Raw genomic sequence first — 56,482 nt, 5'->3', positions numbered from 1 at the left:
GCTCAGCTGGTCGTCCTGTACGGCGGCGGCCAGCCGTACCTCGCCCTGACCGTGTTTGATGGCGTTGGTCAGCGCCTCCTGCACGATCCTGTAGGCCTCGCGCGAGACCACGGCGGGCACGGCGGACAGGTCGCCGACCTCGCGCCGGACGTCGGCGCCCGAAGTGCGGATCAGCTCGTCGAGGTCGGCGAGCGTGGCCTGAGGGGCGCGCGCCTGGACGTCCTCCCTCAGCACGCCGAGCACGTGGTCGAGGTCCTCGAGCGCGGCCCTCGCCGACTGCTCGATCGCCTCGAGCGCCGTCCTCGCGGTCGCGGGGTCGCGCTCGAGGACCCTGCTCGCCGCGGCGGCCTGCAGCGTCACGACGCTCAGCGCGTGGCCGACCGAGTCGTGCAGTTCGCGGGCGAGCCTGTTGCGCTCCGCCAGCTTGCGGGCCTGCTGCTCGGCGACGGCGAGCCGGTCGCCGGGCGAGGGTCCGAGGAGCCTGGGCGCCAGCCTGGCCAGCAGCGCGCCCGCGCCCGCCACCAGGGCGACCAGGGCCACCGCGAAGGCCAGCCCCGCCACGGGCATCCACGCCAGCGGCGCGGCGTGGCCGAGGATCCCGAGCGTGTCGCCGGTGAACGGCACCGCGAGCAGCCACACGACGAACGGCACGACCGCCAGCGTGATGCCGCTCATCAGCCCGCCGACCGCGAGGTGCAGCGTGAACCACAGCGCGGTGCGCCGCCGCTCCCCCCAGGTGCGCCGCCCCCCGGGCAGCGGGTCGACCTTCGCGCCGAGCAGCCCCTCGGCCGCCGACACCTCGAAGGCCCGCAGCGGCAGGAACAGGCCCGTCACCGCGACCAGCGGCAGCACGCCCACGTAGACCAGCACGTCGACGGGGAAGAGCAGCTGCGTCACGCTGCCGCGGCCGGCGAGCGTGCCGCTGGCCAGCACCCCGATCATCATGTACGGCATCAGCAGCGCCCCGCCGAGGATCAGGCAGGCCCACCGTCGGGCGAGGAGTCTCCATCTCACAGATCCCATTCTATGTCGACGTCTATTCACTCCCAGCAGAATGTGCTTTTAGCGAAATATGCTCACGGAGAAAGTCGCCACCGAAATTCGAGCCTTCTCGATAGCGTCCTATTCGTAACGCGAGAGAAAGGTGGACGCATGACGGAGACCACTCGCACGGCCTGGCCGGAGCAGCTCAGCCAGCGCCTGCTGAAGGAGCGCATTATCGTTCTCGGCCAGGAGGTCGACGACGACATTTGCAATCGCCTGTGCGGTGAGCTGCTTTTGCTGGCGGCCGAAGACCCGGTCAGCGACGTCACTCTTTACATCAATTCACCCGGCGGCTCGATTTCGGCCGGGATGGCGCTTTACGACATGATGCACTTCGTCCCCTGCGACGTGGCGACGGTCGCGATGGGCTTCGCCGCCTCCATGGGGCAGTTCCTGCTGAGCGGCGGCACGCCCGGCAAGCGCTACGCGCTTCCCCACGCGAGAGTCGTCATGCACCAGCCCCTCGGTGGCATCGGCGGCACCGCGAGCGACATCCAGATCCAGGCGGAGAACCTGCTCTACACCAAGAAGCTGATGGCCGAGCTGATCTCCCAGCACACCGGCCAGCCGCTGGAGCGCATCCGCGAGGACTCCGACAGGGACCGCTGGTTCACCGCCCAGGAGGCCAAGGAGTACGGATTCGTCGACCATGTCGTCACCCACGCCAACGGAGTGATCAAGCGATGAACGCTCGTTACGTGCTGCCGTCCTTCGTCGAGCGGACCAGCTACGGCGTCAAGGAGATGAATCCGTACAACAAGCTGTTCGAGGACCGGATCATCTTCATCGGCACGCCGATCGACGACACCTCGGCCAACGACGTGATGGCGCAGCTGCTCACGCTCGAGTCGCTCGACCCCGACCGGGACATCCAGCTCTACATCAACTCGCCCGGCGGCTCCTTCACCGCGATGACCGCGATCTACGACACGATGCAGTACGTCAGGCCGGAGATCCAGACGGTGTGCATCGGCGAGGCCAGCTCCGCGGCGGCGGTCCTGCTGGCGGCGGGCACCCCCGGCAAGCGGGCGGCGCTGCCGCACGCGCGCATCCTGATCCACCAGCCCGCCACCGAGGGCGGCAGCAGGGGGCAGTCGAGCGACCTGGAGATCCACGCGCGGGAGATCCTGCGGATGCGCGACCAGCAGGAGGAGATCCTGGCCAGGCACACGGGCCGGACGCCGCTCGACATCCGCAAGGACATCGAGCGGGACCGGTTCATGACGGCCGAGCAGGCCCGCACCTACGGGCTGATCGACGACATCTTCGCCGGCAGGAAGCGCACCCTCACACCCGCCTGAGCCCATGGACGCCTTTCCGTGGCGTCCAGGACTTTCCAGCTGGTTCCCAGGACGTTCCGGGGTTCTCGGGACTTACGGGCCAGGACGTTCCGGGACTTACGGGCCAGGAACTTTCCCGGGCTCACGGGCCAGCACGTTCCGGGGCTCACGGGCCAGCACGTTCCGGGGCTCACGGGACGGGAAGAGGGCGTGACCGGCTTCTCGGACTCCACGTGGCCACCGAGGTCGGCCCTCCGCATGGCGGGCCCTTCGGGAGCTGATCCGGAGCTGATCCAACGGGGGGTATGGCGGGGCGCTCGCGGGTCACAGCGGGCGCCCACACCGGTCCCGGCGCGCAAGATGGGCCGCGCCGGGACCGGATCCCCGCCCCAACCCCTCCGAGGACATCGGCCCCTCACCATCGCCCCGGGAATTCATGCCCGCCATCACCCCGAGGATTCACGCCCGCCATCGCCCCGAGGAGGACGAGCGGACCACATCGGGCGAATCCCTTCGGGGGTGCGCTCACCGCCATCGCAGAGACCGATCGCCGACGGCCGCCGATCCCCCGCGCGGACCGGAGCGCAGCGCCCTTCTGCCGCCCGGATCGGCCTGAGGCAAACGTCCTCGACGCGAGACGGGCCGCCCGAGAAGCGCAGACCCACGGCCCGCACACCCGGGCGGTATAGGAAATGTCAGGACATGTAGCCTGCTTTGCGTTTTGTGGCGTAAGCGGGGGGAGTGGCGGGCGTGTCCGTCGAACAGGTCATCGTGCTTCTGGTGGCCGCCGCGGGAGCGGGCTGGATCGACGCCGTCGTCGGTGGCGGCGGGCTTCTCCAGCTTCCCGCCCTCCTGGTCGCCGGCGTCCCTACCGTCCAGGCGATCGCCACCAACAAGCTGGCCGCCATCTTCGGCACCGCCTCGGCCGCCGTCACCTACGTCCGCACCACCAAGCTCGATCGCGAGGTGGCCGTCCCCGCGGGCGTGCTGGCCGTACTGAGCTCGGGGCTCGGGGCGTCGGCCGCGGCGGCCATCTCCTCCGACGTCCTGCGCCCTCTGGTGATGGTCGTCCTGCTCGGCGTGGCGGCCTTCGTCACCCTGCGCCCTTCGTTCGGCGCGCTCCCCCAGCCGCACCTGCGCACCCGCGCGAGGGTGGGGGCGGCCATCGTGGCGGCCGGGGTGCTGATCGCGTTCTACGACGGCATCATGGGGCCGGGCACGGGAACGTTCCTGATCATCGCGTTCACCACGATCCTCGGGCTCGACTTCGTCCACGCGTCGGCCACCGCCAAGATCATCAACACCGGGACGAACCTCGGCGCGCTGCTGGTCTTCGGCTACCAGGGGCACCTGCTGTGGGCGCTGGGGCTCGGCATGGCGGCCTGCAACGTCGCCGGCGCCCAGGTGGGTGCCCGCATGGCGCTCAAGCGGGGCACGGGGTTCGTCCGCATCGTGCTGCTGTGCGTCGTGGTGGCGATGGTCGCCAGGCTCGCCTGGCAGCAGTTCTCCTGACACGCGAAGCGCCCCCCGCAGGCGACCGGCCCCACGACGCCCGCACGCACGAGTCCAGTCATGCCGGAGCCCGCCCTGCCCGCGCGAGTCCGGAGGGCGGGGTCAGATCGGGTTGCTCTCGCCCATGTCGTCGCCGGGCGACTGTCCAGGGGTGCTCCTGCCCGTCTCGCCGGGCGAGGGGCTCGAGTCGGGTTCCTGCGGCTCGGGTGAGACGGGCACCGGCGGCGGGCTCGGCACGAACTCCGTCGGCGGCAACGGCCGCGGCATCGGCGAACTGTCGTCGTCCCCGCCGAACAGCAGCAGCGCGATCACCGCTCCCATCAACAGGAGCAGCACCAGCACCGCGGCCGCGGCGAGCACCCTGGTCCGCGTCTCGGTGAGGGGCGCGCGCGGCCGTGGCGGCGCGGGCAGCGCGGGCGTGCGGTCGGCCAGCCAGTACGGCACGAAGTCGGGCCCGTGCACCTCGCCGATCAGCGTGCCGCCCACCAGCACGGGCTCCAGGAAGCGCTCGGCGCCCGGCCGTCCGGGGACGTAGGGCACCGCGACCCACGGCGCCTGGCCCAGGTCCGCCGCGATGACCGTCGGACCGTCGGAGACCGTGTTCTTGTTCCTGGCCCTGGCGACCCACCCGCGCACTCCTGAGGCGGAGCGGATCGCCGTCACGAACCGTTCGCGGGCCGAGGGGTCGAGCGCCGCCCCTCGGGTGAGCAGCGCGATCGACACCGCCCTGCCGTCGGCCGCCTGCCCGAGGTAGACCAGGCCGGCAGGCGCGGTGGACAGCCTGGCCTGTACGGCGAACCCTCCGAGGCGCGGCGGGTCACCGTACTGCAGCGGAACGGCCATGCGAGTCATCAAAGCACGTATACCCGGCGCGCCGGGTCGTGCACCCATAAGCCTTGTTTGGTGGAATAGCACACATGAGCACTGCCGAAGAGCTGTCGACGGGTACCGACGCGGCCGTGCTGCGTCAGACCCTTGAGGAGGTCCGGCGCGTCATCGTCGGACAGGATCATATGGTCGAGCGGCTGGTGGTGGCGCTGCTCGCCCGCGGCCACTGCCTGCTCGAAGGCGTCCCGGGCGTGGCCAAGACGCTGGCCGCCTCCACCTTGGCCACCGTGGTGGGCGGCACGTTCGCCCGCATCCAGTTCACCCCCGACCTGGTGCCGAGCGACATCGTCGGCACCCGCGTCTACCACCCCTCGAGCGAGCAGTTCGACGTCGAACTGGGCCCGGTGTTCGTCAACTTCCTGCTCGCCGACGAGGTCAACCGCGCGCCGGCGAAGGTGCAGTCCGCGCTGCTGGAGGTGATGGCCGAGCGGCAGGTGACGCTGGCGGGCGTCACGCATCCGCTGCCGAGGCCGTTCATCGTGCTGGCCACGCAGAACCCGATCGAGTCGGAGGGCGTCTACCCGCTGCCCGAGGTGCAGCGCGACCGGTTCCTGTTCAGGGTCAGGGTGCCGCACCCGAGCGCGCACGAGGAGATGGAGATCCTGCACAGGATGAGCGTCGCTCCGCCCGTGCCCGAGCGGATCCTCGACCCCGAGCGGCTGCTCGCCCTGCAGCAGCAGGCCGAGCAGGTCTCGGTGCACCAGCTGGTCGCCGACTACGTGGTGCGCCTGGTGATGTCCACCCGCGTGCCCGCCGAGTACGGCATGCCGGACCTGGCCGACACGATCGAGGTCGGCGTCAGCCCCCGCGCCACGCTCGGTCTGGTGGCGGCGGGCCGCGCGCTGGCGGTGCTGCGGGGGCGCGACTACCTGCTTCCCGACGACGTGCGCGACGTGGCGGTGGACGTGATGGGCCACCGGCTCATGCTCACCTTCGACGCCCTGGCCGACGGCATCGATCCCGAGCACGTGATCAGGCAGATCCTGCACGCCGTACCGCCACCCCTCGTGGTCTGGAACCAGAACAGGTGACCCGCGCGCCGGAGAAGGGGACGTCGTGACGAACCAGGCCGAGCAGGCGCTGCGCAGGCTCGAGCTGACGATCACCAGGAAGCTGGACGGCCTGCTGCACGGACAGCACGCGGGCCTGCTGCCCGGTCCCGGCAGCGAGGCCGGCGACAGCCGCGTGTACGTGCCGGGTGAGGACGACGTGCGGCGCATGGACTGGGCGGTGACCGCCCGCACGACGATCCCGCACGTGCGCGACCTGATCTCCGACAGGGAGCTGGAGACGTGGGCGCTGGCCGACCTGTCGCCCAGCATGGACTTCGGCACCGCCGACACCGACAAGCGTGACCTGGTGGTCTCGGCGATCGGCGCGATCGGGTTCCTGACCAGCAGGATGGGCGACCGGTTCGGCGCGCTGGTCCTGCACGACGACGCTCTGCACCGGATGCCCGCCAGGACCGGCCGCCCCGCCCTGTACGGCCTGCTGCACTCGCTGCTCGACGCGCCGCGCGGCCGGGCCGTGCCCGATGCCCCCGATCTGGCGGAGGGCATCGACGTGCTGGCGGCCATGCGCAGGCGGCACGGCCTGCGGGTGGTGGTCTCCGACTTCCTCGACGCCCGTCCGAGCCTCGACCCCGACGCCGAGCGCGAATGGGAGCGGCCGATGCGGCGGCTGGCGGCCCGGCACCAGGTGCTCGCAGTCGAGGTCATGGATCCCCGCGAACTGGAGCTTCCGGACGTCGGTGCCGTGGCGTTCACAGACCCGGAGACTGGGCACGTAAGCGACGTACACCTTTCGCCGCGGGTGCGCGCCGCCTACGCCGAGGCGGCGGCCCTGCAGCGGGAGGGCACCCGGGCCGCGCTGCGCAGGGCCGGGGTGGCCCACCTGGTGCTGCGCACGGACAGGGACTGGGTGTTCGACATCGCGCAGTTCGCGCTACGCCAGCGGCGCATGACGCACCTGGCACACCGAAGGGCGGGTATGTGAGCGAGGATCGCGCGGCAAGCACCCAGGAGCGGGAGGATTCGTGACGTTCCTCGCGCCGACCTATCTGTGGCTGTTCGCCCTGGTGGCGCTGGTGGTCGCGGTGTACGTGGCCGCGCAGTTCAGGCGGCGCCGCTACACCGTGCGCTTCACCAACCTGGCCCTGCTGTCCCTGGTCGCCCCCAGCGCTCCAGGATGGCGGCGGCACGTTGCCCCCCTGCTGTTCCTCATCATGATGAGCCTGCTGGTCGTCGGCGCGGCCAGGCCCGCCGACCAGGTGCGCGTGCCGCGCGACAGGGCCACGATCATCGTGGCGCTGGACGTGTCGCTGTCGATGGACGCCGACGACGTGCCGCCCAGCCGCATCGCCGCCGCCAAGACCGCCGCGCAGTCGTTCGTGCGCGGCCTGCCCGAGCGCTTCAACGTGGGCCTGGTCTCCTTCGCCCGCTCCGCCAACGTGGTCATCTCCCCCACCACCGACCGCCCTGCCGTCGTGACCGCGATCGCGAACCTGGCCACCAGGCCGGGCACCGCGATCGGCGAGGCGGTCTTCAACTCGCTGGAGTCGATCCGCTCCTTCGACCAGCGCGCGGCCACCGACCCGCCGCCCGCCGCGATCGTCCTGCTGTCCGACGGCGACAACACCTCGGGCCGCTCGGTGAACGAGGCCGTCGACGCCGCCAGGCAGGCGCGGGTGCCGGTCTCGACCATCGCGTACGGCACGCAGGACGGCGCCGTCATGATCGACGGCCGCCCGGTGACCGTACCGGTGAACAAGGCCACCCTGCAGTCGCTGTCGGAGGGCACCTCGGGCCGCGCCTACGCCGCCGAGTCGGGCACCGAGCTGCGCGAGGTCTACGAGCAGATCGGCACCTCTCTCGGGTTCAAGACCGTCAGCCAGGAGGTCAGCCAGTACTTCATCGTCGCGGCGATCGTCGCCGGCCTGCTCGTGGCGGCGGCGGCGATCCTGCTGGGCCATCGCATTCCTTGAGGGCGGTAACGTTTTCCCACGTGGCCCACTACTTCGAGGAGCAGCCGAAGGCGGCGAGCAGACCCGCGTCCGTCGATCTGGTCCTGCCCGACCTTCACCTGCGGCTGGCGACCGACAGGGGCGTCTTCTCCCCTGACCGGCTCGACCTCGGCACCCGCATCCTGCTGGAGAGCGTGCCGAAGCCCCCGCAGGAGGGCGATCTGCTCGATCTGGGCTGCGGCTACGGTCCCATCGCGCTGACCATGGCCGCCCGCGCGCCCGAGGCGAACGTGTGGGCCGTCGACGTCAACCGCCGCTCGCTGGAGCTGACCCTGCGCAACGCCGAGGCCGCCGCCCTCCCCCGGGTGCGGCCCGTGCACGTCGACGAGGTGCCCGAGGACGTGCGCTTCGCGGCGATCTGGTCGAATCCGGCGATCCGCATCGGCAAGCAGGCCATGCACGAGATGCTGACCCGCTGGCTGACCCGGCTGACCCCCGACGGGGTGGCCTACCTCGTGGTGCAGAAGCACCTCGGTTCCGACTCCCTGCAACGCTGGCTGTCCGACCAGGGGTGGCAGGCGACCCGCCACACCTCCCGCGCCGCGTACCGAATCCTGAAGGTGACCCGATGAGAAAGCAGCTGCGCCCGACCGACGTCAAGCGGCTCAACCGCACATGGCGTCGCAGCACGGAGAACCGACTGTCGATGATCGTCGAGTCGGTGACGGGCCCGTTCAACATCGGCTCGATCTTCCGCAGCGCGGCCGCGTTCGGCGTCGACCAGATCTGGCTGGCGGGCAACGCGACTCCGCCCACCAACCCGAAGGCGGGCAAGACCGCGCTCGGCACCGACAGGCTCGTGGCGTGGAAGGACGCCGTGCCGGTGCTCGACGCGGTGCGCGAGGCGAAGGACGACGGCTACACCGTCATCGCGATCGAGCTGACCGGCGAGGCTCGCCCCTTGCACAGGACCAACCTCGACCGTGACGTGTGCCTGGTCGTCGGCAGCGAGGACCACGGCTGCTCCCCCGCCCTGCTCGACGCCGCCGACCTCGCTGCCTACATCCCTCAGGTCGGCAGGGTCGGCTCCTTCAACGTCGGCGTGGCCGCCGCGATCGCGCTGTCCGAGGCCCGCCGTCAGGAATGGAGTAAATTGCCCGAGTCGTAACCCGGGTGACATGACGGGCCGGGCTCACAACCGGCATACTCGGCCTGTGTTCAGCCGTCGATTCGCGTTTCTCGATCATCCCGGCCCGCTGGCCTTCGCACATCGCGGCGGGGCACTCGAAGGGCTCGAGAACACCACCACGGCCTTCGAACGGGCGGTCGGGCTCGGCTACACCTACTTGGAGACCGACGCGCACGCCACCTCCGACGGCGTGCTGCTGGCCTTCCACGACCACACGCTCGACAGGGTGACCGACCGCCGGGGCAGGATCGCCGACCTGCCCTACAGCTTCGTCAGGCAGGCCCGCATCGGCGGCGTGCACGACATCCCCCTGTTGGAGGACCTGCTCGGTTCCTTCCCCGAGGCGCGGTTCAACATCGACGTCAAGGAGGCCGGCGCGATCGAGCCGCTGGCCGCCGTGGTCAGGCGGACGAACGCCTTCCACAGGATCTGCCTGACCTCCTTCTCCGACGAGCGGCTGGTCAGGGCCCGCGCGGCGATGGGCCGCGAGGTGTGCTCGGCGCTCGGCCCGCGCGGCGTCGCGGCCCTGCGCGCCGCAGCCGCCACCTCGGGGTACGGCCGTGTCCTCGCCCGCCTGGCCCGTTCGGGCGTGCCGTGCGCGCAGGTGCCGGTCGGCTTCCGCGGGCTGCGGGTCACCACCCGCTCCCTCGTGCGTACGGCGCACGCTCTTGGCATGCAGGTCCACGTGTGGACCATCAACGACACCCTGCGCATGGACCACCTGCTCGACCTGGGTGTCGACGGCATCATGACCGACAACATCTCCGGCCTGCGCGACGTCCTCGACCGGCGCGGGCTCTGGCACCCCGGCCAGCTCGCAGCCTAGGAGCCCTGCCTTGGCAGTCCCCTCACCCCCTGACGTCTCCGACGACTCCCCCGCCGCCCGCCGCCGAGAACAGCGCGGCTGGTACTGGTACGACTGGGCGAACTCTGCGTTCCCCACCACCGTGCTGACGGTGTTCCTCGGGCCCTACCTGACCGACATCGCCGAGACCGCCGCGGCGGGCGCGCCGTACGTGGACGTGCTCGGCTTCGACGTACGGCCCAGCGCCTACTACTCCTTCGTGGTCGGCGTGGCGGCCGTGCTGCAGATCGTGCTGATGCCGATCGCGGGAGCGCTGGCCGACCACACGGGGCGCAAGAAGGAGCTGATGGGCTTCTTCGCCATGCTGGGCGCGGCGGCGACCGTCTGCTTCTGGTTCGTCAGCGACGGGCGCTACCTGCTGGGCGGCGCGCTGTTCCTGGTCGCCAACGTCGGGTTCGCGTGCGCGTTCGTCATCTACAACTCCTTCCTGCCCGAGATCGCCACACCGGCCGAGCGCGACAGGGTGTCGGGCATGGGCTGGGGCTTCGGCTACCTCGGCGGCGGGTTGTTGCTGGCCGTACACCTGGTGCTGTTCCTGCGGGCGGAGTCGTTCGGGCTGGACGGCGGCACCGCGGCGCGCATCGCGCTGAGCTCGGCGGGGCTGTGGTGGGGCGGGTTCACGATCATCCCGCTGCTGCGGCTGCGCAACAGGCGCGCGGCGGCCGAGCGGGGCGAGACGGCGGGACGGGCGGTCGCGGGCAGCTTCCGCCAGCTCGGCAGGACGGCGATGGAGCTGCGGCGCTACCCGCTCACGCTGGCCTTCCTGGTGGCCTACCTGCTCTACAACGACGGCGTGCAGACCGTCATCTCCTTCTCCGCGACATACGCCGACAAGGAGCTCGGACTGGACAAGACCGTGCAGATCGCGGCCATCCTCATGGTGCAGTTCGTCGCGTTCGGCGGGGCACTGCTGCTCAGCCGTCTGGCCTCGCTGTTCGGCGCCAAGCGGGTGGTGCTGGCCGCGCTGGTGGCGTGGACCGCGGTCGTGTGCGTGGCCTACTTCCTGCCCAAGGGCTCGGCCACGGCCTTCTTCGCGCTGGGCTTCGCCATCGCGATCGTCATGGGCGGCACGCAGGCGCTGTCCCGCTCGCTGTTCTCGCACGTGATCCCGCGTGGCAAGGAGGCCGAGTACTACAGCCTCTACGAGATCAGCGACAAGGGCTCGACCTTCCTCGGCTCGTTCACGCTGGGCCTGGCGCTACAGCTGACCGACAGCTACCGGCTCGGCATCATCTCGCTGGTGATCTTCTTCATCCTGGGCGGCGCGCTGCTGGCGGCCGTCAACCTGCCCAAGGCGATCCGCGAGGCGGGCAACGAGGTGCCGGAGAAGGTCTAGCCTCCGATGCCGAGGCCTTCGGCCCCCGGGGCGGCCAGCACCATCGTCCCGGGGCCCTGGGCCGCGCCTGGGCCTCCCAGCACGGTGATCGTGTCGGCGCGCGCCTCGCCGCCGCAGTGCGGGCAGGTGACCACGGGCGTGAACAGCTCACCGCACGAGTGCCGCAGCAGCGCCGGAGGGCCGCCGGGAGGGGTCGACCACTTGTCGCCCCATGCCATCAGCGTGATCAGCGCGGGCACGATCTCCCGGCCCGCCTCGCCCAGGTGGTATTCGTAGCGGACCGGCCGCTCCTGGTAGAGCCGCTTCTCGACCACACCCGCCGCGACGAGCCGCTCCAGCCTGGCCGTCAGCAGGTTGCGGGAGATGCCCAGATCCTCGGCGAGCTCGTCGAACCTGCGCACGCCCAGGAAAAGGTCGCGAAGGATCAGCGGCGTCCACGGCTCGCCGATCACGCCGACCGCCTGAGCGATTGAGCAATGCATGTCCCCGAACCTGTTCATGACCCCAGCATAGTCAGTTGCTAAAGTGAACTCGTATCAGTTCACTTTCAGGACTAACCCTTCAGGGAGCCCAGGATGAACAACGCACTCCGCTACCGCGAGGCCGGCGAGAAGAAGGACCTCGACGCGCTCATGTCCACGCTCGCGCCCGACGTGGTCTTCCACTCCCCGCTCAGCGCCCGGGCCGGATTCCGGGGCCACGACGAGCTGAGGGCCCTGTTCGGCGTCGTCTTCGCCACCATCGGCGAGCTCCGCTACCACACCGACGTCGGCGACGACAGGACCCGCATGCTCGCCGCCACCACCACGCTCGGCGGCCACACCATGGAGGAGTCGGTCCTGCTCAAACTCGACGAGAGCGGCCTGATCTCCGAGATCACGATGTTCGTCCGCCCGCTGCCGGCCCTCACCAGGCTCATGGCCGCGCTCGGAACCGGGCTGGCGCGCGCGCAGGGAAGGAAGGCGGTGGCCGCACTGGTCGGCCTGGCGGCGGGACCGCTGGTGTTCATGACGGAGAGCGGCGACAGGACCCTGGTCCCACTCGTCACCGGAGCGTCGCCGCGCCGCTGAAGAACCTTCTCGCGCCTCGAACCCCGCCATGGCCGCCCTATGCGGAACGCATGTCCATGAGGTGATCCCGGCACTACTTCACGGCCGCCCCGAGCGGCGATCCTGAGAGCGCACACGCTCAGGCGCAGAGCAGTTCTCACTACAGAGAGCACCGCTCTTGACATCGCTGCTCCTTAACGAGAGCATTGCTCTCACAACAGGGCACCTTCCCCCATCTGGAGTTCTCGTGAAGCTCACCCAGGCGGCCTACGCGCTCACCGGCGCGCTCTTCCTCGTCTATCCGGCCGTGCGTCCCTCAGGGGACGACGCCGCCGCGATGTCCACGACCGCCTGGGTGGTCGGCCACCTCGCGGCGATGATCGGGTTCATCCTCCTCGGCCTGGCCGCGCTCGGACTGCACCAGATCCTGAAGGATCGGCTCTCGCTGCGGGCGGCGGTGGTGACCTGGATCGGCGCTGGGCTGACGCTTCCCTACTACGGCGCCGAGGACTTCGGCCTCAACGTGATCGCCAAGCGGGCCCTGCGTGACAACACCCCGGCGCTGATGGAACTCGCCGTGGAGTTCCGCTACGGCGCGCCGGCGGTGACGATGTTCGCGATCGGGCTGGCCCTGTTGGGCATCGGCACGATCATGACCGCGGTGTCCGTGTGGCGCTCGGGGACCCTGCCGGCGTGGAGCGCCGTGCCGCTGGCGGTGGGGTTCGCGCTCTTCATCCCGCAGTTCTTCGCGCCGATCTACGCCATCCGCATCGCCCATGGCGCGCTGATCGCGGTCGGCGGGGTGTGGCTGGCGATCGCGCTGGCCAGGGGACGCACGAGGGCCGATGCGGGTGTGCCCGCCTGAGAACCCTCAACCCACGGACCGAGGCCGGTACGCCGCTCACAGGCGTCCCGGCCTCGGTCCGTGGGCCGTCGCCGTGCCGCCCGGCGGAGGCCGACACGGCGGGACCTCAGCGGCGCAGACGCTCGAGAGGCGTGAGCGAGGAGGCGCGGGAACGCGGGGGCGCGGGGGCGTGGAGACGCGGGGGCCGTGGGAAGGGGCGGGGTGAGGCAGTGTTCCCGGCGGAACGATCCACGGGACGTGGTGGCGAGGCGGAAATCGTTCGTGGAGCGGAGGAGATGGCGCGGGCGCCGGTGGGAGGTGCGGCGGCCGAGGCCAGGGTGCTGATCCGGGGGGTAGAGGATGTGATCGGCGTGTCCGCCGACGATCTCGCTAGGCCCTCAGAGCCCGGCGCGCTCACCTCTCGTCGCAAAAAGCGAGATTGGATCACCCCTTGGGTGGGAATCCACTCACGGTATCAAGCGTTAGACACCGTGGGAGACAGACCCCCCACGATGGGGGCCCTGTAGGAGGCATTAAAACATGGGCGAGCGCGCACTTCGTGGCACCAGGCTCGGGGCAACCAGCTACGAGAACGACCGTAACACGGATCTGGCCCCGCGCCAGGAGGTGTCCTACACCTGTTCGAAGGGGCATCGCTTCGAGGTTCCGCTTGCAGCTGAGGCAGAGATCCCCGCGACCTGGGAGTGCCGCATGTGCGGCGCCACCGCGGTTCGCGTGGACGGCGAGCTGCCGGAGGCCAAGAAGGCGAAGCCCCCGAGGACGCACTGGGACATGCTGCTGGAGCGGCGGTCCATCGAGGACCTGGAGGAGGTTCTCAACGAGAGGCTGGCGATCCTTCGCGCACAGCGACGCAAGAGCGCCTGACCTCCGACACGGTGACGCTGGAACGCCCCGGACCTTCCCGGTCCGGGGCGTTTTTGCTGCCCTGAGGCCGGCACCCCCACGCAGGCTCGCCGGTCAGCGTGGCCGGTAACGGCCGGTCCCCAGCCGCGCTGTGCCGACTCCGTGGGCGGACCGGGGCAGGCCGCGAAGGGACGTCGCGAAGGGCAGGACGGGAAAGGACGCAGGGAAGGGCCGCCGTTCACCCGGACGGGCGGCCGGTTGAACCGCGGGCGATCAGCGTCGGTGGGAAGACGTGGTCGACGTGGGGCGTGTGATAGCCCTGCAGGCGCTCCCACAGCGCGTTGGCCGCGGCCCCCGCCATCTGCTCGATGGGCTGGTGGACGGTGGTCAGGGGCGGGTTGCTGTGCGAGGCGAGATAGGAGTCGTCGTACCCGATCACGGACACGTCGCCCGGCACGGACAGGCCCGCCTGGCGTGCCGCGGCGAGGGCGCCGAGCGCCATGAGGTCGCTGCCGGCGACGATGGCGGTCGCGCCGGCCGCCAGCAGCCGTTGGGCGGCGGCGTGCCCGCCCGTCAGCGAGTAGTCGGTCTCCGCGTAGAGCGCGTCGTCGACCGAGCCGAACCATTTGCGCATCTCCCTGCGGTAGCCGTTCAGCCGGTTCTGCGAGGGCCGCAGGTACCCCTGGCCGCCGGCCAGGCCGATGCGGGTGTGTCCGAGGGACCGTAGGTGCGCCACCGCCATCGCCGCGCCCGCGGCCTCGTCGGTGGTCACGGTGGAGACCGGCAGGTCGGGGACGTGCCCGCCGACGAGCACCATCGGCAGGTGCTGCTGGTGGAGCTGCCAGTAGAAGCCGTGGTCGGCCGAGGGGTTGGCGTGCCGTCCCGAGATCAGGACCAGGCCCTGGATGCGCTGCCGTACGAGAGAGGCGATGTAGTCGAGCTCGGTCGGCCCCTTCTTGGTGGAGCTGCCGATCATCGCGGTCACGCCGACGGCGCCGAGCCTCGTCTCGATCGCGCCGGCGAGGAGCGGGAAGACGGGGTTGTCCAGCTCCGGGACGATGATACCGACGAACGGCTCGGACGCGGGCGCGGGCGCGACCATGCCCTGCTCGCGCATGGCGCGAAGCACGCGGTCGCGGGTCTCCTCCGCCACGCCAGGCCGGTCGTTGAGCACGCGGCTGACCGTCGCCGCGCTGACCCCCACGCGCTTGGCGATCGTCCGGACCGACAGCCTTGACATCCGCCCTCCAGAAACCATTGAAACATGTTGCCGAGTGTTGCGACCCTCTTCGGGAGCGACCTAGGCTCCCGGCCAGATAAGCAGGTAAGCAGCGAATTGCGGAGCACTGACAGCATGTGGCAGTCCGAAACACTTTGCAACACGAGCGCGCACCACGACGGTTCGCCGCTCTACGTGTCCGATCCGTCGCCGGGGCTGGGCGAGCGTGTCGAGGTGTTCGTGCGCACCGCCGGCGCGCTTGGCGTCAAGCGCCTGTACGTGCGCACCTCCCCCGACGGCGAGCCCAGGTTCACCGAGGCGAGGATCGACAGGGCCACGCAGGACGAGACGTGGTGGAGGGCGCCTGTCGAGATCGTCAACCCTGAGTGCGGCTACCGCTTCCTGTTGCACACGGAGCGCGGGCCGCTCTGGCTCAACGCGTCGGGGCTGCGCCGTACCGAGGTCACCGACGCCGCCGACTTCACGCTCACCGCCTATCCGCCGCCGCCCGCCTGGGCTGCGGACGCGGTGATCTACCAGATCTTCCCCGACCGTTTCGCCCGCTCCGACCGGCCACGCGGCCCCCTGCCCGGCTGGGCCAGGCCCGCGTCCTGGGACGAGCCCATCCCGTACGGCAGGCCCGAAGCGCTCCAGCAGATCTACGGCGGCGACCTGTGGGGTGTGGCCGACCGCCTGGACCACATCGCCGGGCTCGGCGCCAACCTGATCTACCTGACGCCCTTCTTCCCCGCCCGTTCCAACCACCGCTACGACGCCACCACGTTCGACCGGGTGGACCCGCTGCTCGGCGGCGACGAGGCGCTCAGGGAGCTCACCGCCAGGGCGCATGCCCGCGGCATCCGGGTGATCGGCGACATCACGCTCAACCATTCGGGCGACGGTCACGACTGGTTCACCAGCGCCATGGGCGACCCCCGCAGCCCCGAGCGCGAGTTCTACTACGTGGACGGCGACGACTACGCCACGTTCGCGGGTGTGAGGACGCTGCCCAAGTTCGACCACAGGTCGGCGGAACTGCGAAGACGCCTGGGCAGGGTGATGGCCCGCTATCCGGACGAGTTCGGGCTCGACGGCTGGCGTGTGGACGTCGCCCAGTCGGCGGGCCGTCACGGTGGCGTCGAACTCAACGACCTGGTCGCCGCGGACGCCAGGGCGGCGCTGGGAGAGGGAAGGCTGCTGCTGGCCGAGCACCAGTTCGACGCGTCGGCGGCGCTGCGCGGCGACGGCTGGCACGGCACCATGTCCTACGCGGGCTTCGCCCGGCCGGTCTGGTCGTGGCTGGCGCTGGAACGTGCCACCGAGTTCTGGGGCACGCCGGGCCCCATCCCGCTGTACGGCGGGCGGGACGTCGCCGACGTGATGCGCGAGCATGCCGGCCGGCTCCCGTGGCGTTCCTACACCCACAACCTCACGCTGCTCGACTCGCACGACACGGCCAGGTTCCGGTCGATCGCGGGCCGCGACCGCCAGCATCTCGGCGCCGCGCTCCTGTTCACGCTGCCGGGACTGCCCATGATCTTCGCAGGGGACGAGGTCGGCGTGGAGGGGGTGCATCTGGAGGACGGCCGCCGCCCCTTCCCTTGGGACGAGGGGACGTGGGACCGGCAGACGTACCGGACCTACGGCGAGCTCGTGGCACTGCGCCGGAGCAGGCAGGCGCTGCGCAGGGGCGGCCTGCGCTGGCTGCGCGCCGAGGACGACGTGCTGCTCTTCGAGCGTGCCGTGCCGGGCGAGAGCCTGCTGATCCAGGTCAGCAGGGCAAGCCACGCGCCGGGGCCGGCACCCTGCGCGCTGTCCAGCCTCACCGGAGGTCCCGACCTGCGACCTGGAGAGCCGATGCCGGGCGACGGGCCCGCCTTCCATGTCTGGGAGGTCGCCCGATGATCGAGGTTCTGGCCGGTGTGCGCTCCGAGGCGCTCGGCAACGCGAGGGACGTGTTCGTCTACCTGCCGCCCGGCTACGACGCGGCGGCGGGGCCGTACCCGCTGGTGGTCCTGCACGACGGGCAGCACGTGTTCGCAGGCGCGGGTCTCGAGCCGAGCTGGCGGGTGGACGAGACGCTCGACGACCTCATCGGCAGGGGGCTGTTGCCGCCGCTGGTGGCCGTGGGCGTCGCCAACGCCGGTGACCAGCGCGGCAACGAGTACTCGCACGAGGTGCCGTACCCGCGCGACCCGAACGGCAGCTGCCGCGGCGAGCTGTACGAGCGCTTCCTCGTCGAGGAGCTGCTCCCGCTGGTGCGCGAGCGCTACGCGATCACCGGCGATCCCGGCGCGACCGCCGTGATGGGCTCCTCCATGGGCGGCCTGGTCAGCTACCACCTGGCCTTCCGCCGTCCTGACGTGTTCGGTCTCGCGGCCGTGCTGTCGCCGTTCCTCGTCTTCGTGGACCCGGAGACCCTCGAGGAGACGCCGGTCTTCCGCCGCTTCCCCGGGCGCGGGCCGAACCGGATCTGGATCGACATCGGCGGCATGGAAGGCCTGATCATGGTCAAGCCGGTGCGCGAGCTGGTCGGCCACCTCATCGGCGTGGGGTACGGGCCCGACGAGGACCTGCGCTACCGTCACGAGCCGTCCGCGCCGCACCATGAGGACGCCTGGGCAGGGCGTGCGGGCAGCGCGCTGCTCCACCTGTTCGGCGTGGAGGGCCCGCCGTTCGCCCTGTCGGGCTCGGACGGTCATGGCGCCGTCGGCCAGGCCGTGGACGTCGCGCCCGTCGGCGAGCGGTCAGACGGCTGCGTCTACTCGGTGCTGAGCGCCGATGTGACGTGGCGACCGCCCCAGATGCTGGAGCCCGGCGCGGGTCACGGCCTGTTGACCGGGGTGGAGGCGGGGACCGCCGAGGTCGTCGCCAGAGCCGGACGGCTGGAGGCGGCCGGGCGGGTCACGGTCGTGGACGGCCCGGCCGACGCGCTGCTCGACGTCACCGTCGTCGTCCCTGAGGACACCCCGGCCGATTCGCCGGTCTACTTCTCCGGCCTGGTCACCACCGAGGTCGCGCCCGGCGTCCACCACGGCGCGTGGCGGCTGCCGCGCGGCGTCGGCCTGAACGGCACCATCGGCCGCGGCTGGCGCCGCGACGGGCTGGACGCCGACGGCCTGCCCATCCGCACCCCCCTACGGCACGACGGGGACCGGCGCGTGTGGGTGCGCGTCGCGGCCTGGAGCGATCCCGCCCAGGCCGACCCGCACGCCGGATCCTGAGGAGAATCCCGATGCGTACCCTTCCGATCCTTGCCGCGCTCCTGGCGCTGGCCGGATGCGCGGCCGAGCAGGAGCCGCCTGCCACGCCGACGCTGACCGTGTGGGCCGACGACGACAGGGCGGCCCCGCTGGCGCGGATCGCCGCCCGCTTCGAGCAGGAGCGCGGCGTCAAGGTCAAGATCGTGCAGAAGGCGATGGGCGGCCTGCGCGACGACTTCGTCTCCCAGGCGCCCTCGGGCCAGGGACCGGACGTGATCGTCGGCCCGCACGACTGGCTGGGCAAGCTCGTCCAGAACGGCGTCGTCGCGCCTCTCGACCTGTCGGCCAGGTCCGCGCTCTTCTCGAAGGTGGCGCTGGACGGCATGACCTACCGGGGGCAGACGTACGGCCTGCCGTACGCGGTCGAGAGCGTGGCGGTCCTGCGCAACAACAAGCTCGTGCCCGTGGCCCCCCGGACGTTCGACGAACTGGTCGCCAAGGGAGAGGCGCTGGTGGCGTCGGGCAGGGCGGTCTTCCCCGTCGGCCTGCCCGTCGATCCGAAGGCGGGCTCGCCGTTCCACCTGTACGCGCTGCAGACCTCCTTCGGCTCGCGGGTGTTCGGCGACGGCGGCGACCTGGAGATCGACAACGCGGGCGGGCTCCGGTTCGCCGCGTACCTGCGCGGACTTGCCCGGCGGAAGGCGGTGTCGACGTCGCTGACCGGGGACATCGCGACCAGCGCCTTCCTCAAGGGCGAGACGCCCTTCCTGGTCACCGGGCCGTGGGACGTGCCCGCCGTGACCAAGGCGGGCGTGCCGTTCTCCGTGGACCCGGTGCCGCCCGCGGGAGACGGTCAGGCCAGGCCGTTCGTGGGCGTGCAGGGGTTCTACGTCAGCGCCAAGAGCGCCAACCCGATCCTGGCCAACGACCTGCTGGTCAACTACCTGGCCACCCCGGAGGCGCAGAGGGCGCTGCACTCGGCGGGAGGGCGCCCTCCCGCGATGACCTCTGTACGCGAGGAGCTCGCGGGTGACCTGGTCATGACAGGGTTCGCCAAGGCCGCGGCCGAAGGCCTGCCCACGCCCAACGTCCCGCAGATGGACGCGGTCTGGGCCGACTGGGGGCTGTCCCAGCTGGCGATCATCGCGGGGCAGGGCGACCCTGCGGACCTGACCAGGAAGGCCGCGGACAAGATCCGTGCCAAGATCGGCTCGTCGTGAGGCGCGCGCTGAGGCTGGCGCCGCTCGCCGTGGTGGACGCGCTGGCCCTGTACGGGCTGGTGGCGCTCGGCGGGCAGCGCTCGTGGTGGATGTTCGCCGGCCTGCTGGCGGGGACGGTGGCGATCAACGGGATCTACCTGAGCAAGCGGGCCGTGCCGGCCAAGTACCTGGCGCCAGGGGTCCTGCTGCTGCTGGTCTACCAGGTGTACGTGGTCCTCTACACGGGCTATGCGGCGTTCACGAACTACGGCGACGGCCACAACGGGACCAAGGCGGACGCGATCGCGGCGATCCTGGCCGGCAGCGAGGTGAAGGTGGAGGGGGCCGGGCCGTACCCGATCAGGATCATGGAACGGGACGGGCGGCTCGGGCTCCTGGTGGAGGGCCGGCCGGCGGCGGGATGGCGGCCTCTGGCGTACGGCGAGATCGTCGCCAGGCAGGCGGAGATCACGGCGCTGCGCGTGCCGGAGGACGGCGGAACGCTGAAGACCGCCGACGGTGTGACCGCGGCGCTCTACCGGGCCACGCTCGCCTACGACGCCAAGAGCGACAGCATCACCGACGGGAGCACCGTGTACCGCGACGGGGGGCACGGCGCCTTCACCGCCGCGGACGGGCGCTCGCTGAGCCCCGGCTGGAAGGTCTTCGTCGGTCCCGAGAACTTCACCCGCGTGTTCACCGATGCCGGGATCAGGGCACCGTTCCTCGAGGTTCTCGTCTGGACGTTCGTGTTCGCGACCCTGTCGGTGGCACTCAGCTTCGGCCTCGGCCTCGCGCTCGCCCTGATCCTCGACGGTCACCGGATCTACCGTTCGCTACTGATCTTCCCGTACGCCTTCCCCGCGTTCATGGCGGCGCTGCTCTGGCAGGGGCTGCTCAACACCGACCACGGGTTCGTCAACGTCGTGCTGCTCGGCGGGGCGCACGTCCCGTGGCTGTCGGATCCGTGGCTGGCCAGGCTGAGCGTGCTGCTGGTGAACGTGTGGATCGCGTTCCCCTACATGTTCCTCGTTTGCACCGGCGCTCTGCAGGCCATCCCGCCCACGCTGTCGGAGGCCGCGCAGATGGACGGGGCCGGGCCGTGGCGGGTGCTGCGGGCGATCAAGCTTCCGCTGCTGCTGGCCTCGACCGCCCCTGTGCTGGTGGCGACGTTCGCCTTCAACTTCAACAACTTCAACGTGATCTACATGCTCACCGGGGGCGGACCGAGGGACATGAGCGCGCCGGTCGACGTGGGCTCGACCGACCTGCTGATCTCGCTGGTCTACAAGCTGGCCTTCGGCGGCGCCTCCAGGAACTACGGCCTGGCCTGCGCGGTGTCCATCGTGATCTTCACGGTGATCGCGGCGGTGTCGCTGGCCGGGTTCCGCAGGGCGCGGCGGCTGGAGGCGGCATGAAGGCATGGAGGCACCTGGTCGGCGTGCCGGCCGCGGTGGTCGCGCTGTTCCCCATGGTGTTCGTGCTGGCCGCGTCGCTCGATCCCAGCGGCACGCTGACCGGGTCGAACGACCTGTTCGCGGCCGTGACGTGGGATCACTACGCGACGCTGTTCACCGACGGGCTGCATCCCTTCCCCCTCTGGTTCGCCAACTCGATGGTGATCGGGCTGGTCACCGCGGCGGGGTCGGTGTTCCTCGGCGCGTGCGCGGCCTACGCCTTCTCCCGCTTCCGGTTCAGGGGGCGCCGGGCAGGGCTCGCCGGGCTGGTGTTCATCCAGTTGTTCCCCCAGGTCCTGGCCTATGTGGCGATCTTCCTGTTGCTGTCGGCCGTCAAGGAGGTGTTCCCGCCGCTCGGGCTGGGGAGCAGGCTCGGCCTGGTCATGGTCTATCTCGGTGGCGCGCTCGGCGTGAACACCTACCTCATGAAGGGCTTCTTCGACTCGGTGCCCAGGGACCTGGACGACTCCGCCCAGATCGACGGCGCCTCGCACGCGCAGGTCTTCTTCCTGGTCCTGCTCCCTCTGGTGCGGCCCATCCTGGTCGTCGTGGCGTTGTTCTCGTTCGTGGCCACCATGAACGACTTCGTCATCGCCGGTCTGGTCCTGACCGACCCCGACCAGCAGACGCTCGCCGTCGGCCTCTACCAGCTCGTCTCCTACCAGCTCGGCCAGAGCTGGGGCGTGTTCGCGGCCGGTGCGCTCATCGGCGCGCTGCCGGTGCTGGTCCTCTTCCAGTTCCTGCAGCGCTTCATCACCGGTGGTCTCACCGCCGGAGCGGTCAAGACCTGACCGCGGGCCTCAGTCCTCGCGCAGGACCTCGCCGTGCACGACCTTGCCGGCGGACCCGCCCGCGCCGCCCGTCCCGCCACCGAAGCCGTCGGTGCGCGGGAAGGGCACCCCGAGGTTCGCGTACGGCGAGGCGGCCGCCATCGCCTTGACCCGCCGGGCGAAGAACCACGATCCGAGCCGCCGCATCAGCGGCCGGGTGAACGGCAGCACGCACAGGAAGCCGAACAGGTCGGTCAGGAAGCCCGGCGTCAGCAGCAGGGCGCCGCCGACCAGGATGAGCCCGCCGTCGGCCAGCTCCCTGTCGGGCATCCGCCCCGCCTGGAGCGCCTCCTGCAGGCTGCGCCAGGCCCTGCGGCCCTCGCGGCGCACGATCCAGGCGCCGAACAGGCTGTCGGCGATCAGCAGCGCGACGGTGGGCCACCCGCCGATCACCGAGCCGACCTGGATGAGCAGCCAGATCTCCAGGACGGGGACGACCAGGAAGGCCAGGAAGAGCAGGAGCCGGACCATCGTTTCCTCATTCGCGCGGGCGGAAGGGGTTCACCTGGTAGTAACGTCCGCCGACTCGCGGACGTTCCGCGCTGCGGTCAGTGGCGGCGGCGCAGCCTGCCGGGCAGGCCGGTGACCCCCCAGATGCCGACCCGCCAGAACGCCTCGTACATGACCTTGCCGCTCATCTTGCTGGTGCCGTGGGTCCGCTCGACGAACGTGATCGGCACCTCGACCACCCGCAGCCCGTGCCTGGCCGTACGCAGGGTGAGGTCGACCTGGAAGCAGTAGCCCTGCGACTCGACGTCGGACAGCCCGATCTTCTCCAGCGCCGCGGCCCGGTAGGCGCGAAAGCCCGCGGTCGCGTCGCGGACGGGCAGCCCGAGCATCAGCCGCACGTAGACGTTCGCGCCTCTGGAGAGGAACTCGCGGTGGCCCGGCCAGTTGACGACCTTGCCCCCTGGCACCCAGCGCGACCCGATCACCAGGTCGGCGCCCTCGGCGAGGGCGTCGAGCAGCTTGGTCAGCTCCTCCGGCTGGTGGGAGCCGTCGGCGTCCATCTCGACGAGCACGTCGAAGCCCTCGGACATGCCCCAGCGGAAGGCGTCGATGTAGGCGGCCCCGAGCCCCTGCTTCTCCTGCCTGTGCAGGACGTGGATGTGGTCGTCGGCGGCGGCGAGCTCGTCGGCGATCTCAGGAGTGCCGTCGGGACTGTTGTCGTCGGCGATCAGCAGGTGCGCCTCGGGCAGCGCCTTGCGCAGCCGTTCGGCGATCAGCGGGAGGTTCTCCCGCTCGTTGTAGGTGGGGACGACGACGAGCACCCGGCCGAGCGTCTGCTCCATCATCGATCCTCTCCCTTACGGCGCCACGCGGCCGCGCCGATCGCGACCGCCCCCACTACCAACAATGCCCACTCAGGCGCCGCGCCCACCCGCGTGGCGATCGTCGTCCCGGTGCGGACCGGCACCTTGACGACGTTCATGTCGGCGACGCGTTCCTTCGTCTGCCAGGCGACCCTACCCTCAGGCGTGACGTAGGCGGAGATCCCCGTGGTCGCCGCGGTCACGACGGCCCTGTTGTGCTCGACGGCCCGCAGCTGCGACATGGCCAGCTGCTGCGGCGGCAGGTTCGACAGCGCGTAGGTGGCGTTGTTGGTCTGGACGACCAGCGGCGTGCCACCCGCCCTGACGGTGTCGCGCACCACGCCGTCGAAGGCGACCTCGTAGCAGTTGACCGCGCCGATGGTCACGGGTCCCATCTTCAGGTCGCCTGGCCTGTCGCCGGCGACGGACTGCCTGCCGACCAGGTTGGCCCGCTCGAACAGGGCGAGGAAGATCTCCTTGAACGGCGTGTACTCGCCGAACGGCACCAGTTGCCGCTTGTCATAGTAGGCGCCGGGCCCGGTGATCGGGTCCCAAACGAGGCTGCGTGTGGCCCGGTTCTCGTCGCCGATCGCCACGACCGCGCCGACGAGCGTCGGCACGCCGACGTCCTTGACCGACGCGTCGATGATCTGGCGGGCCGTCTGGTCGCGGTAGGGGTCGATGTCGGTGGAGTTCTCCGGCAGGATCACCAGGTCCGGTTTGAGCAGCTTGCCCTCTCGTGCGGCCCGCGCCAGTGCGTGGGTGCCGTTGGCGTGGTTGCGCAGCACGATCGCCGGCTCGTCGCCGAGCGGGTGCATTCCCTGCCCGGGCACGTTGCCCTGCACGATGCCGACGTTCACGCTCCTGCCCTCGTCGCCGGGGCGCGGGAGGAGCAGCGTCAGCAGGGGGACGGCGAGCGCCAGAGCCGCGGGGACGACCCGCCGCGGAGTGACGACGGCGAGAGCGAGCAGCGCTCCGCTGAGCGCCACCGCGAAGGAGACCAGCGGCACCCCGCCCAGGGCGGCGTAGCCGGTGAACAGGGTCTCGCCCTGGCTGAAGGCCACCCGCGCCCAGGGGAACCCGCCGACGGGGAACAGGCCGCGCGCCCACTCCATGGCGACCCACAACGCGCCGAACCACAGCGGCCACAGCGGCAGCCTGAACACCAGGGCGGCCCCAGCGGCCATGGCGGCGTAGAAGAGGCTCTCGACGGCGACCAGGGCCAGCCAGGCGTCGTAGCCGATCGGCCTGACCCAGGCCAGCGCCGGCAGCAGGAAGACGAGCGCGGCCACGTAGCCGAGCCACGCGGCGCGGCGGGGGCGGCAGCCGTACAGGGCCAGCACGACCAGGCCGATGCCGAGCGGCGCGCACCACCACCAGCTGAGCGGAGGGAAGGCGAGGAACAGCAGCAGTCCGCCGAGTGCCGCGGCGGCGAGCCTGCCCCACAGCGGCCACGTCGGGGCGCCGTCCGGCGCGGTGGGCGCCGGTGCGACGCCCTGCTTCTCCTGCACCACGGCCGGGGTTCTCCTCGCGTTCGCAACCTGATTGCGGAAACGCTACCGCCCGAGGTGGCCGACCCCCAAAGGCCACACGCTTGCAGGGTGATCCCTTGGCAGACGGATGCCATGGGATCACCCGCTAGCGGTGTGATCCGAGCGCACGGGAGCGGGAAGAGGGCCCGGAAACCCTTCGGACCGGATCCGTCTCGTCGGCGGCGAGCGCGGAGTTCCGTTGTCTACTGGGCGACCGGGCCCGTCCCGGGTCCAACCCCCCGCCCGGTTGGGGTGCCCCGACTCGACGGACCGACGGCCCTGCACCTGGCTGTATGGACGGAGTCACGCTCCGTCACGGACGCAGGGTCCGACGATGTCAGAGACGGCCAACCGGCCAAGTCCCGTGCTGGACTGGGCAGCAAACTACCGACTCCAACTCAGATGTCAACCGTGTCCCGATCAGCGGAAACCTCAAGTTTTCGCAGCTAGGACATGCTCGGCGAGCTCAGTCTAATGCGCTCATCTCCCCGCGAGTCCGCGAAGCGATTCGGGCAGCGACCCGTCGTGGACGACGCCGAGCCGCTGGGTGGCGCGGGTGAGCGCCACGTAGAGGTCGCTGGCACCGCGCGGCGACTGGCCGAGGATCTGGTCGGGCTCGGTGACGATCACCGAGTCGAACTCCAGGCCCTTGGCCTCGGTGACGCCGAGAACCGCCACGGAGGCGTCGAGCACTCCCCTGCCGGTGACGCCGCCGGCCAGCTCGGCGACCTTCTCCAGCAGCGCGTCGGGGGCGAGCACGGCGACCCTGCCGCCGTCCTCCGTCTCTCTGCGCACCAGTTCGGGCAGCGCGGCCAGCGGCGCCGCCCACGGCCTGGCGCCGCTCTCGCGCACCGACATGGGGGCGCGCAGGGCTGGGTCGATGGTGGCCAGCACCCGCGAGGCGATCTCCATCAGCTCGACCGGGGTCCGGTAGTTGATGGTGAGCGTCTCCTCGCGCCAGCGCCCGGCGACGTAGGGGTCGAGCACCTGGCCCCACGAGCGGGCGCCCGCGCTCGACCCGTTCTGGGCGATGTCGCCGACGATGGTCATCGACCTGGTGGGGCAGCGCCGCATGACCGCGCGCCAGGCCATCGGCGACAGCTCCTGCGCCTCGTCCACGATCACGTGGCCGAAGGCCCAGCTGCGGTCGGCGGCCGCCCGCTCGGCCGTCGTCAGGTACGGCTGGTCGCCGCGCTGACGCTCGGCCAGCCGCTCGGCGTCCATGACGTCGGACAGCCCGGTCAGCTCCAGCACCTCGCGCGCGTAGGCGAGCTCGGACTCCTTCTCCCGCTCCTGCGCGGCGCGGGCGGCGGCCAGCTCCTCCTCGGCCTGCATGGCGGTGGCGCGCAGGACCTGCTCGTCGATGTCGCCGAGCAGCTCTGCGGCCTCGTCGAGCAGCGGGACGTCCGATTCGGTCCACTCGGCGGACGAGCGGCGCAGCAGGGCGCGCTCCTCGCGGCTGAGGTTGCCCGCGGCGTAGTCGAGGCGTTCGGCCAAGCCGTACAGGCCGAGCAGCAGCCGCTGCGGCGTCAGGTAGGGCCACAGCTTGTTGAGCGCGCTCTTGACCACGGGCTCGGTGCGCAGGTCCTCGCGCAGGTCGGCCAGCTCGTCGTCGTCGATGAGGCCCTTGCCGAGCTTCCTGGCCAGCTGCCTGGCGAGCGCGTTGAGCACCGAGCGCACGAACACCGCGCGGGCCTGGTTGTGGCTGCGCCGCGAACGGATGGCCTTGTTCCTGGCGTTCTCCATGGTCCGCTGGTCCAGGGTGAGCGTCTGGCGGCCGAGGGCGAGCTCGATCGGCTGGCGCGGCACCCGCTGCCTGTCGCGCACGGCGCGCGCGATCACCTCGGCCATGCGCGCGTCGCCCTTGACGGCGGCGACCTCGGGCCGGTCCCTCGTGGTGGCGCTGACGCCGGGGAACAGCTCGCCGACCGTCGACAGCAGCACGTCGGTCTCGCCGAGCGAGGGCAGCACCTGCTCGATGTAGCGCAGGAACGTGAGGCCGGGACCCAGAATGAGCACGCCGCGGCGTTCGAGGCGCTCGCGGTGGGTGTAGAGGAGGTAGGCGGCCCGGTGCAGCGCCACGACCGTCTTACCGGTGCCCGGCCCGCCCTGCACGACCAGCACCCCGTTGAGGTCGGCGCGGATGACGCGGTCCTGCTCCGACTGGATCGTCGCCACGATGTCGCGCATCCTGCCGGTGCGCTTCTCGTCGAGCGCGGCCAGCAGCGCGGCCTCGCCGTTCAGCGTGGCCCTGTCGTCGTCGGTGAGGCCGTCGAGGTCGAGCAGGTCGTCGTCGACGCCGATCACCGTGCGGCCGCGGGTCTGCAGGTGGCGGCGGCGGGTCACGCCCATCGGGGAGGTCGGGGTCGCGCGGTAGAAGGGCTGGGCGACGGGGGCGCGCCAGTCGATCAGGAGCCGCTCCTGCTCGTCGTCGCTCAGGCCGAGCTTTCCGATGTAGAGCCGGCCCTCCTCGACGTGGTCGAGCCGCCCGAAGGCCAGGCCGCGCTCGACCGCCCACAGCCTGGCCAGCCTGGCGGCGTACATCCCCGCGAAGGAGTCGCGTTCGGACCGGTTCTGCTGCGTGCCGACCGCCCCCGTGGCCAGCACGTCCTTGAGCTGCTGTTGTGTGCGCTCGCGGAGGACGTCCAGGCGCCCGTACAGCCGGGAGACGTAGTCCTGCTCTCTGGCCAGCTCGGTTTGACGAGTCACCGCCGAACCGTTAGTGTTGGTAGTAATGGGACGCTCCGGGCCTTTCTGACTGTTGTGGCAACAAATCGCTACCATATCAGGTCCGTTGAGCCGCTGACATCACGTCTTCATCTCACCGCTTGACTCTATGGGTTCTTCACGTCCATTGTGAGTTAGGAAAGTTTCCTAACTCTAATGGGAGCGACGAGTGAGCGGTCCGGTTCCTGGAACACCCAGCCTGCTGCGTGCGATCAACGATCGCGCCGCCCTGCAGGCGTTGCTGGACCGAGGGCCGCTGACCAGGCCCGAGATCGGCACGCTGACCGGGCTGTCCAAGCCGACCGCCTCGCAGCTGCTGTCCAGGCTGCAGGAGGCCGGCCTCGTCGTGCTCGACGGCATCAGGGAGGGGCTGCCCGGCCGTACGGCGGAGCTCTACCGGATCAACCCGGCGGCCGCGTACGTGGCCGCGCTCGACGTCGCCCCCGACCGCATCGAGGCGCGCGTCGCCGACATCACCGGCGAGATCGTCGGCTCGCACGTCCTGCCCACCTCCCGCCGCCCCACCGACGGGCTCATCGACAGGCTGCGCGCCGCGCTCGACGGCGCGGGCTCGCCGGGGCCGCTGCGAAGGATCGTGATCGGCGTGCAGGCCGCGATCGACCCTTCCACCGGCCGTCTCGGCTACGCCACCGCCAAGGACATGCCGGGCTGGCAGATCCCCAACCTGGTGCCGACGCTCAGCTCCGGGCTCGGCGTGCCGGTCGACGTGGAGAACAACGTCAACCTCGTCGCCGTGGCCGAGCAGGCCCACGGCGCCGCCCGCGACCACCAGGACTTCGTGCTGCTGTGGGCCGACGAGGGCATCGGCTCCGCCGTCGTGCTCGGCGGCCGCATGCACCGCGGCGCGACGGGCGGCGCGGGCGAGGTCGGCTACATGCCCACCCCGGGCGCGCCGACCGCGCGCGAGGCGGGACACTACGCCAACCACGGCTACCAGGCGCTCACCGGCGGCCCTGCCGTGCTCAAGCTGCTGCGCTCGTACGGCGTGCGCGGCACCGACTTCCGCCAGGCCGTCTCCGCCGCCGTCCGCACGGCCGCCGGCACCGGCAAGAAGGCCGACGACGCCCGCGCGGGACTGCGCGACATCGCCGCCCGCCTCGCCGTGGGCCTGGCCGCCATCACCTCCGTGCTCGACCCCGGGCTCATCGTCCTGACCGGCGGCATCGTGCTGGCCGGCGGAGAGACGCTGCGCGAGCTCATCGAGCACGAGCTGCACGCGCTCACCATCCCGCGCCCGCACGTGCGCCTTTCGACCGTCGAGGGCAACCCGGTGCTGGCCGGCGCCCTCGACCTCGCCCTCGACACCACGCGTGAAGAGGTCTTCAGCTCCACCGTTCCAACCGCTTAGAACCAGGGAGGCACCCCCCGTGCGTTTTGTCCCTATCGCGGCCGCAGGACTCACCGCTCTTGCGCTGACCGCGTGTACGGCGGGCAAGGAGGCGCCGCCCTCACTCGGCGCCCAGCCCAAGCCCTCGGGCTCGGCCTCGCAGGCCCTGCCCGCGGCCACCGTCGAGCTCTGGCACGGCTTCCAGACAGACGCCGAGGTCAAGGCCTTCGACGAGGCGATCGCGGGCTTCAACAAGAAGTTCCCGCAGATCACCGTGAAGGTCACCAAGGCAGTCCAGGACGACCAGATCACCCAGGCCATCCGCAGCGGCAAGGCACCCGACGTGGCCGCCTCGTTCACCACCGACAACGTGGCCCTGTGGTGCAAGACGGGAGCGTTCCAGGACCTCACGGCGGTCATCAAGCAGGACGGCATCGACCTGACCGTGCTGCCCGAGGCCTCACGCTCCTACACCGAGTTCGGCGGCAAGCGCTGCACCATGCCGCTGCTGGCCGACGCGTACGGCCTCTACTACAACAAGGCCCTGATGAAGGGCAACGAGCCGCCCAAGACGCTGTCGGAGCTGACCAAGCTCACCAAGGAGCTGACGGTCAGGGACCCCGACGGCACGATCAAGGTGGCCGGCTTCATCCCGAGCTTCCAGTACTACGAGAACTCGCCCTCCCACCTCGGCCCGATGGTCGGCGCCAAGTGGTACAACGAGGACGGCACCTCGGCCATCGGCACCGACCCCGCCTGGAAGCAGCTGCTGACGTGGCAGAAGGAACTGGTCGACTGGTACGGCTACGCCAACCTGGAGAAGTTCCGCCGCAGCCTGGGTGACGAATGGGGGGCCGCGCACCCGTTCTTCAAGGGCAAGGTCGCGATGATCCTCGACGGCGAGTGGCGCAACGCCATGATCGCCAACGACTCCAAGGCCAAGTCCCTCGACTACGGCACCGCCCCGCTGCCCGTCGCCGACGACAAGCCCGACCTGTACGGCAGCGGCTTCACCGCGGGCACCGTGATCGGCGTGCCGAAGGGCGCCAAGAACCCGCAGCACGCGTGGGAGCTGATCAAGCACCTCACCACCGACACCGACAGCCTCGTGACGCTGTCCAACGCGCTGCGCAACGTGCCCACCACCAAGGCCGCGATGGAGTCGCCGCAGCTGGCGGCCGACGCCAACTTCAAGACCTTCCTGAACATCTTCGCCCACCCGAAGACCAGCACGCTGCCCGCGTCGGTCAACAGCGTCTTCAACCAGGACGCCTTCTCCACCTTCCTCACCAACTGGGAGAAGGGCGCCGTCAAGGACCTGGACGCGGGGCTCAAGGGCGTCGACAAGCGCATCGACGACAAGCTGAAGCTGTCGGGCGGATGACAGCCGGCCCGAAGCGGCGGGAGGGCCTGCGGGCCCTCCTGTGGCTCTCCCCCTGGATCGCGGGATTCTCGATCTTCTTCGTCTACCCGCTGATCTCCGTCGCCTACTTCTCCTTCACCAGGTACGACCTGTTCACACTGGAATGGGTGGGACTGGACAACTGGCGGTACCTGCTGCAGGACGAGCGGGTGTGGATCTCGGCGAAGAACACGCTGTGGCTCGTGGTCTTCATGGTGCCCGCCCAGGTGATCTTCGCGCTGGCCGTCGCCCAGCTGCTCACCAAGGTGAAGGCAGGGGCGGGCTTCTTCCGCACCGTCTTCTACCTGCCGACGCTCGTGCCGATGGTGGCGGGCACGGTGGCCTTCGTGTTCCTGCTGAACCCGGTCGGCCCGGTCAACGAGATCCTGTCGTGGATCGGCGTCGGCGGACCCGACTGGTTCGGCGACGCGTCGTGGTCGAAGCCGAGCCTCACCCTGCTGGGCCTCTGGGGCTGCGGCAACACCATGGTGATCTTCCTGGCCGCGCTCCTGGACGTGCCCAAGCACCTGTACGAGGCGGCGTCGATCGACGGGGCGGGCGCGTGGCGGCAGTTCCGCAGCATCACGCTGCCGACGATCTCGCCCGTGCTGATGTTCTCGGCCGTCACCGGCGTCATCTACGCCCTGCAGTACTTCACGCAGGCGATGATCGCCTCCAGGGTGGCCTCGGGCGCGACCGACTCGGCGGGCAGCACCTTCACACCCGGCTATCCCGACCAGTCGTTGCTGACGCTGCCGCAGTGGCTGTTCCACGTGGGCTTCCGCGACTTCAGCATGGGCTACGCCTCGGTGCTCGCGCTGGTGCTGTTCGGCACGTCCATGATCTTCACGCTGATCCTGCTGCGTCAGTTCCGCAAGGCCGAGGAGGTCCTTTCGTGAGCACCACGCTGACCGCTCCGCGGCCCACCAGGGCGACACCGCAGGCGCGGGTGGGCGCCAGGCGGCGCAGGACGCTGTCGTGGATCGCCACCCACGCGATCGCGGTGGCGCTGGCGGCGATGTTCCTCGGGCCTCTCGTGCTGGTGAGCCTGACCGCGCTGATGAGCGACGAGCAGGCGCTGACCGGCAACCTGTGGCCCGAGTCGTTCGCCTGGTCCAACTTCGCCGACGTCTTCGCCAAGTCGCACCTGCTGGGCTGGACGTTGAACACGCTGCTGTACGCGGGGCTCGGGACGCTGTTCATGCTGCTGTCCTCGGTGCCCGTCGCCTACGCGCTGGCCAGGTTCCGCTTCCGCGGACGCAGGCTCGCCTTCCTGCTGGTGATCACCGCGATGATGCTGCCGCCGCAGGTCATCGCGGTGCCGATCTACCTGGTGTGGGCCAGGGTCGGCCTCACCGACACGCTGTGGCCGCTCATCCTGCCGATGCTGCTCGGCGACGCCTTCTCCATCTTCCTGTTGCGGCAGTTCCTCATCACGATCCCTCGTGACTACACCGACGCGGCCAGGGTCGACGGCTGCTCGGACCTCAGGACCCTGGTCAGGGTGATCCTGCCCATGGCCAGGCCCGCGATCGCCGCGGTGGCGCTGTTCCAGTTCTTCTACTGCTGGAACGACTACTACGGCCCGCTGCTCTACACCGGTATCAACCAGGACAACTGGACGCTGTCCCTGGGCCTGGCGACGTTCAAGGCCTTCCACAGCGTGCAGTGGAACCTGACCATGGCGGCCACGCTCCTGGTGACCGCGCCGGTGATCATCGTGTTCTTCTTCGCCCAGAGAGTCTTCATCGAGGGCGTGACTTTGACAGGAGTGAAGGGTTGAAACTCGCCGTTGTCGGGGGCGGCTCGACGTACACGCCGGAGCTGATCGACGGGTTCGCGCGGCTGCGCGACGAACTGCCGCTCACCGAGATCGCGCTCGTCGACCCGCACGCCTCCCGCCTGGAGCTGGTGGCGGGGGTGTCACGCAGGATGCTGGCCCGCGCTGGGCATCCGGCCGAGGTGGTCGCCACCTCCTCCGTGGAGGAGGGAGTGGCCGGCGCCCAGGCGGTGCTGTTCCAGCTGAGAGTGGGCGGGCAGGCGGCGCGCGAGGTCGACGAGACCCTGCCGCTGCGGTGCGGGTGCGTCGGGCAGGAGACGACCGGCGCCGGCGGTCTGGCCAAGGCGCTGCGGACCGTTCCCGTCGTGCTCGAGCTGGCCGAGCGGGTGCGCGAGCACGCGCCGGAGGCGTGGATCGTCGACTTCACCAACCCCGTCGGCATCGTGACGCGCGCCCTGCTCGACGCGGGGCACCACGCGATCGGGCTGTGCAACGTCGCGATCGGCTTCCAGCGGCGCTTCGCCGCGCACCTGGGACTCGCCCCGGCGCAGGTGTCGCTCGGCCATGTCGGGCTCAACCACCTGACGTGGGAGCGCTCCGTCCTCGTCGACGGCGTGGACGTGCTGCCGAAGCTGATCGCCGAGCACGGGCAGGAACTCGCCGACGACATCGGGCTGCCGGTGGAGCTGGTGCGCAGGCTGGGCGTGGTCCCCTCCTACTACCTGCGCTACTTCTACGCCCACGACCTCGTGGTCGAAGAGCAGCGCGCCAAGCCCTCACGGGCCGCCGAGGTGGCGGCGATGGAGGCCGAGCTGCTCGGGCTGTACGCCGACCCCACCGTCGACACCAAGCCCGAGCTGCTGGAACGGCGGGGCGGCGCGTTCTACTCCGAGGCGGCCGTGGCGCTCATCGCCTCGCTGCTCGGCGACCGGCGCGACACCCAGGTGGTCAACGTGCGCAACGCGGGGACGCTGCCGTTCCTGCCCGACGAGGCGGTCATCGAGGTGCCCGCCACGATCGGGGCCGCGGGGGCCGTTCCGCTGCCGGTGCCGGCGGTGGAGCCGCTGTACGCGGGGCTGATCGCCAACGTGTCGGCTTACGAGAGCCTGGCCCTGGACGCCGCGCTGCGCGGCGGAGAGGAACGGGTGCGCAACGCGCTGCTGGCCCACCCGCTGATCGGCCAGGAGGCCGTCGCGGGCGAGCTGACCCGCCTGCTGCTCGAGGCCAACAGGGCGCACCTGCCGTGGGTGGTGTCGTGAGGACCGTCCTCGCGGTCGACGGCGGCAACAGCAAGACCGACGTGGCGCTGGTGGCCGAGGACGGCACGGTCCTCGCCACCGGCCGCGGCGGGGCGTTCATGCCGCAGAGCGCCGGCGTGAGCGCGGCCGCCGACGTCGTCGAGGAGGCCGTACGGCAGGCGCTCGGCCCGCTGACAAGGGCCCTCGGCACGTCGGAGGCTCCGCCGTACGCCGACCTGCTGGCCGCCTACCTGGCGGGGGCCGACCTGCCCGCGGAGGAGGAGACGCTGAGCGACGAGTTCGCCGCGCGCTCCTTCGCCGGGGAGGTCGTCGTGGGCAATGACACCTTCGCGCTGCTGCGCGCGGGAGCGTCGGGGCCGTGGGGTGTGGCGGTGGTCTGCGGGGCGGGCATCAACGCGGTCGGGGTCTCCCCCACCGGCCAGGTGGCCCGCTTCCCCGCGCTCGGCAAGATCAGCGGCGACTGGGGCGGCGGTCTCGGCATGGCCGAGGAGGCGCTGTGGCACGCCGTCAGGGCCGAGGACGGCAGGGGCGCGCACACCGAGCTGGCCGCGCTCGTCAAGGAGCACTACGGTGCCTCCACCGTCGAGGAGGTCGTCCTCGGCCTGCACTTCGGCGATGTGGACGAGAGCAGCCTGCACGGGCTGACCCCTGGGCTCTTCAGGGTCGCCGCCGCGGGCGACGCGATCGCCCGATCGCTGGTCGAGCGGATGGCCGAGGAGATCGTGGTGATGGCCGAGGTGTGCCTGCGCCGCCTGGAACTGCTGGAGACGCCGACGGAGGTGGTGCTCGGCGGCGGCGTGCTGCGCGCGCGCCACCCGATGCTGAGCGAGTTGCTCGACGAGCGGTTCGCGGCGCGGGCGCCGCAGGCCAAGCCGGTGGTGGCCGACGTGCCGCCGATCGTCGGCGCCGCCCTGAGCGGACTGGACAGGATCGGGGCGAGCGAGGAGGCCAAGACCCGCCTGCGCGCCCACTTCGGCGACACCCTCTGACCGGCTGCTAGCCTTCCGGGCTAACCGTCTGGAAAGTATCCAGACGGTTAGCGGCGGAGGACGAATGTTGCGCACCCTGGTCATCGGAGCCCACCCCGACGAGCCGGAGATCTACGCGGGAGGGACCGCCGCGTTGCTGGCGCGGGCGGGCCACGCGGTGAAGTTCCTGACGCTCACCAACGGCGACGCGGGACACCACCGGATGGACAGGGCTCCGCTGGCGGCCAGGAGGGCCGAGGAGGCGTGGCGGGCCGCCGACGCGCTCGGCGTGATCGACTACGACATCCTCGACACGCACGACGGCGAGCTGGAGCCTTCGGTGGCGATGCGGTCCCAGGTGATCACCGCGATCCGCGGCTGGCGCGCCGACGTGGTGATCGCCCTGCACGGGCACGGCCCGGGGCATCCCGACAACCGCGCGGCCGGCCGCCTGGCGGCCGACGCGGTCTCCTTCGTCACCAACCGCAACGTGACCGCGGGCAAACCGCCGCTCCCCCGCCAGCCTGTCTGCCTGATCATGACCGACTACGCCTCGACGTCCTTCCACCGGCACGAGGTCGCCGTCGACGTGGACGACGTGCTGGAGGCCAAGCTGGACGGCTGCCTGGCGCACGCCTCACAGTTCCTGGAGTACGCGCCATGGCAGCGCGGCTTCCTCGACCGGGCGCCCGCGGCGGGCGACGTCGAGGCGGGGCGGGCGTTCGTGGCCGAGCACTGGGCGCGCTTCCTGGCCGTGCCCGAGGGCGCGCGGCCCGCGCTGGAGGCCCGCTACGGCGCCCGGCACGCCTCCGGGGTCAGGCACGCCGAGACCTTCGAACGGGCCCCGTACGGCCGGCAGGTGACCGAGGAGGAGCTGCGGGAGCTGCTGCCGATCTTCGGCGAGGGATGACAGGGGGCGGGGCCGTCAGGCCTCGCCCAGTTCGGGCGGCCGGTGCTCGTACGGCGTGCTCAGCACCACCGTCGTGCGCGTGGAGACGTTCGCCGAGGCACGGATGTGCTGCAACAGCTCCTCCAGCGCGATCGGGGAGGCGACGCGCACCTTGAGGATGTAGCTCTCGTCGCCCGCCACGCTGTGGCATGCCTCGATCGCGCTCAGATGGGCCAGGCGCTCGGGCGCGTCGTCCGGCGCCGAGGGGTCGATCGGCTTGATCGACACGAACGCGGTCAGCGGCAGCCCGATGGCGTCGTGGTCGACCAGCGCGGTGTAGCCGCGCACGACGCCGCGCTTCTCCAGGCGGCGGACCCGCTGGTGCACCGCCGACACGGACAGCCCTGTCTCCCTGGCCAGGTCGGTGAAGCTCATCCGGCCGTCCCTGGCCAGCAGCGTGACGATCCGGCGGTCGATCTCCTCCATCCGATCAAAGGTAGCGGGCGATGGTCACGAGGTGGTCCCGACGGGGGCGCGCACCTTCATCGCATGCTCGACCAGCGTGATCAGCACCTCGCGGCTGGAGTCGCGCTTGCGGGCGTCGCACAGCACGATCGGGATCGACGGATCGAGCCCGAGCGCCAGCCTCACCTCGCTCAGCTGGTAGACCGGCGAGCCCTCGAAGCAGTTGACCGCCACCACGAACGGCGTGCCCCGCCGCTCGAAGTAGTCGACGGAGGGGAAGCAGTCGGCCAGCCTGCGCGTGTCGGCCAGGATGACCGCGCCCAGCGCCCCCAGCGCCAGCTCGTCCCACACGAACCAGAACCGCTCCTGCCCCGGCGTGCCGAACAGGTAGAGCATGTAGTCGTCGCCCATGGTGATGCGGCCGAAGTCCATGGCGACCGTCGTGGTGCGCTTGGCCTCCACGCCGAAGGTGTCGTCGACGCCCGTCGAGCGGTCGGTCATCGTCTCCTCGGTGCGCAGCGGCCTGGTCTCCGACACCGAGCCGACCATGGTCGTCTTGCCCGCGCCGAACCCGCCGGCGATCAGGATCTTGATGGCGGTCGGCAGCCGCCGCCGCTCAGAGCGACCGAAGACCATCGAGCACCGCCCTGTACATCTTCTCGTCTTGCATGTCCACCTCGGGTTGAGGATCTTGCACTGTGACGAACCCCTGCTCCAGCAGGTCGCCCAGCAGGACACGGATCGTGCCCGCGGGAAGGTCGAGAGTGGCGGCCAGCTCCGCCACGGAGATCGGCTCACGGCAGAGCCTGACGATCGACAGGTGTTCGGGATCCAGCCCCGACTCCGGCTCAGGCGGCTCGCCCACGGCGACGGCCAGCGAGATCAGGTCGAAGGAGCCCCTCACGGGCTCGGTACGGCCACGCGTCACCACGTACGGTCTGACGATCTCGGGATCGACCCACTCCTCCTCCGTCACAGGGCCGCCTCTCCACGCGCGGGCGACGTGAGGTACTGGCCGACCCTGGCCACGAGCATGGCCATCTCGTAGGCGATCAGGCCGATGTCGGAGTCCTGCAGGCAGAGCACCGCCAGGCACGCCCCCTCGCCTGCGACGGTGACGATGAGGTAGCGGGATCGCCACTCCACGATCGTCTGCCGTACGGCTCCGCCGCCGACGTGCTCGCTGGCGCCTCTGGCCAGACTCTGCAACCCTGACGCCACGGCCGACAGATGCTCCCCCTCCGTCCTGTCGAGGTCCCTCGACGAGGCCATCAGCAGCCCGTCGGAGGAGAGCACGATGGCGTGCTCCACCTCCCTCACGCGGCCCGCCAGGTCATCGAGAAGCCAGTTCAGATCGGTCGTATGGCCTGTTGCTCTCACGCCTCCCCCTCGGTCAGCTTGGCCGCCTGTGTCCTGCCCAGGCGGGTCCCCGACTGGAACGAGCCCATGATCGCGCGGATCTCCTCGGGCGAACGCTCGTCGTGTTCCTGCTCGTGCGGCGTCGTGGCCTCCTCGGTCATGAGCTCGGGTGCCAGGTGGGTCTGGGGTACGCGGAACGGCAGGCCGGACGGCGTGCACGCCGGCCGCTCCTGCTCCCCGCCGATCTCCTGTGCTGTCATGCTTTCGTGTGCCGTCCTGCTTTCGCGGGCCGCCGAACCTTCCTCCACCGCACGGACTTCCTGCGCGGCCGAACCTTCCTCCACCGCACGGACTTCCTGCGCGGCCGAACCTTCCTCCGCCACCCGGACTTCCTGCGCGGCCGGGCCCTCCAGCGCGACCGGCCCCACCAGCGCCGCCCGGCCTCCCGACACGGCCGGGCCCTCCGGTGCGACGGGGCTCACCAGCGCCGCCGGGTCTTCCCGCACCGCCTGGGTCTTCTGCGTCAGGCGATCCTGCCCGGTGATGGGCTCCGGCGACAGAAGGGCCTCCTGCGCCTGCGCCAGATAGGCCTCCTGCGTCAGGATGGCCTCAGCCGTGAGCGGCTCGGAGATGAGCGACGCCGCTGAGAAGGACTCGGCGGAGAACGGCCCGGCCACGGGCGGGGCGGCGGCGAGCGGCAGCGCGATGAGCGACTCCGGGGTGAGCGACTCCGGGGTGAGCGACTCCGGGGTGAGCGACTCCGGGGTGAGCGACTCCGGGGTGAGCGACTCCGGGGTGAGCGACTCCGGGGTGAGCGACTCCGGGGTGAGCGACTCGGCGGAGAGCGGTTGCCCGTCCGGGTGCGCCCGCGCCGCGCCGGTGACACCGGACGCGAGCACGGTGGTGTCCAGCGGGCTCACGACCGGCGACGGCCCATCCTCGGGCGGCTCCGGCCTCGCTGCGTTCCTCCCGAGCATGTCGGCGGGCCTATGCGTGACCATCATGTCGGCGGGCGCATTCATGGCGCTCACGTCGGCGGGCGCGGGCGTGGCGGGGACGTCCCCGGGCACGTCCTCGGGGGCGTTCCTGGCGGGCCTGGCGGGCAGCGGGGGCCTGGAGCCTCTCTCGACCGGCTGCCCCGTCACAGGGGCGGCACGCAGCACGGTGGCGGTGCCGCCGGGCGGGCCGTTCAGCGCCGACCTGGGTGCGGGGATCCCGAGCGCGAGGCCGGTCCCGCGCGCTTGCCGCCCTTCCTCCACCTGCCCCTCGCCCACCTGCCCCTCGCCGAGCTCGGCGCGCGTGAGGTCCGCCAGCGTGGGGAACCTGGTGTCGTCCGCGAGCCTGAGGTCGTCCGGCTCGGGTTCGAGGCCGATCAGCTCGAGCGGCACCAGCGCCACGACCGTGGTCCCGCCGTACTGCGAGGGCCGCAGCCGCACCCGGATGCCGTGCCGCTCGGCCAGCTTGGCGACCACGTAGAGTCCCAGCCGCGCCGTACCGGAGAACTCCTGCGGCTCGGCGATGCGCCGGTTGGCCGCCTCCAGGTCCTCCGGCGTCATGCCGAGGCCGCGGTCCTCGATCTCGACCACGTACCCGTTGACCCCCATCTGTCCGCTGACCTGCACCATCGCGTAGGGCGGCGAGAAGGAGACGGCGTTCTCGATCAGTTCGGCCAGCAGGTGGACGACGTCGCCCACGGCCCTGCCCGCCAGCGTCGCCTCGCCCAGGGGCCGCAGCTGGACGCGGGTGTAGTCCTCGACCTCGGCAAGCGCGCCGCGCACCACGTCGAGCATGGGCACGGACCTGCGCCACGTGCGGCCCGGTGAGGAGCCCGACAGCACGATCAGGTTCTCGGCGTTGCGCCGCATGCGGGTGGCCAGGTGGTCGAGCCTGAACAGGTCGCGCAGTTCCTCCGGCTCCTGCTCCCTGCGTTCCATGACGTCGAGGACGGTCAGCTGCCTCTGCACCAGGCCCTGCGTCCTGCGGGCGAGGCTGAGCAGGATGTCGCGGATGCTGCGGCGCAGCTCCGCCTGCTCGACCGCGACCCTGATGGCGGTCTCCTGCACACTGTTGAACGCTCGGCCGACCTCGCCGATCTCGTCGTCGCCGAACGTCAACGGCGGCGCGTCGACGGCCAGGTCGACCTCCTCGCCGCGGCCGATGCGCTCGACGACGCGCGGCAGCCGCCGCTCCGACAGCTCGTGCGCGGCCTCGCGCAGTTTCTTGAGCTGGGTCAGCGCCGTCCTGGTCGTCGTGACCGACAGCACGATCGAGGCGACGACGGCGATCAGGCCGAGCCCGCCTACCAGCACGAGGCTGACGATGATGCCGACGGCGACGGGGGCGGCCCGCTCGATGAGGCCGGCGGCGGCCTTCCGCACGGTCGCGTCGAGCGCCCCGAGCACCGGCTCGACGGCGGCTCTCCACTGCTCCGCGCCGGCGGGGGCGGCGCCCTGCGTGAGTCGGTCCTCGAGGTCGTGCAGGCGGGAGTAGGCGGGACCGGCGACGAGGTCGTCGTAGTCGCGGCGGTCGGCGTCCGTCAGTTCGACCGCCGCCCCTGCGCGGGCGAAGCGCTGGGCACCGACGAGCTGCGCGAACCGCCCGCGCTCGGCGACGCTGAGCCCGCCCGCGGCCAGCGCGCCCGTGACGAGCGCGTCCTCCTGCGAGATGAGCTCCACGGCCCTGCTCATCTCGAGGAGGGCTCTGGCGCCCGTGGCCGTCCGCTCGTCGTCGAGGAAGGCCAGCGAGTCGTAGGCCTGGTAGATCGTGTCGATGACGCCGGTGTAGGCGGCCGCGGCGCGCTCACGGTCGAGCGCGCCGGCGTCGAGGGCGGCGCGGGACTGCCGCAACCCTTCGAGACGGGCGAACACCCGTTCCAGGCGCAGGTCGAGGGTGTCGGACGCGGCGAGGGCGACACTCGACGCGCCGGCCTGCTCGATGAAGGCGGACGCGGCGGCGTCGGTCCTGGCGCGCTGGTCGCGGAGCGCCCGCGGGTCGGCGGGGCCGCCGCTTCCCAGCCGGATGAGCGACAACCGGCGTTCGCGCTGCAGTTCGGTCACCAGGGAGCCACCGGGGACGGCCACCCCGCCGTCGAGCGTGGTGGCCCGCAGCAGGTCCACGCCCTCACGGATGGTGGTCCACGCCGCGAAGGCCCAGAGGGCGGTGAGGGAGACGAGGAGGGCGGCGACCTTGGTTCGCAATCGCGAATCACGCAAGCGCATATGCACACCCGAGGGAGATATTCGCTAAGGGACAATCAGGCACCCGGCGCCCCAACACTCCGGACACCCTAGCAACGCCACATACTCCACTCAAGCCGCAACAATTTGTTAATGTCGCAATTGCCGCTTTTATTGGCATTTAGTTGCGCCATTGTTCATGATCTTACCAGTCCGGCCACTCTCCGGTCGCGCTCGGCGACGTGAAGGGCGGCGAGCACGGCCGCCCTGACCACCGCCTGCGGCGTGTAGAGATCCTTGTCGTGCCAGAGCGCCGGCTGATCGTCCAGGTCGGCGTCGCGCAGGAACACATACCCCGCGGCGGCCGCCTCAGGAAGGCGCGGATCGACTCCGGCCGAGGTCTGCAGCAGAACCTGCAGCGCGTAGGCGGTTTCCTCGGGGCTGCCCTGCCACCTCCCCCACGAGCCGTCCTCCCGCTGGGTGTCCAGCACCCACGTCACCGCCGCCAGGACCGCGTCCTTCGCCTCCGGCCCGCCGTACTCGTCGAGGGCCAGCGCGCAGGCCGCGGTCGCGTAGTACGGCGAGGCGTGCCAGCGGTCCTCCCAGCCACCGTCGGGGCGCTGCCTGTCCTGCAGCCACCGGGCCAGCCGCGCCATAGCGGGGCGGTAGCGGCCCTCGGCCTCGGGGCGGCACTCCACGTACTTCCCGAACGCGTCCAGGACGTGGGCGTTGACGCTCAGGGAATGACCGTCCTCCCCCTGCCACGTGCAGAAGTGCGTGCCCGCGTCGAAGGCGAGCAGGCTGTCCGGCTGCTGCGGTGCGCCCAGCAGCGCCAGCGCGTAGAGGGCGACCGACGTGGTGTCGGCGTCGGCGGGCAGGCCCGTGCCCGCGGGGGTTCCCGCCGGGCCGATGGCCGCCCTCAGGTCGGCGACCATCTCAGGCGGGACGTCCAGCTCGATGCCCGCCCTGGTCAGCCAGCTCAGCACCCAGCCGCGCTCGAAGACCGTGATCGGCAGCCCGACCGGCACCGGGCCCCCGTGCCTTCTGGCGACCGCCTCAAGATGCTGGACGGCCAGCACATCGCCCACAGGCCCGCGGTCACCCGACACCCGATCGCCGGAACGGCCCGCCGCGCCGAAGCCCGCATGTCCGATGGCCGCGTACTCGACGACCGCATGCCCGGCAGCCGCGTTCCCCGCGCCCGCGTTCCCGACGTTCGAGGCGCTCGCGTTCCCATGGATGTCAGTCCCGCGGGTCCCGGCCTCCGCGGGCTGGAGACCGGCGGGTGCGGAGCGGGAGGCGGCGAGCCAGGCGGCGGTGGCGGCGGGAGAGGCGCCGATCGTGCCGATCGCGGTCGGCCGGACGTGCGCGCCTCTCGCCGCGGGTCCCACGATCTCGAGCGCGTGCAGGAGCTTCTCCGGAAGCTCGGCGCCTGAGGCCGCCCGCCCGCGCACCGCCTCAAGGAGGTCGTGGTTCATCCCGCTCGGCAGCGGCAGAGCGTCGCTCGCGCCGTCCAGGTGCTCGTTGATCAGCGAGACGAGGGACGGGACGATGAGCTCGATGGCCGGCAGGTCGGGCAGGTCGGCCGCCGCGCGCAGCCGCACCCGGAGGACCTCCACCCCGCGGTCGGCGGCGGCGGAGAGCTCGGCGCGGCCGGATCGGCGGTGCTCGGACAGCAGCGCCTCGACCGCGCTGAGCGTGGGCACCAGGTCGTAGCCGTCGGGCGCGCCCCAGGTGCCGTCAGGCCGCTGGGTGCGCAGCAGGTAGTCCACCCGTTCGGCGTGACCGGCCAGCCAGGGGGTGAGCGTGACGAGGCGGCCCGTCTCGTAGACGGAGGCGGTCATCTGTCCCCATGGCCTGGCCATGAGCCCGTCCACCAGTTCGCGGGCCGCGAAGGCAATGTCACTCACAACTCTCCCAAGATGTTCGAGGTACCGAAGAGGCCGGTGGTGAAGCCGATCTGGCGTTCGAGACAGGCCGCGGTGCGCGGGAGTCTGCCTTGAGAACCTCGATCCGCGCCGTCGCGGCACGGGCGAGCACCGTCATCGCGGCGTTCACCTCGTCGCGGTCCGTGCCGGGCTTGAGCGTGTTGTGGCCGCCCCAGCTGACGTCCCCGCGACAGGCGGCAGGGGCGCTGAGCGGGCGCGGGTACCGCTGTACCGCGGCGCCGACGGTCACGGAAGCGCGGGGCGGTCCCCGACTCGTCGCGCAGGTCGCGCGGGCGCTCGGCGGCCGGCGCACAGGTGCTTCCCGGCTGCGCGGTCTCGGCCGGCTCGGGGGTCATCCGGTGCCCGGCATGAGCGTCAACCGCCCCAGGGGCCCGAGGCGGGGGAGGCAATGCCATAAGCTGGCACAAACCTGGAGATATCTACCGCGGAGATCCGTCCAGTGATGGTCTCGACGCTCTGTCCGGCAGCGGACGCCGCGATCACCGAGTCTTCGCGCGCCGGGCGACCGGTCGACATGTACTCCTACTTCGCAATCATGATGGTTCGCGTGGAGTATCACATGATCGCCCGGTACTGATCAAGGTTGGAGATTGATGGCGACTTATGGCGTCATGCCAGTGCATCGGAGGATCGATGGCTGACCTCGCGCTTCCTGCCGACACCCTCTCCCGGTGCCGTGAGCTGCTCGAACCAGCCATGCGCGCGGCGGTGGCCGACCTCCACCCATGGGGCGCGCGGATGGCCGCCTTCTCTCTCGGCTGGTCGGACATCGACGGCACCCCCATCGAGGGCGACGCGGGCAAGGGATTGCGCCCCGCGGTGGCGATGCTGTGCGCGCAGGCCGCGGGCGGCACGCTCGAGACGGCCCTGCCCGGCGCCGTCGCGGTGGAGCTCGTTCACGCCTTCTCGCTCGTGCACGACGACATCATCGACAGCGACGAGCGCCGCAGGCACAAGCCCGCCGTATGGAAGGCGTACGGCGTGGGTCCGGCGATCCTGGCAGGGGACGCGCTGCTGGCGTTGGCGATCAGGTCGGCGGCGACCGGCCCTCATGCCGCGGCCGCCACGGGGCACCTGTCGTCCGCGCTGGTACGGCTCGTGCACGGCCAGACGCAGGACATGGCCTTCGAGGAGCGGCCGTGGACCGGCCACGACGCGGTCAGCGTGGCCGAGTACACCGGCATGGCCGCCGACAAGACCGGCTCGCTGCTGGCCTGCGCCGCCGCGCTCGGCGTCACGCTCGCGGGCGCGTCCGAGCCGCTGGCCGCGCGGATGCACGACATGGGTCTCGAGCTGGGCCTGGCCTTCCAGATGGTGGACGACGTGCTCGGCATCTGGGGCGACCCGTCCCACACCGGCAAGCCCGTCTTCGGCGACCTGCGCCGCAGGAAGAAGACGCTGCCCGTGCTGGCCGCTCTCGCGTCGGGTTCGCCGGCCGGCCGCGAGCTGTCGGCGCTGCTGGCATGCGGCGCCGACGACGAGGACTCGGTACGGCTGGCCGCCGAGCTCATCGAGGCGGCCGGCGGCCGGACGACGACCTTGGCCATCGCCGCCAGGCACGCCTCCAGGGCGCTCGACATCCTGGACAGCACGTTCCCCGCGGCCACCGACCTGCGCACGCTGTGCGTCTCGCTCACGGACCGCACCCACTGACCGGGCCGGCCGGCCGGGGAACGCACCCGGGGGCCGGCCCGGCAGAGACGACCCACGAGGCCGGCCCGCCCGGCACCCGTGGATCGTTACCGGGCGGGCGGCCCCGCCCCTCGGCGGACCGGACCGGAGACCCACGGCTGACCCGATCGGAGATCACTCAGCCGACCGGATCCGAGGTCACCCAGCGGATCCGATCGGAGATCACTCAGCCGACCGGATCCGAGGTCACCCAGCGGATCCGGCGGAAGGCCGCACGGCTGGCCCGACCCAGGGTCACTCGGCCTCGGCCAGGGCCGCGAGGACCTGCTCGCCGTACTTGGCCAGCTTGCTCTCCCCCACCCCCGAGATCCCTGACAACTCCGCCAGCGACCCGGGCCGGCGGGCGGCGATCTCGCGCAGCGTCGCGTCGTGGAAGATGACGTAGGCGGGCACCCCCTGCTCCTTCGCCGTGGCCCCGCGCCAGGCACGCAGCAGCTCGAACAGCGGCTGCGCCTCGGCGGGCAGCTCGGCCACCGCCGCTTGGCGGGCGGACTTGGCCGGCCTGTCGGCCTTCCTGGCCACCGGGTCGTGCCGCAGCATCACCTGCCGCTCGCCGCGGAGCACGGGCGCGGCCGCGTCGGTGTGGACCAGCGTGCCGTAGTCGCCCTCGACGGCCAGCATGCCGAGCGCCAGCAACTGCCGCACCACCCCGCGCCACTGCGTCTCGCTCAGCTCGGTGCCGATGCCGAACACCGTCAGCGAGGCGTGGTCGAACTGCAGCACCTTGTCGGTCTTCTTGCCGAGCAGGATGTCGATCAGCTGACCCGCGCCGAAACGCTGGTTCCGCTCGCGCTTCAGCCGCAGCACGGTCGACAGCAGCTTCTGGGCCGCGATCGTGCCGTCCCAGGTCTCCGGCGGGGTCAGGCAGGTGTCGCAGTTGCCGCACGGCGCGCCCTCCTGCCCGAAGTAGGCCAGCAGGCGCACCCTGCGGCACTCGGCCGTCTCGCAGAGCGCGAGCATGGCGTCGAGGTGCGCGGACTGCCGCCGCCGGTGCGCGTCGTCGCCCTCGGAGGTGTCGATCATGCGGCGCTGCTGCACGACGTCCTGCAGGCCGTAGGCGAGCCACGCGGTGGCGGGCTGCCCGTCACGCCCGGCCCTGCCGGTCTCCTGGTAGTAGCCCTCCATGGACTTGGGCAGGTCGAGGTGGGCGACGAAGCGCACATCGGGCTTGTCGATGCCCATGCCGAAGGCGATCGTCGCCACCATGATCATGCCGTCTTCCCTGAGGAAGCGGGCCTGGTGGGCGGCGCGCGTGCGGGCGTCGAGCCCCGCGTGGTACGGCAGCGCGCTGACGCCGTTCTCCTGCAGGAACGCGGCGATCTTCTCAACCGAGGCGCGCGAGAGGCAGTAGACGATGCCGGAGTCCCCGTCGTGCTCGGCGCGGATCAGCCGCAGCAGCTGCCGCTTCGGCTCGTTCTTCGGCTCGATCCTGTACTGGATGTTGGGGCGGTCGAAGCTGGCCACGAAATGGCGCGCCCGCTCCAGGCCGAGCCTGGCGGTGATCTCGTTGTGCGTCTCGGGGGTCGCGGTCGCCGTCAGCGCGATGCGCGGCACGTCGGGCCAGCGCTCGTGCAGCGTGGACAGCGCGAGATAGTCGGGCCTGAAGTCGTGGCCCCACTGCGCCACGCAGTGGGCCTCGTCGATCGCGAACAGCGAGATCGGCCCCCTGGCCAGCAGCCGCAGCGTCTGCTCGGAGCGCAGCCGCTCGGGCGCCAGGTAGAGCAGGTCGAGCTCGCCGGCCACGAACGCCTCCTCGACCGCCGCCCGCTCCCCCTGCTCCTGCGTGGAGTTGAGGAACCCGGCCCTGACGCCCGCCGTGGTCAGCGCGTCGACCTGGTCCTGCATGAGCGCGATCAGCGGGGAGACGACGACGCCCGTGCCCTGCCGTACCAGAGCGGGGATCTGGTAGCACAGCGACTTGCCGCCGCCTGTCGGCATCAGCACCAGCGCGTCGCCGCCCACGACCACGTGGTCGATGATCTCCTGCTGCCCCTCCCTGAAGGAGTCGTAGCCGAAGACGCGCCGCAGCACGTCGGTTGCCTGGGAAGCGCGCTCGGGGGAAGTCACCGGGCCACTCTAGGAGAGGTCGCCGACGAATTCGGCCGCACGGGCGAGGTGCGCGACACCTGGCGCCCCAATCAGCGGTCAGCCCATGGCGGGCGAGGCGATGACGACGGTGACGTCGGCGGGGTCGTCGCCGGTCCGGTAGCCGTGCGGCGCGTCGCCCGCGAAGGCCAGCAGGTCACCCGGCCCGAGCAGGCGGAGGTCGTCGGCCGGGCCCGCGTGGAGGCGTCCCGAGGCGACCAGGAGGTGCTCGGTCGTGCCCGGCGCGTGCGGCACCCCGTCGACGGCCGCGTGCGGGGGCAGGCGCAGCCGCCACAGCTCCAGGCTGTGGCCGCCGCTGATCCGGCGCAGCAGCTCCCTCGTGGGCCCGTCCTCGGCGGCGGGGGTCGCCTGGAGGTGAAGGGTGCCTGGGCCGCCTTCACGGGTCAGCAGGTCGGTGAGCGGGATCGCCAGGGCGACGGCGATGGCGTCGAGGGTGTCGATCGTGGGATTGCCCGTGCCTGCCTCCAGCTGCGAGAGCGTCGCCTTGCTCAGCCCCGTCCGCCTGGCGAGCTCGGCCTGGCTCATCCCGCGTTGCATCCTGCGGCGCTGGACCTGGGTCCCGGCCGCCGCGGCGGCGCTGCTGGCCGGGCGCCTGTCCCTTTCCACGCCGCTCACGCGAGCGGCCCGTGGGCGGCGGCGTAGGAGACCCTGACGCGGCCCTTCTTCACCTTCACGCCTGAGATCGTCACCTCGGTCAGGTCGCCGAGGCTGCGGACGTGCGTGCCGCCGCATGGGGCGGCGTGCAGGTCGCCCAGCCGTACGATGCGCAGGCCCTCGGCGTCGTGGTCCACGGTGACGGGCAGGTCGTCGGCCACCATCGCGGCCACGAACGCGCGCAGCCGGTCGGCGGCCTTGTCCCTGTCCTCGGCATCGGCCAGGTCCGCGCCGGCTTCCGGCGGGGTGAACTCGATGCGGGCCTGGCCGGGGAAGTGAATGCTGCCGGCCAGTGCCCACCCCTCCGTCCGCCCCGCCGCCTCGACGAGGTGACCGGCGGTGTGCAGCGCCGCGTGCAACAGGCGCAGGCCGGCGTCGACGCTCGTGTGGACGATGTCCCCCTCGGCGAGTCCCTCCAGCCCGTCTTCTTGGCGGGCCCGCACCATGACCAGCCCGCGCGCGGAGTCACGGAAGGGGACGACCTCGCACTCGCCCAGCCGGCCGCGGTCGGCCGGCTGGCCGCCGCCTTGGGGATGGAAGATGTTCCGCCGCACCGCGACCCAGGTGTCGCCATCGTCGGACCGCTCCGCCGCGAGCACCGGCGTGGCGACCTCCGTGAGATAGGTGTCCGCCAGATACTCGTTATACTGAACCATACGTTGATTATATCAAACGGCCCGCGAGCAGCGGGAGCACGTGGTCGCGCACCGCGGGCGCCAGGACCAGGTCGCGCTCCCCCGCCGGCGCCCATCGAAGGTCCGCCAGTTCGGCCGCGGGGCTGGGATCCCGGCTGATCCCCGCCTCGAACACGGTCATGCGCATGGGGACGCCCTCCAGTGCGGCGACGCGGCGATCGCCGCGGCCACGACGATCAGCGGTCGCATGCTTTCTGCAGTCATGTCCGCAATGTAGCCGCCCAGGCGTTCATGCCCGTTTCGGTCAGGACGTGGTCGAGAGCGGTGAGCGCCGCCCCGTGCAGCGCGCCGTCGTCCCCGAGCACGGCGGCCAGCACGCGCGGTGGATCCGCCCTGCGGAAGCGCATGAGCCCGCCGGTCAGCGCGGCCTCGAACCGCGCCTCGGCCGCCGTCCGCAGGGGCTGGGCGAGGCCGCCGAGTGTGACGACGTCGGGGTCCAGGGCGTTGATGAGTCCGGCCAGGCCGGCGGCGAAGCCGGTGGCGGCCCGCTCGACGGCCGCCGCGACGGCAGGGTCGCCCGGCGCCTTGGCGATGGCCGCCAGCGCGTAGGTCCGGGGGTCGCCGGGCGGCCGATCGCCGAGATGGCGGGCGATGGCCCTGCCGTCCACGGCCAGGTCCCAGCATCCCGTGGCCCCGCACGGGCAGCGCAGACCCGGCTCGCCCAGCGGGAGGTGACCGAACTCGCCGCCCGCCCCGGTCGCCCCGCTGACCGGTTGCCCGCCGACGACCAGGGTGCCTCCGACGCCCACCTCGATCGTCACGTGCAAGGCCGTGGCCGCACCCGCCGCCGCCCCCTCGCGGGCCTCGGCGACGCCGGCGAGCGTGGCGTCGTTGCCGATGAGCAGGGGAAGGCGCGAATCGGCGGCGATGGCGCCGAGGTCCACCGCGTCCCAGCCCAGGGTGGAGGCCTGCACGACCCTGCCGTGCTGCACGGTGGCGGTGACCGCCACGCCGACGGCCCTGACCCGCTCGCCGTACCGGTCGTGCACCCGGCGCACCGCCTCGGCGATCGTCGCGATCACGGGCTCTGGGCTGCGGCTGGCGTGGGGGCCTCCGTCGACGATCTCCGGCTTGCCGTCGAGCGCGGCGACCGCGCACCGCCAGTCCTCCTGCCGCAGGTCGACGGCCACCACGATCGGCCCGTCGGGATGCGGGCCGAGCACCGTGGTCGGCCGGCCCCGCCCCGCCACGGCGGCCGGCGTCTCGGACAGGAGGGTGAGATCCCGCAGACGCGCGGTGATCTCCGTGGCCGAGCCGCTGCTCAGCCCCAGCCGCTGCGCCACCGCCGCTCTCGTCACGCCCGGCTCGCGGCGCATCTCCTCGAGGACGGCCAGCGCCCCGCGCCAGCGAGCGTCCCCGACCCGAGAGGGACTTGCCATCCGCACCATCGCCTCCTTTATGCTCGATGGACGAGTTTATACAGAAGGAGGCCACGTGAGACGACGGCCAGACCTCGGCGGGCTCGAGGCGGTACTTCTGGACATGGACGGCACTCTCGTCGACTCCGACGCGTCCGTCGAGCGAGCCTGGTCCACCTGGGCCGGCGAGTACGGCGTGCCCGTGGACACCGTGCTCGCCGTGGCCCACGGCAGCCCGGCCGGCCGTACGGTCGCACACCTCTTACCGCGACTCGGTCCCGAGGAGGTCGCGATCGCGGCGCGACGGCAGCTCGCCCTGCAGTACGACGACCTGTCGGACGTCGCCGCCGCACCGGGCGCGCACGAGCTGCTCGCCACGCTGGACCGATGCGGCCTGCCCTGGGCGGTGGTGACGAGCGCCGACGGACGGCTGGCGAAGGCGCGCCTGGCCGCGGCGGGGATCGACCCTCCGCTCCTGCTCACGATCGACGACGTCCGGCACGGCAAGCCCGATCCCGAGGGATACCTGCGGGCCGCCGGCCTGCTGCGGGCCGATCCCGCCGCCTGCCTCGTGGTCGAGGACTCCGAGCCTGGCCTGGCGGCGGGCACGGCGGCGGGCATGCCGACGGCGGCCCTGCGCGGCCTCGACGGCGACCTGCGCCTGTTCGACCTGGGGCACCTGGCCCATCTGCTGCGCCGCGCCCGTACCAGCCCGTGGTGGCGCGACGCCGTCGGCTACCAGGTGTACCTGCCGTCCTTCGGCGACAGCACGGGTGACGGCTGGGGCGACCTGGCAGGCGCGGGCGAGCACCTGGACCATCTGGCCAGGCTCGGCGTCGACGTGGTCTGGCTGACGCCGTTCTTCCGGTCGCCGATGCGCGACCACGGCTACGACATCGCCGACCACCGCGTGGTGGACCCGTCCTTCGGCGGGGACGCCGCGCTCGACGAGCTGCTCGCGCGGGCGCATCGCAGGGGCATGCGGGTGATCGGCGACCTGGTGGTGAACCACACCAGCGACGCCCATCCCTGGTTCACGGCCGCCTCCTCCTCCAGAGCCGACCCGTACCGCGACTACTACATCTGGCGCGATCCCGCCCCCGACGGCGGCCCGCCGAACAACTGGCTGTCCCACTTCGGCGGCCCCGCCTGGACCTTCAGCGAGGCCACCGGCCAGTACTACCTGCACCTGTTCAGTCCGGAGCAGCCCGACCTCAACTGGCGCAACCCCGCGCTCGCCGCGCAGGTCGACAAGGTCATCGAGCACTGGCTGGCGCGCGGCCTCGACGGGTTCCGCATCGACACCGCCGCCTACCTGGTCAAGGACGCGGACCTGCGGGACAACCCGCTGTTGCCCGCCGACCTGCTCGTCCCCGTGGGCGGGGTGACCATGGAATGGCGCCGCCAGGACCACCGCCACGACATCCACCAGCCCGACGTGCACGCCGTGCACGAGAGGTGGCGGCGGGTGGCCGACCGCCACGACGCGTTCCTGGTCGGCGAGGTCTACGAGCTCGACCCGGGCACGCTGGCCCGCTTCGTCGACGGCGAGCGGCTGCACTCGTCGTTCTGGTTCGGGCTGGTGGAGTCCGGCTGGGATCCCGAGCGGATCGACACCATGCTCGCCGCGGCGGCGGCGGCCTCACCGCGCCTGTCGTGGGTGCAGGGCAACCACGACAGGCCAAGGGCCGCCACCCGCTACGGCGGCGGGCAGGTGGGGCGGCGCAGGTCGCTGGCGCTGCACGTCCTGATGGCGTCGCTGCCCGGCACGATGTGGATCTACCAGGGCGAGGAGCTCGGGCTGGGCGACGGGCACGTGCCGCGGGGGCACGGCGCCGATCCGCTGGCTACGGCCGAGCCCGGCCAGAGCAGGGACGCCGCCCGTACCCCGATGCCATGGCGGCCGGGACCAGGTCTGGGCTTCACCACCGGGCGGCCGTGGCTGCCTGAGGGCGGCAGGACCGACGCCGACACCGTCGCGGCGCAGGAGGCCGACCCCGCCTCCCATCTCACCACCCTGCGCAGGCTCCTGACGACGCGGCGCCGCCTGGCCGGTCCCGCGGCCGCCACAGACGAGATCGCCAGGGCTGATCTCGGCGCGGGCGTGACCGCCTACCGCCGCGGCGGGCTCTGGGCGGTGGCGAACCTGCGCGACGCGACCTCCGCGGAGGTGGAGCTGCCCGCGCCCGCCGTGTTCGACAGCGACGACCCCGCGGTCACGCCGGAGCGGCCGAGGACGGGACGGGTGCGCCTCGCCCCGCAGCAGGCGCTCCTGCTGGCGGGGCCATGGCCGGCGTCGTGAAAGGCGTCGTGAAAGGCGTCGTGAACAGCGTCCCGGACGAGGGTCGGCGCGTCGTCCGCCAGGTCGGGATCGCGCAGGCGGCGCTCGGCTACACCATCAACAGCCTCGGCGCGTGCCTCGTGCTGCTGGCGGCCGAGCTGGGCAGCCGGCCGGAGGAGCTGGCGTGGCTGTCGTCCTCGTTCGGAGTGGGACTGCTGGTCGTCGGCCTGGCGGGGCGGTGGGTGCTCGGCTCGGGCACGCGGCCCGCTCTGCTCGGCTCCGCCCTGGTCGCCGCCGTGGGGACGGTTCTGCTCGCGACCGCCGCCGCCGCGGTCACGGCGGCGGCAGGGGCGCTGCTGCTGGGGCTGGGGTCGGCCGGGTTCGTCCTGGTCACCCCCGCCCTGCTGCGCGGACCCGACGCCGCCGCTGGCCTGGCCCGCGCGAACGCGGCGGCGAGCGTGAGCGCGCTGTTCGGCCCCCTCGCCATCGGCGCGCTGACCGCCGCGGGACTCAGCGGGCGGCTTGCCCTCCTGGTGGCCGTTCCCGCCCTGCTCTTCCTTGCCGCCGACACCCGCCCCCGCCCCACCGGCACCGAGCCTCGCCCGGCGCTCGCGCAGGACCGCTCCGCCAGGAGCGGCTCGCCGGCGGTGTGGCGGGTCGCGGGCGTGTGGGCCGCGATCGTGATCGCGGTGTCGATCGAGTTCTGCTTCACGATCTGGTCGACGGCCCGCCTGCAGGGCACGGGCATGCCCGCCGGCGCGGCCGCGGTCGCGGCGACCGCGTTCCTGATCGGGATGGCGGCCGGACGGCTGGCGGCTCCACGCCTGATCGTCCGCCGGCTGCCCGTCATCCCCGCGGGCTGCGGGCTGGCGGCGGCGGGAACGCTCGTCGTCGCCCTGTTCGACGCCCCGGTACCGGTCACCGCCGGGCTCGTGCTTGCCGGGCTCGGCGTCGCCCCGTTCTACCCCGTCACGCTCGCCCGGCTCATCCAGGTGCCCGGGCTCTCCCCCGCCCGCTCGGCGGCGTACGGCGCGCTCGCCTCGGGCACCGCCATCCTGGCCGCACCCGCGACCCTCGCCGCGCTCGGCTCCGCCCTCGACCTGCGCACCGCCTATCTTGTCACGGTGCTGCCCATGGCGCTCGTCCTGGCCGCCGCCACGCTGCCCGGCAGGGCCCGCGCATGATGTCCCGCATCGAAGGAGGCCCGGCCGAGCGACGCCTTCCACGTGGTGTGTCCCTCCCTGCCGGGCTACGGCTTCAGCGACAAGCCGCGCCACCGCGGCTGGGGCGTCTCGCGAGCAGTCCACCAGGCCGCAGACCGTCGCCCCGGACCGGCGCCTCGGCCGCCCGGCTCTACTGGGAGAGCTTCAAGCAGGTCCAGCGCCGGTTCGCGGGCGCGAACACCGACGTGGTGACGGTTCCGACCGGCTGCTCGATCTTTCCTGAGGAGAACCCCAGGCCCTCGCTTCGGTGGGCGGGCAGGCGGTTCACCGACATCCGTCACTGGAACGAGCTCGACAGGGGCGGGCACTTCGCCGCGTTCGAGCAGCCGGAGCTGTAGGAGGTCCGTGCGTTCTTCGGGCTGGTCCGCTGACGCGTGGGTCCCGCCATGGCCAGCCCCGCCGACAGGCAGGTCAGCGGGATGGCCGGGACGACGTAGCGGACGTCGAACCCGACCAGGAACGGCGGGGCCAGGATCAGCGCGGTGGCGGCCAGGCCAGGGAGCAGGGCCTCGGGGCGCCGCCGTACCGACGCCCCGACGAGGGCGCCCCCGAGCAGCGCGACCAGCAGCGGGTAGGGCAGGTATCCGAAGCGCTGGTAGGCGCGCAGCCAGCCCGCGTAGGGCTCGACCGGCCGCGTCGCCGCAGGGCCGCCCTCGTACGCCTCCGCCGCCGCCCTGGCCGACCGGTTCAGCGGCCGTCGCTCGAAGGGGAACCAGTAGGGGTTCGTCTTCGTCGTACGCGACGACCTGGCCGTGGTGCGCTCCCAACGCAGTAGCCAGCGCAGGTCACCGCCGACGGCGGCCAGGTAGTCGCCGGGCTGGGCGAGGATGGCGGCGCGGGCGAACCGCCCCGCCAGCGCGTTCTTGTCGCGCGGCACCCTGGCCAGCGGTGACCATCGCCCCCACAGCCAGTGGGCGGGCGAGGGCCGCCCGGCCACCGCCGTCGCGGGACACAGCGGCGCCAGCCGCGGCTCCGGCCGTATCGCCGAGCAGTCGGCGAAGGTCATCGTGCGCGACCAGAGGAACAGCCCGTCGGCTCGGGTCAGGCCGAACGTGCCGCTCGTGCCGTACATCCAGGTGGCGTACGCCACCAGGGGCAGCGCACCCGCGAGCACCAGCCCGGCCAGGGCCCGCCATCCGGTACGGCGCAGCAGCAGGTGAGCGGCGGCCAGCACGAGCACGGCCACGCCGACGGTCCTGGTGATCGCCGCCAGCCCGAGCAGCGCCCCGCCGACGCCCGCCGCCGGCGGAGTGACGTCCTGGCGTGACAGCATCAGAACCCCCGCCGCGACCAGCACGGTGAACAGCGCGTCGGCCATGATCATGTGCTCGAGGAGGATCAGGAACTCGTCGTACAGCAGGGGCACGGTGACGGCCGTCGCGCCCCAGCCCGGCAGGCCGCGCCGCCGCAGCACCGCGTACACCGCGACCGCCAGGCCCAGCCCGAGAAGGTGCTGGACCGCGGTGACGAGGGCGAGGCTGTGGCCCGGTCGCAGGGCGGCGAGGAACAGGGAGTACCCGAGTGGCCGGAACGTTCCAGGGACGGGGTGGGCCGCCGCGTCGAGGTAGGAGAAGGAGTCCGCCCAGAACCAGAGCGTGGGCCGGTAGCCGAGCATCGCCAGCGCTCGCAGGACGACGGCGGGGACCAGCGCCGCCAGGAACGCGAGGTGCCCGTTTCCGGGCAGCACAAAGCCAGGTGATGGCAACCGCACGAGGAGACTCCTAGAAGAGGGCCGGCCGGGAGTCCCCGTGCCGACGTGGTCGTCTCCTTGGTGTCACCACTTGCCGAACAAAAGGTTCACCGCGGCTCGGCCCCAGGCGGAGCGCGGCGCCTCTAGAAGCGGAAACGCAGGATCTTCCCCACATCCCGTAGTCCGGGGATGCGCCCCAGCACCCACATCTGCGCCCGCGCCGCCGCCCGCAGCCGACCCAGCCCCGGCATGTCCACGCTCCGCAGCGCGTCCACGCACACCAGCCCGTCGTGCCACCCCTCGATCACCCGCGGGTCGTCCACCCCCCAGTACAGTCGCGCCCCCGCGTTCCGCACGGCCGGCACCAGCTTCTGCAGCCTGATCCCCATCGACCCGTACACGTCGAACAGCAGTTCCCCCGAGGGAAACCGCTCGGTGATCCGCTGGATGAGCCGCCGCCCGTCCTCCTGCCTCAGGTACATCGTCAGCCCCTCGAAGACCGCCACCGTCGGCCGGTCGGCGGGCACCTGCTCCAGCCACCCCTCCTCCGTCACCGACGCCGCGAGCTGCGTGTAGTCGCCGCCGGGAGTGGGCAGCAGCCGCTCGCGCAGCGAGATCACCTCAGGAAGGTCGACGTCCACCCACCTGACCGTGGCGGGCCTGGCGATCCGGTGCGCCCTGGTGTCGAGGCCGCACGCCAGATGCAGCACGGTCGCCGAGGCGTGGGCCGCAAGGAACTCCCCGAGCCAGTCGTCGAGCTGCCTGGCGCGCAGCGCGACGCCCGCGGCGGTGGTCGCGTTCATGCCGGTCCTGCGGAAGTCGTAGTCGATCCGGCGTGCCGCGACGACGGCCTGCTCGTCGCCCAGGATGGGGTCGCGGGAGCGGGCGTCGAGCGCCCTGCCGTACAGGGTGGCGAGCAGGGTCTCCTGGGCTCCTGTGAGGGTGATCCTCTCGCGGCGGTCCATGCTTGCGACGGTAATCCCGTTGCCGTGGATTGTGGGAGTTCGGCACGCTGATCGCCATGAACATCCCTTACCGGCAGATCCGAGCCGCTTACACCGAGGAGTCCATCACCGTCTACCAGGCCTACGACCCGGCCATCGCCGCTCCCGCGTTGGCGGCGCAACGGTTCGTCCCCCCGTTCAAGCGCGGGCGGATGACCTGGATCAAACCGTCGTTCCTGTGGATGATGTACCGCTGCGGCTACGCCACCAAGCAGGGCCAGGGCCGCGTGCTGGCCATCGAGCTCACCCGCGAGGGGTTCGAGTGGGCGCTGGCGCACTCCTGCCTGTCGGACAGGCGGGACATGCCGGTGCGCGTCCAGTGGGACCCCGAACGCGACCCGCGCCACAACGCGCTGCCGTACCGGTCGATCCAGATCGGCCTGTCGGGCGAGGCTGTCGACCGCTACGTCGGCGAGTGGACGCTGTCGATCACCGACCTGACCGAGCGGGTCCGCGGCCTGCACGCGGCGCTGCGTGAAGGCCGGGACCTGACTCCTCTGCTTCCGGCCGAACGCCCCTACCCGATCGCGGAGGCGCTGGCCGAGGTCATCGGCGCGACTCGGGAGTGAGGGAGCGGCTGATGACCAGGCGCTGGATCTGGTTGGTGCCCTCCACGATCTGCAGGACCTTGGCCTCGCGCATGTGGCGCTCGACGGGGAAGTCCTCGACGTAGCCGTAGCCGCCGAGCACCTGCACCGCGTCCGTGGTCACCTTCATGCACGTGTCGGTGGCGAACAGCTTCGCCATGGCCGCCTTGGTCCCGTACGGCCTGCCCGCGTCGCGCAGGCGCGCGGCCTCCAGGTAGAGCGCCCGGGCGGCGGCGATCTGGGTGGCCATGTCGGCCAGCATGAAGCCGATGCCCTGGAAGTCGATGATCCGCGAACCGAACTGGCGCCGCTCCCCCGCGTAGGCGGTGGCCGCGTCGAAGGCGGCCTGGGCCACGCCGACCGCGCACGCCGCGATGCCGAGCCGCCCGCCGTCGAGCGCGGCCATCGCGATGCGGAAGCCCTCGCCCTCGGCGCCGACCAGCGCCGACTGCGGCAGCCGTACCCCGTCGAAGCGAACCTGCGCCGTCGGAGAGGAGCGCATGCCCATCTTGTGCTCGGGCGCGCCGTAGGAGAGCCCCTCGAGCCCGGACGGCACGCGCAGGCAGGAGATGCCACGGGCGCCCTTGTCGCCGGTGCGCGCCATGAGCATGTAGAAGTCGGCGACGCCGCCGTGGGTGATCCACGCCTTGACGCCGTCGACGGTGTAGCCGTCCGGGCCGGGCACGGCGCGGGTGGTCAGCGCGGCCGCGTCGGAGCCCGACGAGGCCTCCGACAGGCAGTAGGCGCCCAGCAGTTCGCCGCCGACCATGTCGGGCAGCAGTTCCTCGCGCTGCTCCGGCGTGCCGAAGGACGCCACGGGGAAGCACGACAGCGTGTGCACCGACACCCCGAGGCCGACGGCCAGCCATCCGGCCGCCAGTTCCTCGACCACCTGCAGATAGACCTCGTACGGCTGGTCGCCCCCGCCGTACTCCGAGGGGTACGGCAGGCCGAGCAGCCCGGTCGCGCCGAGGGTGGTGAACACCTCGCGGGGAAAGCGTCCCGCCGACTCGTCGGCGGCCGCGCGGGGCGCGATCTCCTTGGCGATCAGGTCTCGGGTCAGGTCGATCAGGTCGTGCGCCTCGGGGGTGGGCAGGGCACGCTCAACGGTCATCGCGACACGCTCCAGTAATGGGCTCGGGGTCTCCGATCCCCCGATTCTGTCATCGCGACCGGCAGGGGAAGCCGGTCGGGCGGACCCCGCGCCCGCCAGGGGTGGGAGGGAGCCGGGCGCCACCGTGGGGAAGGCGACGGCGGGCCGGGGGGCCACGGGTGGCCAAGTCA

Annotated in this window: 52 protein-coding genes (1 of these 52 cut by a window edge); 30 read left to right on the top strand and 22 right to left on the bottom strand. The window is 71.7% G+C overall.

What is annotated here, in order from left to right; genetic code table 11:
• Positions 1-1,014 carry the 5' portion of a sensor histidine kinase gene (locus AC3EO4_RS10925; RefSeq protein WP_379568642.1) on the bottom strand. 168 nt of this gene lie to the left of the window's left edge, so the window shows 1,014 of its 1,182 coding nt (coding positions 1-1,014); the start codon lies at positions 1,012-1,014; its stop codon lies beyond the left edge, outside the window.
• A gap of 138 nt (positions 1,015-1,152) precedes the next feature.
• Here AC3EO4_RS10925 and AC3EO4_RS10920 point away from each other — a divergent pair, with 138 nt between their 5' ends.
• From AC3EO4_RS10920 to AC3EO4_RS10910, 3 genes are all read left to right on the top strand, one after another.
• Positions 1,153-1,731 (top strand): ClpP family protease, encoded by a 579-nt coding sequence (locus AC3EO4_RS10920; protein ID WP_431895178.1) that lies wholly within the window; start codon positions 1,153-1,155, stop codon positions 1,729-1,731.
• Positions 1,728-2,345 carry an ATP-dependent Clp protease proteolytic subunit gene (locus tag AC3EO4_RS10915; protein WP_379568646.1) on the top strand — a complete coding sequence of 206 codons (618 nt, stop codon included), beginning with the start codon at positions 1,728-1,730 and terminating at the stop codon, positions 2,343-2,345. Before AC3EO4_RS10920 ends, AC3EO4_RS10915 begins: the two co-directional genes overlap by 4 nt.
• A gap of 729 nt (positions 2,346-3,074) precedes the next feature.
• Complete coding sequence (locus AC3EO4_RS10910; protein ID WP_379568648.1) at positions 3,075-3,836, top strand: TSUP family transporter; 762 nt, start codon at positions 3,075-3,077, stop codon at positions 3,834-3,836.
• A 102-nt stretch (positions 3,837-3,938) separates the two neighbouring features.
• On the opposite strand, the gene AC3EO4_RS10905 is transcribed toward AC3EO4_RS10910, so the two are convergent.
• A complete protein-coding gene (locus tag AC3EO4_RS10905; protein WP_379568650.1) occupies positions 3,939-4,679 on the bottom strand; it encodes a hypothetical protein in 741 nt (246 codons plus the stop codon).
• Positions 4,680-4,753: 74 nt separating this feature from the next.
• Between AC3EO4_RS10905 and AC3EO4_RS10900 the strand changes: the two genes are divergently transcribed.
• From AC3EO4_RS10900 to AC3EO4_RS10870, 7 genes are read left to right on the top strand one after another with little or no spacing between them, the layout of a single operon-like run.
• Positions 4,754-5,755: an AAA family ATPase gene (locus AC3EO4_RS10900; RefSeq protein WP_379568652.1), complete on the top strand. Its 1,002-nt coding sequence runs from the start codon at positions 4,754-4,756 to the stop codon at positions 5,753-5,755.
• A 25-nt stretch (positions 5,756-5,780) separates the two neighbouring features.
• Positions 5,781-6,719 carry a DUF58 domain-containing protein gene (locus tag AC3EO4_RS10895; protein WP_431895175.1) on the top strand — a complete coding sequence of 313 codons (939 nt, stop codon included), beginning with the start codon at positions 5,781-5,783 and terminating at the stop codon, positions 6,717-6,719.
• 40 nt (positions 6,720-6,759) lie between these two features.
• A complete protein-coding gene (locus tag AC3EO4_RS10890; protein WP_431895174.1) occupies positions 6,760-7,707 on the top strand; it encodes a VWA domain-containing protein in 948 nt (315 codons plus the stop codon).
• 20 nt (positions 7,708-7,727) lie between these two features.
• On the top strand, positions 7,728-8,318 hold the full coding sequence (locus AC3EO4_RS10885; protein WP_379568658.1) for a class I SAM-dependent methyltransferase: 591 nt from the start codon (positions 7,728-7,730) through the stop codon (positions 8,316-8,318).
• Positions 8,315-8,854, top strand: a complete 540-nt coding sequence (locus AC3EO4_RS10880; protein WP_379568660.1) for a TrmH family RNA methyltransferase — start codon at positions 8,315-8,317, stop codon at positions 8,852-8,854. Before AC3EO4_RS10885 ends, AC3EO4_RS10880 begins: the two co-directional genes overlap by 4 nt.
• Before the next feature lie 46 nt (positions 8,855-8,900).
• Positions 8,901-9,701 carry a glycerophosphodiester phosphodiesterase family protein gene (locus AC3EO4_RS10875; RefSeq protein ID WP_431895171.1) on the top strand — a complete coding sequence of 267 codons (801 nt, stop codon included), beginning with the start codon at positions 8,901-8,903 and terminating at the stop codon, positions 9,699-9,701.
• 10 nt (positions 9,702-9,711) lie between these two features.
• Positions 9,712-11,076, top strand: a complete 1,365-nt coding sequence (locus AC3EO4_RS10870; RefSeq protein ID WP_431895169.1) for an MFS transporter — start codon at positions 9,712-9,714, stop codon at positions 11,074-11,076.
• On the opposite strand, the gene AC3EO4_RS10865 is transcribed toward AC3EO4_RS10870, so the two are convergent.
• Entirely contained in the window at positions 11,073-11,576 is a 504-nt protein-coding gene (locus AC3EO4_RS10865; RefSeq protein WP_379568666.1) for a winged helix-turn-helix transcriptional regulator, read from the bottom strand. The two genes, AC3EO4_RS10870 and AC3EO4_RS10865, sit on opposite strands and share 4 nt — an antisense overlap.
• 75 nt (positions 11,577-11,651) lie before the next feature.
• Between AC3EO4_RS10865 and AC3EO4_RS10860 the strand changes: the two genes are divergently transcribed.
• The 3 genes from AC3EO4_RS10860 (at position 11,652) to AC3EO4_RS10850 (ending at position 13,854) form a co-directional block, all read left to right on the top strand.
• Positions 11,652-12,146, top strand: a complete 495-nt coding sequence (locus AC3EO4_RS10860; protein WP_379568668.1) for a nuclear transport factor 2 family protein — start codon at positions 11,652-11,654, stop codon at positions 12,144-12,146.
• A gap of 226 nt (positions 12,147-12,372) precedes the next feature.
• A complete protein-coding gene (locus tag AC3EO4_RS10855; RefSeq protein WP_379568670.1) occupies positions 12,373-12,990 on the top strand; it encodes a hypothetical protein in 618 nt (205 codons plus the stop codon).
• A 519-nt stretch (positions 12,991-13,509) separates the two neighbouring features.
• Positions 13,510-13,854 carry an RNA polymerase-binding protein RbpA gene (locus tag AC3EO4_RS10850; RefSeq protein ID WP_183661557.1) on the top strand — a complete coding sequence of 115 codons (345 nt, stop codon included), beginning with the start codon at positions 13,510-13,512 and terminating at the stop codon, positions 13,852-13,854.
• Between the two features lie 217 nt (positions 13,855-14,071).
• On the opposite strand, the gene AC3EO4_RS10845 is transcribed toward AC3EO4_RS10850, so the two are convergent.
• Entirely contained in the window at positions 14,072-15,073 is a 1,002-nt protein-coding gene (locus AC3EO4_RS10845; RefSeq protein WP_379568672.1) for a LacI family DNA-binding transcriptional regulator, read from the bottom strand.
• Between the two features lie 114 nt (positions 15,074-15,187).
• Between AC3EO4_RS10845 and AC3EO4_RS10840 the strand changes: the two genes are divergently transcribed.
• From AC3EO4_RS10840 to AC3EO4_RS10820, 5 genes are read left to right on the top strand one after another with little or no spacing between them, the layout of a single operon-like run.
• Positions 15,188-16,957, top strand: a complete 1,770-nt coding sequence (locus tag AC3EO4_RS10840; RefSeq protein WP_431895165.1) for a glycoside hydrolase family 13 protein — start codon at positions 15,188-15,190, stop codon at positions 16,955-16,957.
• Positions 16,954-18,276, top strand: a complete 1,323-nt coding sequence (locus tag AC3EO4_RS10835) for an alpha/beta hydrolase (protein ID WP_431895163.1) — start codon at positions 16,954-16,956, stop codon at positions 18,274-18,276. The genes AC3EO4_RS10840 and AC3EO4_RS10835 overlap by 4 nt, the downstream gene beginning before the upstream one ends.
• 11 nt (positions 18,277-18,287) lie before the next feature.
• Positions 18,288-19,475, top strand: coding sequence for a sugar ABC transporter substrate-binding protein (locus tag AC3EO4_RS10830; protein ID WP_379568678.1), 1,188 nt, complete (start codon positions 18,288-18,290; stop codon positions 19,473-19,475).
• Positions 19,472-20,872: an ABC transporter permease subunit gene (locus tag AC3EO4_RS10825; protein WP_431895161.1), complete on the top strand. Its 1,401-nt coding sequence runs from the start codon at positions 19,472-19,474 to the stop codon at positions 20,870-20,872. The genes AC3EO4_RS10830 and AC3EO4_RS10825 overlap by 4 nt, the downstream gene beginning before the upstream one ends.
• Complete coding sequence (locus tag AC3EO4_RS10820) at positions 20,869-21,702, top strand: sugar ABC transporter permease (RefSeq protein ID WP_379568682.1); 834 nt, start codon at positions 20,869-20,871, stop codon at positions 21,700-21,702. Before AC3EO4_RS10825 ends, AC3EO4_RS10820 begins: the two co-directional genes overlap by 4 nt.
• Positions 21,703-21,711: 9 nt before the next feature.
• On the opposite strand, the gene AC3EO4_RS10815 is transcribed toward AC3EO4_RS10820, so the two are convergent.
• The 4 genes from AC3EO4_RS10815 to AC3EO4_RS10800 all read right to left on the bottom strand — a co-directional run bounded on the left by AC3EO4_RS10815 (position 21,712) and on the right by AC3EO4_RS10800 (position 27,370).
• The gene (locus tag AC3EO4_RS10815; protein ID WP_379568684.1) at positions 21,712-22,212 is read right to left on the bottom strand and encodes an FxsA family protein; all 501 of its coding nucleotides are present in this window, start codon (positions 22,210-22,212) and stop codon (positions 21,712-21,714) included.
• A gap of 77 nt (positions 22,213-22,289) precedes the next feature.
• Positions 22,290-23,033, bottom strand: coding sequence for a polyprenol monophosphomannose synthase (locus AC3EO4_RS10810; RefSeq protein ID WP_379569179.1), 744 nt, complete (start codon positions 23,031-23,033; stop codon positions 22,290-22,292).
• On the bottom strand, positions 23,033-24,568 hold the full coding sequence (gene lnt, locus AC3EO4_RS10805; protein ID WP_431895158.1) for an apolipoprotein N-acyltransferase: 1,536 nt from the start codon (positions 24,566-24,568) through the stop codon (positions 23,033-23,035). The genes AC3EO4_RS10810 and lnt overlap by 1 nt, the downstream gene beginning before the upstream one ends.
• A 498-nt stretch (positions 24,569-25,066) precedes the next feature.
• The gene (locus tag AC3EO4_RS10800) at positions 25,067-27,370 is read right to left on the bottom strand and encodes a HelD family protein (protein WP_431895156.1); all 2,304 of its coding nucleotides are present in this window, start codon (positions 27,368-27,370) and stop codon (positions 25,067-25,069) included.
• Between the two features lie 112 nt (positions 27,371-27,482).
• Here AC3EO4_RS10800 and AC3EO4_RS10795 point away from each other — a divergent pair, with 112 nt between their 5' ends.
• The 7 genes from AC3EO4_RS10795 (at position 27,483) to AC3EO4_RS10765 (ending at position 34,980) form a co-directional block, all read left to right on the top strand.
• On the top strand, positions 27,483-28,682 hold the full coding sequence (locus AC3EO4_RS10795) for an ROK family transcriptional regulator (RefSeq protein WP_379568690.1): 1,200 nt from the start codon (positions 27,483-27,485) through the stop codon (positions 28,680-28,682).
• Positions 28,683-28,701: 19 nt separating this feature from the next.
• A complete protein-coding gene (locus AC3EO4_RS10790; protein WP_379568692.1) occupies positions 28,702-30,045 on the top strand; it encodes an extracellular solute-binding protein in 1,344 nt (447 codons plus the stop codon).
• Positions 30,042-30,962, top strand: coding sequence for a carbohydrate ABC transporter permease (locus AC3EO4_RS10785; protein ID WP_379568694.1), 921 nt, complete (start codon positions 30,042-30,044; stop codon positions 30,960-30,962). The genes AC3EO4_RS10790 and AC3EO4_RS10785 overlap by 4 nt, the downstream gene beginning before the upstream one ends.
• The gene (locus AC3EO4_RS10780; protein ID WP_431895153.1) at positions 30,959-31,846 is read left to right on the top strand and encodes a carbohydrate ABC transporter permease; all 888 of its coding nucleotides are present in this window, start codon (positions 30,959-30,961) and stop codon (positions 31,844-31,846) included. The genes AC3EO4_RS10785 and AC3EO4_RS10780 overlap by 4 nt, the downstream gene beginning before the upstream one ends.
• On the top strand, positions 31,843-33,102 hold the full coding sequence (locus AC3EO4_RS10775; protein WP_431895151.1) for a 6-phospho-beta-glucosidase: 1,260 nt from the start codon (positions 31,843-31,845) through the stop codon (positions 33,100-33,102). Before AC3EO4_RS10780 ends, AC3EO4_RS10775 begins: the two co-directional genes overlap by 4 nt.
• The gene (locus AC3EO4_RS10770) at positions 33,099-34,091 is read left to right on the top strand and encodes an N-acetylglucosamine kinase (protein WP_431895150.1); all 993 of its coding nucleotides are present in this window, start codon (positions 33,099-33,101) and stop codon (positions 34,089-34,091) included. Before AC3EO4_RS10775 ends, AC3EO4_RS10770 begins: the two co-directional genes overlap by 4 nt.
• A 64-nt stretch (positions 34,092-34,155) precedes the next feature.
• Positions 34,156-34,980: a PIG-L deacetylase family protein gene (locus tag AC3EO4_RS10765; RefSeq protein WP_431895148.1), complete on the top strand. Its 825-nt coding sequence runs from the start codon at positions 34,156-34,158 to the stop codon at positions 34,978-34,980.
• 15 nt (positions 34,981-34,995) lie between these two features.
• Here AC3EO4_RS10765 and AC3EO4_RS10760 read toward each other — a convergent pair whose 3' ends face one another.
• From AC3EO4_RS10760 to AC3EO4_RS10735, 6 genes are all read right to left on the bottom strand, one after another.
• Positions 34,996-35,445, bottom strand: coding sequence for an Lrp/AsnC family transcriptional regulator (locus AC3EO4_RS10760; protein ID WP_379568703.1), 450 nt, complete (start codon positions 35,443-35,445; stop codon positions 34,996-34,998).
• Between the two features lie 24 nt (positions 35,446-35,469).
• Positions 35,470-36,060, bottom strand: a complete 591-nt coding sequence (locus AC3EO4_RS10755; protein ID WP_379568705.1) for a GTP-binding protein — start codon at positions 36,058-36,060, stop codon at positions 35,470-35,472.
• Positions 36,041-36,400 carry a DUF742 domain-containing protein gene (locus AC3EO4_RS10750; RefSeq protein WP_379568707.1) on the bottom strand — a complete coding sequence of 120 codons (360 nt, stop codon included), beginning with the start codon at positions 36,398-36,400 and terminating at the stop codon, positions 36,041-36,043. The genes AC3EO4_RS10755 and AC3EO4_RS10750 overlap by 20 nt, the downstream gene beginning before the upstream one ends.
• Entirely contained in the window at positions 36,397-36,804 is a 408-nt protein-coding gene (locus AC3EO4_RS10745) for a roadblock/LC7 domain-containing protein (RefSeq protein WP_379568709.1), read from the bottom strand. Before AC3EO4_RS10745 ends, AC3EO4_RS10750 begins: the two co-directional genes overlap by 4 nt.
• A complete protein-coding gene (locus AC3EO4_RS10740) occupies positions 36,801-39,980 on the bottom strand; it encodes a sensor histidine kinase (protein WP_431895147.1) in 3,180 nt (1,059 codons plus the stop codon). The genes AC3EO4_RS10745 and AC3EO4_RS10740 overlap by 4 nt, the downstream gene beginning before the upstream one ends.
• Positions 39,981-40,156: 176 nt before the next feature.
• Positions 40,157-41,869 (bottom strand): prenyltransferase/squalene oxidase repeat-containing protein, encoded by a 1,713-nt coding sequence (locus AC3EO4_RS10735; RefSeq protein ID WP_431895145.1) that lies wholly within the window; start codon positions 41,867-41,869, stop codon positions 40,157-40,159.
• Positions 41,870-42,541: 672 nt separating this feature from the next.
• On the opposite strand from AC3EO4_RS10735, the gene AC3EO4_RS10730 reads away from it, so the two are divergent.
• Positions 42,542-43,561, top strand: a complete 1,020-nt coding sequence (locus AC3EO4_RS10730) for a polyprenyl synthetase family protein (RefSeq protein ID WP_431895144.1) — start codon at positions 42,542-42,544, stop codon at positions 43,559-43,561.
• 273 nt (positions 43,562-43,834) lie between these two features.
• On the opposite strand, the gene recQ is transcribed toward AC3EO4_RS10730, so the two are convergent.
• The 5 genes from recQ to AC3EO4_RS10705 form a co-directional block, all read right to left on the bottom strand.
• Complete coding sequence (recQ, locus tag AC3EO4_RS10725) at positions 43,835-45,667, bottom strand: DNA helicase RecQ (protein ID WP_379568716.1); 1,833 nt, start codon at positions 45,665-45,667, stop codon at positions 43,835-43,837.
• Between the two features lie 78 nt (positions 45,668-45,745).
• A complete protein-coding gene (locus tag AC3EO4_RS10720) occupies positions 45,746-46,312 on the bottom strand; it encodes a helix-turn-helix domain-containing protein (protein ID WP_431895141.1) in 567 nt (188 codons plus the stop codon).
• 5 nt (positions 46,313-46,317) lie between these two features.
• Positions 46,318-47,016 carry an alanyl-tRNA editing protein gene (locus tag AC3EO4_RS10715; RefSeq protein ID WP_431895139.1) on the bottom strand — a complete coding sequence of 233 codons (699 nt, stop codon included), beginning with the start codon at positions 47,014-47,016 and terminating at the stop codon, positions 46,318-46,320.
• A gap of 7 nt (positions 47,017-47,023) precedes the next feature.
• A complete protein-coding gene (locus tag AC3EO4_RS10710; protein WP_431895138.1) occupies positions 47,024-47,182 on the bottom strand; it encodes an NUDIX hydrolase in 159 nt (52 codons plus the stop codon).
• Between the two features lie 73 nt (positions 47,183-47,255).
• Complete coding sequence (locus AC3EO4_RS10705; RefSeq protein ID WP_379568720.1) at positions 47,256-48,434, bottom strand: ROK family transcriptional regulator; 1,179 nt, start codon at positions 48,432-48,434, stop codon at positions 47,256-47,258.
• 55 nt (positions 48,435-48,489) lie between these two features.
• On the opposite strand from AC3EO4_RS10705, the gene AC3EO4_RS10700 reads away from it, so the two are divergent.
• The 3 genes from AC3EO4_RS10700 to AC3EO4_RS10690 are packed head-to-tail and all read left to right on the top strand — an operon-like array spanning position 48,490 to position 52,255.
• Positions 48,490-50,715, top strand: coding sequence for an HAD-IA family hydrolase (locus AC3EO4_RS10700; protein WP_431895136.1), 2,226 nt, complete (start codon positions 48,490-48,492; stop codon positions 50,713-50,715).
• Between the two features lie 20 nt (positions 50,716-50,735).
• Positions 50,736-51,878 (top strand): MFS transporter, encoded by a 1,143-nt coding sequence (locus tag AC3EO4_RS10695; RefSeq protein WP_431895134.1) that lies wholly within the window; start codon positions 50,736-50,738, stop codon positions 51,876-51,878.
• Between the two features lie 47 nt (positions 51,879-51,925).
• A complete protein-coding gene (locus AC3EO4_RS10690; protein ID WP_431895132.1) occupies positions 51,926-52,255 on the top strand; it encodes a hypothetical protein in 330 nt (109 codons plus the stop codon).
• Here the strand turns inward: AC3EO4_RS10690 and AC3EO4_RS10685 are convergent.
• Complete coding sequence (locus tag AC3EO4_RS10685) at positions 52,195-53,604, bottom strand: hypothetical protein (RefSeq protein ID WP_431895131.1); 1,410 nt, start codon at positions 53,602-53,604, stop codon at positions 52,195-52,197. The genes AC3EO4_RS10690 and AC3EO4_RS10685 overlap by 61 nt on opposite strands.
• A gap of 146 nt (positions 53,605-53,750) precedes the next feature.
• Positions 53,751-54,572: a class I SAM-dependent methyltransferase gene (locus AC3EO4_RS10680; RefSeq protein ID WP_431895129.1), complete on the bottom strand. Its 822-nt coding sequence runs from the start codon at positions 54,570-54,572 to the stop codon at positions 53,751-53,753.
• 56 nt (positions 54,573-54,628) lie between these two features.
• Here AC3EO4_RS10680 and AC3EO4_RS10675 point away from each other — a divergent pair, with 56 nt between their 5' ends.
• Complete coding sequence (locus AC3EO4_RS10675) at positions 54,629-55,180, top strand: DUF4291 domain-containing protein (RefSeq protein WP_431895127.1); 552 nt, start codon at positions 54,629-54,631, stop codon at positions 55,178-55,180.
• Here AC3EO4_RS10675 and AC3EO4_RS10670 read toward each other — a convergent pair.
• Positions 55,158-56,312: an acyl-CoA dehydrogenase family protein gene (locus tag AC3EO4_RS10670; RefSeq protein WP_431895125.1), complete on the bottom strand. Its 1,155-nt coding sequence runs from the start codon at positions 56,310-56,312 to the stop codon at positions 55,158-55,160. The genes AC3EO4_RS10675 and AC3EO4_RS10670 overlap by 23 nt on opposite strands.
• Positions 56,313-56,482: the final 170 nt, after the last annotated feature.

This window comes from Nonomuraea sp. bgisy101 (assembly GCF_057708945.1).
This window is presented reverse-complemented; position numbering and strand designations above follow the sequence as displayed.

Coding starts and splice junctions, on each gene's coding strand:
- AC3EO4_RS10920 (WP_431895178.1), top strand. CDS start 1,153: ATGACGGAGACCACTCGCACGGCCTGGCCGGAGCAGCTCAGCCAGCGC.
- AC3EO4_RS10915 (WP_379568646.1), top strand. CDS start 1,728: ATGAACGCTCGTTACGTGCTGCCGTCCTTCGTCGAGCGGACCAGCTAC.
- AC3EO4_RS10905 (WP_379568650.1), bottom strand. CDS start 4,679: ATGGCCGTTCCGCTGCAGTACGGTGACCCGCCGCGCCTCGGAGGGTTC.
- AC3EO4_RS10900 (WP_379568652.1), top strand. CDS start 4,754: ATGAGCACTGCCGAAGAGCTGTCGACGGGTACCGACGCGGCCGTGCTG.
- AC3EO4_RS10880 (WP_379568660.1), top strand. CDS start 8,315: ATGAGAAAGCAGCTGCGCCCGACCGACGTCAAGCGGCTCAACCGCACA.
- AC3EO4_RS10865 (WP_379568666.1), bottom strand. CDS start 11,576: ATGAACAGGTTCGGGGACATGCATTGCTCAATCGCTCAGGCGGTCGGC.
- AC3EO4_RS10860 (WP_379568668.1), top strand. CDS start 11,652: ATGAACAACGCACTCCGCTACCGCGAGGCCGGCGAGAAGAAGGACCTC.
- AC3EO4_RS10850 (WP_183661557.1), top strand. CDS start 13,510: ATGGGCGAGCGCGCACTTCGTGGCACCAGGCTCGGGGCAACCAGCTAC.
- AC3EO4_RS10845 (WP_379568672.1), bottom strand. CDS start 15,073: ATGTCAAGGCTGTCGGTCCGGACGATCGCCAAGCGCGTGGGGGTCAGC.
- AC3EO4_RS10840 (WP_431895165.1), top strand. CDS start 15,188: ATGTGGCAGTCCGAAACACTTTGCAACACGAGCGCGCACCACGACGGT.
- AC3EO4_RS10835 (WP_431895163.1), top strand. CDS start 16,954: ATGATCGAGGTTCTGGCCGGTGTGCGCTCCGAGGCGCTCGGCAACGCG.
- AC3EO4_RS10830 (WP_379568678.1), top strand. CDS start 18,288: ATGCGTACCCTTCCGATCCTTGCCGCGCTCCTGGCGCTGGCCGGATGC.
- AC3EO4_RS10820 (WP_379568682.1), top strand. CDS start 20,869: ATGAAGGCATGGAGGCACCTGGTCGGCGTGCCGGCCGCGGTGGTCGCG.
- AC3EO4_RS10815 (WP_379568684.1), bottom strand. CDS start 22,212: ATGGTCCGGCTCCTGCTCTTCCTGGCCTTCCTGGTCGTCCCCGTCCTG.
- AC3EO4_RS10810 (WP_379569179.1), bottom strand. CDS start 23,033: ATGGAGCAGACGCTCGGCCGGGTGCTCGTCGTCGTCCCCACCTACAAC.
- AC3EO4_RS10800 (WP_431895156.1), bottom strand. CDS start 27,370: ATGGTAGCGATTTGTTGCCACAACAGTCAGAAAGGCCCGGAGCGTCCC.
- AC3EO4_RS10785 (WP_379568694.1), top strand. CDS start 30,042: ATGACAGCCGGCCCGAAGCGGCGGGAGGGCCTGCGGGCCCTCCTGTGG.
- AC3EO4_RS10765 (WP_431895148.1), top strand. CDS start 34,156: ATGTTGCGCACCCTGGTCATCGGAGCCCACCCCGACGAGCCGGAGATC.
- AC3EO4_RS10760 (WP_379568703.1), bottom strand. CDS start 35,445: ATGGAGGAGATCGACCGCCGGATCGTCACGCTGCTGGCCAGGGACGGC.
- AC3EO4_RS10755 (WP_379568705.1), bottom strand. CDS start 36,060: ATGGTCTTCGGTCGCTCTGAGCGGCGGCGGCTGCCGACCGCCATCAAG.
- AC3EO4_RS10730 (WP_431895144.1), top strand. CDS start 42,542: ATGGCTGACCTCGCGCTTCCTGCCGACACCCTCTCCCGGTGCCGTGAG.
- AC3EO4_RS10715 (WP_431895139.1), bottom strand. CDS start 47,016: ATGGTTCAGTATAACGAGTATCTGGCGGACACCTATCTCACGGAGGTC.
- AC3EO4_RS10710 (WP_431895138.1), bottom strand. CDS start 47,182: ATGCGCATGACCGTGTTCGAGGCGGGGATCAGCCGGGATCCCAGCCCC.
- AC3EO4_RS10705 (WP_379568720.1), bottom strand. CDS start 48,434: ATGGCAAGTCCCTCTCGGGTCGGGGACGCTCGCTGGCGCGGGGCGCTG.
- AC3EO4_RS10680 (WP_431895129.1), bottom strand. CDS start 54,572: ATGGACCGCCGCGAGAGGATCACCCTCACAGGAGCCCAGGAGACCCTG.
- AC3EO4_RS10675 (WP_431895127.1), top strand. CDS start 54,629: ATGAACATCCCTTACCGGCAGATCCGAGCCGCTTACACCGAGGAGTCC.
- AC3EO4_RS10670 (WP_431895125.1), bottom strand. CDS start 56,312: ATGACCGTTGAGCGTGCCCTGCCCACCCCCGAGGCGCACGACCTGATC.